General features: G+C 45.1%; 56 protein-coding genes and 1 pseudogene (2 of these 57 only partly in view). 38 read left to right on the top strand and 19 right to left on the bottom strand.

The genetic code is table 11. From position 1 onward, the window contains the following. The 9 genes in view from ACXAD8_RS03040 to ACXAD8_RS03000 are tightly spaced (at most 16 nt apart) and all read left to right on the top strand, a layout consistent with a single transcriptional unit that may run on beyond the window. Nucleotides 1–95: the 3' portion of a DUF3540 domain-containing protein gene (locus ACXAD8_RS03040; RefSeq protein WP_475224758.1), read on the top strand. It extends 463 nt beyond the left edge of the window; the window shows 95 of its 558 coding nt (coding positions 464–558); the start codon falls outside the window, past its left edge; it ends in the stop codon at nt 93–95. Nucleotides 96–98: 3 nt separating this feature from the next. Then, on the top strand, nt 99–500 hold the full coding sequence (locus ACXAD8_RS03035) for a PAAR-like domain-containing protein (protein WP_475224755.1): 402 nt from the start codon (nt 99–101) through the stop codon (nt 498–500). Beyond that, nucleotides 497–994 (top strand): hypothetical protein, encoded by a 498-nt coding sequence (locus tag ACXAD8_RS03030; protein WP_475224752.1) that lies wholly within the window; start codon nt 497–499, stop codon nt 992–994. The genes ACXAD8_RS03035 and ACXAD8_RS03030 overlap by 4 nt, the downstream gene beginning before the upstream one ends. Then, nucleotides 994–2,382, top strand: a complete 1,389-nt coding sequence (gene tssK / locus ACXAD8_RS03025; RefSeq protein WP_475224750.1) for a type VI secretion system baseplate subunit TssK — start codon at nt 994–996, stop codon at nt 2,380–2,382. The genes ACXAD8_RS03030 and tssK overlap by 1 nt, the downstream gene beginning before the upstream one ends. Before the next feature lie 11 nt (nt 2,383–2,393). Further along, nucleotides 2,394–3,182: a DotU family type IV/VI secretion system protein gene (locus tag ACXAD8_RS03020; RefSeq protein WP_475224747.1), complete on the top strand. Its 789-nt coding sequence runs from the start codon at nt 2,394–2,396 to the stop codon at nt 3,180–3,182. A gap of 1 nt (nt 3,183) precedes the next feature. Then, a complete protein-coding gene (locus ACXAD8_RS03015) occupies nt 3,184–7,158 on the top strand; it encodes a type VI secretion system protein (protein WP_475224745.1) in 3,975 nt (1,324 codons plus the stop codon). Continuing rightward, on the top strand, nt 7,158–8,273 hold the full coding sequence (tssA, locus tag ACXAD8_RS03010) for a type VI secretion system protein TssA (protein ID WP_475224742.1): 1,116 nt from the start codon (nt 7,158–7,160) through the stop codon (nt 8,271–8,273). The genes ACXAD8_RS03015 and tssA overlap by 1 nt, the downstream gene beginning before the upstream one ends. Before the next feature lie 16 nt (nt 8,274–8,289). Further along, on the top strand, nt 8,290–9,150 hold the full coding sequence (locus ACXAD8_RS03005) for an esterase/lipase family protein (RefSeq protein WP_475224739.1): 861 nt from the start codon (nt 8,290–8,292) through the stop codon (nt 9,148–9,150). Further along, complete coding sequence (locus ACXAD8_RS03000; protein ID WP_475224736.1) at nt 9,147–9,653, top strand: GNAT family N-acetyltransferase; 507 nt, start codon at nt 9,147–9,149, stop codon at nt 9,651–9,653. Before ACXAD8_RS03005 ends, ACXAD8_RS03000 begins: the two co-directional genes overlap by 4 nt. Nucleotide 9,654: 1 nt before the next feature. Here the strand turns inward: ACXAD8_RS03000 and ACXAD8_RS02995 are convergent, their stop codons facing one another. Next, nucleotides 9,655–10,032 carry a hypothetical protein gene (locus ACXAD8_RS02995; protein ID WP_475224734.1) on the bottom strand — a complete coding sequence of 126 codons (378 nt, stop codon included), beginning with the start codon at nt 10,030–10,032 and terminating at the stop codon, nt 9,655–9,657. A gap of 349 nt (nt 10,033–10,381) precedes the next feature. Between ACXAD8_RS02995 and ACXAD8_RS02990 the strand changes: the two genes are divergently transcribed. Then, on the top strand, nt 10,382–10,657 hold the full coding sequence (locus ACXAD8_RS02990; RefSeq protein ID WP_475224731.1) for a 7(1) septoil knot domain-containing protein: 276 nt from the start codon (nt 10,382–10,384) through the stop codon (nt 10,655–10,657). Between the two features lie 17 nt (nt 10,658–10,674). Here ACXAD8_RS02990 and ACXAD8_RS02985 read toward each other — a convergent pair whose 3' ends face one another. Next, the gene (locus tag ACXAD8_RS02985; protein WP_475224729.1) at nt 10,675–11,256 is read right to left on the bottom strand and encodes a hypothetical protein; all 582 of its coding nucleotides are present in this window, start codon (nt 11,254–11,256) and stop codon (nt 10,675–10,677) included. A gap of 249 nt (nt 11,257–11,505) precedes the next feature. On the opposite strand from ACXAD8_RS02985, the gene bfr (ACXAD8_RS02980) reads away from it, so the two are divergent. Then, complete coding sequence (bfr, locus tag ACXAD8_RS02980; RefSeq protein WP_475224726.1) at nt 11,506–11,979, top strand: bacterioferritin; 474 nt, start codon at nt 11,506–11,508, stop codon at nt 11,977–11,979. After that, nucleotides 11,979–12,446: a bacterioferritin gene (gene bfr, locus ACXAD8_RS02975; RefSeq protein WP_475224724.1), complete on the top strand. Its 468-nt coding sequence runs from the start codon at nt 11,979–11,981 to the stop codon at nt 12,444–12,446. Before bfr (ACXAD8_RS02980) ends, bfr (ACXAD8_RS02975) begins: the two co-directional genes overlap by 1 nt. On the opposite strand, the gene ACXAD8_RS02970 is transcribed toward bfr (ACXAD8_RS02975), so the two are convergent. Continuing rightward, nucleotides 12,443–12,802: a hypothetical protein gene (locus ACXAD8_RS02970; RefSeq protein WP_475224722.1), complete on the bottom strand. Its 360-nt coding sequence runs from the start codon at nt 12,800–12,802 to the stop codon at nt 12,443–12,445. The genes bfr (ACXAD8_RS02975) and ACXAD8_RS02970 overlap by 4 nt on opposite strands. 362 nt (nt 12,803–13,164) lie before the next feature. Between ACXAD8_RS02970 and ccoN the strand changes: the two genes are divergently transcribed. From ccoN to ttcA, 11 genes are all read left to right on the top strand, one after another. Further along, nucleotides 13,165–14,607: a cytochrome-c oxidase, cbb3-type subunit I gene (ccoN, locus tag ACXAD8_RS02965; RefSeq protein WP_475224719.1), complete on the top strand. Its 1,443-nt coding sequence runs from the start codon at nt 13,165–13,167 to the stop codon at nt 14,605–14,607. 9 nt (nt 14,608–14,616) lie between these two features. Further along, on the top strand, nt 14,617–15,222 hold the full coding sequence (gene ccoO / locus ACXAD8_RS02960; RefSeq protein WP_475224717.1) for a cytochrome-c oxidase, cbb3-type subunit II: 606 nt from the start codon (nt 14,617–14,619) through the stop codon (nt 15,220–15,222). An 8-nt stretch (nt 15,223–15,230) separates the two neighbouring features. Further along, nucleotides 15,231–15,416: a cbb3-type cytochrome oxidase subunit 3 gene (locus ACXAD8_RS02955; RefSeq protein WP_475224715.1), complete on the top strand. Its 186-nt coding sequence runs from the start codon at nt 15,231–15,233 to the stop codon at nt 15,414–15,416. After that, complete coding sequence (gene ccoP / locus ACXAD8_RS02950) at nt 15,409–16,362, top strand: cytochrome-c oxidase, cbb3-type subunit III (protein ID WP_475224713.1); 954 nt, start codon at nt 15,409–15,411, stop codon at nt 16,360–16,362. The genes ACXAD8_RS02955 and ccoP overlap by 8 nt, the downstream gene beginning before the upstream one ends. An 83-nt stretch (nt 16,363–16,445) precedes the next feature. Further along, nucleotides 16,446–16,925 (top strand): FixH family protein, encoded by a 480-nt coding sequence (locus tag ACXAD8_RS02945; RefSeq protein ID WP_475224710.1) that lies wholly within the window; start codon nt 16,446–16,448, stop codon nt 16,923–16,925. Next, a complete protein-coding gene (locus ACXAD8_RS02940; protein WP_475224707.1) occupies nt 16,925–19,324 on the top strand; it encodes a heavy metal translocating P-type ATPase in 2,400 nt (799 codons plus the stop codon). Before ACXAD8_RS02945 ends, ACXAD8_RS02940 begins: the two co-directional genes overlap by 1 nt. A gap of 1 nt (nt 19,325) precedes the next feature. Beyond that, nucleotides 19,326–19,505 (top strand): cbb3-type cytochrome oxidase assembly protein CcoS, encoded by a 180-nt coding sequence (ccoS, locus tag ACXAD8_RS02935; protein WP_475224705.1) that lies wholly within the window; start codon nt 19,326–19,328, stop codon nt 19,503–19,505. 7 nt (nt 19,506–19,512) lie between these two features. Next, nucleotides 19,513–20,175 (top strand): sulfite exporter TauE/SafE family protein, encoded by a 663-nt coding sequence (locus ACXAD8_RS02930; RefSeq protein WP_475224702.1) that lies wholly within the window; start codon nt 19,513–19,515, stop codon nt 20,173–20,175. 35 nt (nt 20,176–20,210) lie between these two features. Beyond that, a complete protein-coding gene (gene fnr / locus ACXAD8_RS02925) occupies nt 20,211–20,939 on the top strand; it encodes a fumarate/nitrate reduction transcriptional regulator Fnr (RefSeq protein ID WP_475224700.1) in 729 nt (242 codons plus the stop codon). A 108-nt stretch (nt 20,940–21,047) separates the two neighbouring features. Next, nucleotides 21,048–21,980: a universal stress protein UspE gene (gene uspE / locus ACXAD8_RS02920; RefSeq protein ID WP_475224697.1), complete on the top strand. Its 933-nt coding sequence runs from the start codon at nt 21,048–21,050 to the stop codon at nt 21,978–21,980. Nucleotides 21,981–22,092: 112 nt separating this feature from the next. Beyond that, nucleotides 22,093–23,025 carry a tRNA 2-thiocytidine(32) synthetase TtcA gene (ttcA, locus tag ACXAD8_RS02915; protein WP_475224694.1) on the top strand — a complete coding sequence of 311 codons (933 nt, stop codon included), beginning with the start codon at nt 22,093–22,095 and terminating at the stop codon, nt 23,023–23,025. Between the two features lie 74 nt (nt 23,026–23,099). Here the strand turns inward: ttcA and ACXAD8_RS02910 are convergent, their stop codons facing one another. The 3 genes from ACXAD8_RS02910 to ACXAD8_RS02900 are packed head-to-tail and all read right to left on the bottom strand — an operon-like array spanning nt 23,100 to nt 25,324. Continuing rightward, nucleotides 23,100–23,741 (bottom strand): DUF2987 domain-containing protein, encoded by a 642-nt coding sequence (locus tag ACXAD8_RS02910; RefSeq protein ID WP_475224692.1) that lies wholly within the window; start codon nt 23,739–23,741, stop codon nt 23,100–23,102. Beyond that, a complete protein-coding gene (locus ACXAD8_RS02905; protein ID WP_475224689.1) occupies nt 23,728–24,555 on the bottom strand; it encodes a glucosaminidase domain-containing protein in 828 nt (275 codons plus the stop codon). The genes ACXAD8_RS02910 and ACXAD8_RS02905 overlap by 14 nt, the downstream gene beginning before the upstream one ends. Next, nucleotides 24,548–25,324 carry a hypothetical protein gene (locus ACXAD8_RS02900; RefSeq protein WP_475224686.1) on the bottom strand — a complete coding sequence of 259 codons (777 nt, stop codon included), beginning with the start codon at nt 25,322–25,324 and terminating at the stop codon, nt 24,548–24,550. Before ACXAD8_RS02900 ends, ACXAD8_RS02905 begins: the two co-directional genes overlap by 8 nt. A gap of 351 nt (nt 25,325–25,675) precedes the next feature. Here ACXAD8_RS02900 and ACXAD8_RS02895 point away from each other — a divergent pair, with 351 nt between their 5' ends. Further along, nucleotides 25,676–26,287, top strand: coding sequence for a hypothetical protein (locus ACXAD8_RS02895; RefSeq protein ID WP_475224684.1), 612 nt, complete (start codon nt 25,676–25,678; stop codon nt 26,285–26,287). 143 nt (nt 26,288–26,430) lie between these two features. Here ACXAD8_RS02895 and ACXAD8_RS02890 read toward each other — a convergent pair whose 3' ends face one another. The 3 genes and pseudogenes from ACXAD8_RS02890 to cobB form a co-directional block, all read right to left on the bottom strand. Then, nucleotides 26,431–27,753, bottom strand: coding sequence for an IS5 family transposase (locus ACXAD8_RS02890; protein ID WP_475224681.1), 1,323 nt, complete (start codon nt 27,751–27,753; stop codon nt 26,431–26,433). 131 nt (nt 27,754–27,884) lie between these two features. After that, nucleotides 27,885–28,532 (bottom strand): LysE family translocator, encoded by a 648-nt coding sequence (locus ACXAD8_RS02885; protein WP_475224678.1) that lies wholly within the window; start codon nt 28,530–28,532, stop codon nt 27,885–27,887. 15 nt (nt 28,533–28,547) lie between these two features. Further along, nucleotides 28,548–29,267 (bottom strand): annotated as a pseudogene (gene cobB, locus ACXAD8_RS02880) (Sir2 family NAD+-dependent deacetylase); the annotation flags it as partial. Between the two features lie 69 nt (nt 29,268–29,336). On the opposite strand from cobB, the gene ACXAD8_RS02875 reads away from it, so the two are divergent. The 6 genes from ACXAD8_RS02875 (at nt 29,337) to ACXAD8_RS02850 (ending at nt 36,533) form a co-directional block, all read left to right on the top strand. After that, nucleotides 29,337–30,152, top strand: a complete 816-nt coding sequence (locus tag ACXAD8_RS02875) for a MurR/RpiR family transcriptional regulator (RefSeq protein WP_475224675.1) — start codon at nt 29,337–29,339, stop codon at nt 30,150–30,152. 273 nt (nt 30,153–30,425) lie between these two features. Continuing rightward, the gene (locus ACXAD8_RS02870) at nt 30,426–31,595 is read left to right on the top strand and encodes an amidase (protein ID WP_475224673.1); all 1,170 of its coding nucleotides are present in this window, start codon (nt 30,426–30,428) and stop codon (nt 31,593–31,595) included. Then, nucleotides 31,592–33,166 (top strand): gamma-glutamyltransferase family protein, encoded by a 1,575-nt coding sequence (locus tag ACXAD8_RS02865; protein WP_475224670.1) that lies wholly within the window; start codon nt 31,592–31,594, stop codon nt 33,164–33,166. The genes ACXAD8_RS02870 and ACXAD8_RS02865 overlap by 4 nt, the downstream gene beginning before the upstream one ends. Beyond that, on the top strand, nt 33,166–33,987 hold the full coding sequence (locus tag ACXAD8_RS02860; protein WP_475224668.1) for a sulfite exporter TauE/SafE family protein: 822 nt from the start codon (nt 33,166–33,168) through the stop codon (nt 33,985–33,987). Before ACXAD8_RS02865 ends, ACXAD8_RS02860 begins: the two co-directional genes overlap by 1 nt. Before the next feature lie 37 nt (nt 33,988–34,024). Beyond that, nucleotides 34,025–35,242 carry a pyridoxal-phosphate-dependent aminotransferase family protein gene (locus tag ACXAD8_RS02855; protein ID WP_475224666.1) on the top strand — a complete coding sequence of 406 codons (1,218 nt, stop codon included), beginning with the start codon at nt 34,025–34,027 and terminating at the stop codon, nt 35,240–35,242. After that, nucleotides 35,235–36,533, top strand: coding sequence for an allantoate amidohydrolase (locus ACXAD8_RS02850; protein ID WP_475224663.1), 1,299 nt, complete (start codon nt 35,235–35,237; stop codon nt 36,531–36,533). Before ACXAD8_RS02855 ends, ACXAD8_RS02850 begins: the two co-directional genes overlap by 8 nt. 9 nt (nt 36,534–36,542) lie before the next feature. Here ACXAD8_RS02850 and ACXAD8_RS02845 read toward each other — a convergent pair whose 3' ends face one another. Continuing rightward, the gene (locus tag ACXAD8_RS02845) at nt 36,543–37,991 is read right to left on the bottom strand and encodes an MFS transporter (RefSeq protein ID WP_475224661.1); all 1,449 of its coding nucleotides are present in this window, start codon (nt 37,989–37,991) and stop codon (nt 36,543–36,545) included. 225 nt (nt 37,992–38,216) lie between these two features. Here ACXAD8_RS02845 and ACXAD8_RS02840 point away from each other — a divergent pair, with 225 nt between their 5' ends. After that, complete coding sequence (locus ACXAD8_RS02840; protein WP_475224659.1) at nt 38,217–39,026, top strand: thioesterase family protein; 810 nt, start codon at nt 38,217–38,219, stop codon at nt 39,024–39,026. Between the two features lie 52 nt (nt 39,027–39,078). Here ACXAD8_RS02840 and iadA read toward each other — a convergent pair whose 3' ends face one another. Continuing rightward, nucleotides 39,079–40,260 carry a beta-aspartyl-peptidase gene (iadA, locus tag ACXAD8_RS02835; RefSeq protein ID WP_475224656.1) on the bottom strand — a complete coding sequence of 394 codons (1,182 nt, stop codon included), beginning with the start codon at nt 40,258–40,260 and terminating at the stop codon, nt 39,079–39,081. A gap of 9 nt (nt 40,261–40,269) precedes the next feature. Further along, nucleotides 40,270–41,754, bottom strand: a complete 1,485-nt coding sequence (gene yfcC, locus ACXAD8_RS02830) for a putative basic amino acid antiporter YfcC (protein WP_475224653.1) — start codon at nt 41,752–41,754, stop codon at nt 40,270–40,272. A gap of 335 nt (nt 41,755–42,089) precedes the next feature. On the opposite strand from yfcC, the gene ACXAD8_RS02825 reads away from it, so the two are divergent. After that, on the top strand, nt 42,090–43,898 hold the full coding sequence (locus ACXAD8_RS02825) for a cyanophycinase (RefSeq protein ID WP_475224652.1): 1,809 nt from the start codon (nt 42,090–42,092) through the stop codon (nt 43,896–43,898). 810 nt (nt 43,899–44,708) lie between these two features. Next, nucleotides 44,709–47,666, top strand: a complete 2,958-nt coding sequence (locus tag ACXAD8_RS02820; RefSeq protein WP_475224649.1) for a TonB-dependent receptor domain-containing protein — start codon at nt 44,709–44,711, stop codon at nt 47,664–47,666. 225 nt (nt 47,667–47,891) lie between these two features. Here the strand turns inward: ACXAD8_RS02820 and ACXAD8_RS02815 are convergent, their stop codons facing one another. The 5 genes from ACXAD8_RS02815 to ACXAD8_RS02795 all read right to left on the bottom strand — a co-directional run bounded on the left by ACXAD8_RS02815 (nt 47,892) and on the right by ACXAD8_RS02795 (nt 53,885). Next, nucleotides 47,892–48,410: a gamma carbonic anhydrase family protein gene (locus tag ACXAD8_RS02815; RefSeq protein WP_475224647.1), complete on the bottom strand. Its 519-nt coding sequence runs from the start codon at nt 48,408–48,410 to the stop codon at nt 47,892–47,894. After that, complete coding sequence (locus ACXAD8_RS02810) at nt 48,407–49,267, bottom strand: acyl-CoA thioesterase (RefSeq protein ID WP_475224645.1); 861 nt, start codon at nt 49,265–49,267, stop codon at nt 48,407–48,409. The genes ACXAD8_RS02815 and ACXAD8_RS02810 overlap by 4 nt, the downstream gene beginning before the upstream one ends. A gap of 72 nt (nt 49,268–49,339) precedes the next feature. Beyond that, nucleotides 49,340–51,169, bottom strand: a complete 1,830-nt coding sequence (locus ACXAD8_RS02805; RefSeq protein ID WP_475224642.1) for a serine/threonine protein kinase — start codon at nt 51,167–51,169, stop codon at nt 49,340–49,342. Between the two features lie 134 nt (nt 51,170–51,303). After that, complete coding sequence (locus ACXAD8_RS02800) at nt 51,304–52,422, bottom strand: peptidase C39 family protein (protein ID WP_475224640.1); 1,119 nt, start codon at nt 52,420–52,422, stop codon at nt 51,304–51,306. An 8-nt stretch (nt 52,423–52,430) separates the two neighbouring features. Next, on the bottom strand, nt 52,431–53,885 hold the full coding sequence (locus ACXAD8_RS02795; protein WP_475224638.1) for a RimK family protein: 1,455 nt from the start codon (nt 53,883–53,885) through the stop codon (nt 52,431–52,433). A gap of 172 nt (nt 53,886–54,057) precedes the next feature. Between ACXAD8_RS02795 and ACXAD8_RS02790 the strand changes: the two genes are divergently transcribed. The 5 genes from ACXAD8_RS02790 (at nt 54,058) to ACXAD8_RS02770 (ending at nt 57,104) form a co-directional block, all read left to right on the top strand. Then, nucleotides 54,058–54,216 (top strand): hypothetical protein, encoded by a 159-nt coding sequence (locus ACXAD8_RS02790; protein ID WP_475224636.1) that lies wholly within the window; start codon nt 54,058–54,060, stop codon nt 54,214–54,216. Nucleotides 54,217–54,235: 19 nt separating this feature from the next. Continuing rightward, nucleotides 54,236–54,472, top strand: coding sequence for a hypothetical protein (locus ACXAD8_RS02785; protein WP_475224633.1), 237 nt, complete (start codon nt 54,236–54,238; stop codon nt 54,470–54,472). Nucleotides 54,473–54,565: 93 nt separating this feature from the next. Further along, complete coding sequence (locus tag ACXAD8_RS02780; protein WP_475224631.1) at nt 54,566–55,411, top strand: LysR family transcriptional regulator; 846 nt, start codon at nt 54,566–54,568, stop codon at nt 55,409–55,411. Nucleotides 55,412–55,507: 96 nt separating this feature from the next. After that, the gene (locus ACXAD8_RS02775) at nt 55,508–55,966 is read left to right on the top strand and encodes a hypothetical protein (protein ID WP_475224628.1); all 459 of its coding nucleotides are present in this window, start codon (nt 55,508–55,510) and stop codon (nt 55,964–55,966) included. A gap of 154 nt (nt 55,967–56,120) precedes the next feature. Then, on the top strand, nt 56,121–57,104 hold the full coding sequence (locus tag ACXAD8_RS02770) for a transposase (RefSeq protein WP_475224625.1): 984 nt from the start codon (nt 56,121–56,123) through the stop codon (nt 57,102–57,104). Between the two features lie 270 nt (nt 57,105–57,374). Here the strand turns inward: ACXAD8_RS02770 and ACXAD8_RS02765 are convergent, their stop codons facing one another. After that, nucleotides 57,375–57,623, bottom strand: coding sequence for a YdeI/OmpD-associated family protein (locus tag ACXAD8_RS02765; RefSeq protein ID WP_475224622.1), 249 nt, complete (start codon nt 57,621–57,623; stop codon nt 57,375–57,377). Between the two features lie 10 nt (nt 57,624–57,633). Further along, nucleotides 57,634–57,671 carry the end of a GFA family protein gene (locus tag ACXAD8_RS02760; protein ID WP_475224620.1) on the bottom strand. 376 nt of this gene lie beyond the right edge of the window, so the window shows 38 of its 414 coding nt (coding positions 377–414); the start codon falls outside the window, past its right edge; it ends in the stop codon at nt 57,634–57,636.

The raw sequence follows: 57,671 nt of genomic DNA, 5'->3' as shown, positions 1-57,671 counted from the left end.
ATGCAAAAAAATTGTTAAAAAGTCATGCTGCACAACAACTTATCACTGCGGAAAAAGACATCAAGATGGATGCTGACAGGATTAATATGGGGTAAATCATGTTTTGTAAAACTCAAATGTTTGCTCTAAGCCTTGGATTTCCTGATGTGTGTAAAATAATCACACCGGTTGGGCCTGTACCTGTCCCGCTGCCTAATTTTGCCTTTTCAACACTGGCGATTCCGACTATCTACAACCATTTTATTACCGCGATGCCAGTGCATAACTTAGCTACCACTACAGCGCTAAGTAGTGGCAATGAAGTATCAGCCCCTATGGGTGGCGTCGTGTCGAATCAATTTATCGGGTCCAAGCGCAACTTACTTGGCAGTTTTAAAACCTTTTTCCAGTGCATGCCCTGTACTCGAATGCTGGACTTAAGTGGCCAAAACGGGTTACTGTCCAATATTCCCGGGTTAAATTTATCACCAAGCCAGGTGAAGGTAATGGTGTTAACTTGAAAAAGCTTGCTTTCGCATCTCTGCTAATCTCCCTTTTAAGCGCCTGTTCAACAGTTCAGGTGGTTAACGAGTATATGCCCTGGTACAGTGGCAACGAAGTGCAAAGCGTTGGACTCAAAGTCAACACAGGTACAGCCATGAAGCATGCTGTGTCAGTGGATATCGTGTTTGCTTATGACGAAAACCTGATCACTCTACTTACCAGCACATCTTCAGAGCAATGGTTTAAGGAAAAACAAGGCTATATGGCCAGCTACGGCGTTAATATGGATGTCATTCAAAGACAAATTGTTCCAGGCTACAGCGAGTTACTAAACCAGTTTTCCGACAGAAGCGACTTAGCAAAGGGCGTTTTTGCATTCGCCTACTACCCAAATAATCCCAATGCCAAAGCAGTCCTCACAGAAGTTGCTACTCCCTGGTTAGTGTTTGACGAAGTGCAAATGACCATGGTATCTGCGGCACCTGGCGGCTCTCCAGAGGATCAAGAATAATGAAAAACATCTCAATAATGCCGGATCCCGTGCAGTGGTTTGAGGGCATGCTATTGTCCCCTCAGCACTTCCAACAGAACAATATCTATCTGGAACAAGCCATGTTCCACCAGTTGCAACGTACCAACCCTTTTTATTGGGGCGTTTGCGAACTGGAAATTGACCAGGACGCAGTGACCTTTGACCAGTTGATAGTCAATAAAGTACATGCCGTTATGCCTGATGGCACTGTGGTCAAACACGCGCTTGCTCAGCAGCAAGCGATGGAAACCGAAGGTCAAAAGCAACTGTCAATTCAGTTATCTGAAATTCCCGAAATCGAGCCTCAAAAACCGTTTTTTGTGCACCTTGCTATTCCGGCATTAAGCGATGGTTGTGCCAGTGATGTCGACAGTGAATTAAAACGCTACGACAGTGTTAACGAAGGCAAAGTTATCGACCAGAACGATATCCAGAACAAAATCGATCTGGTGCGTTTGAGAACTCGTCTGATGCTACTGGTGGATTCGCAATTATCCCCCAATTTCAGATCATTCCCTATTCTGAAAATGGAAAAAACTTATGACGGTAGTTTTCAGATCTTAAACTATACGCCACCGGTCCTATACGTCCCCAAAGTAGACGCCCCTTACCAGGTTAAAATTGGTAAAGACATAGAAGCGCTGTTGGGTGACTTAAGAACCAAAGCAACGGGTTTGCGTAACTTTTTTACTGACACCCAGGGGCAAAACAGCATTGTCAGTGCGGTACAGAAACAAAGAATTCATTATCTGACGTCGTGTCTGCCTGGGGTTGAAGTCTTGCTTAACAGCCAAATGACGCATCCACAACAGCTCTATTTAGCACTGGTTAATCTGGCCGGTAACATGGCCATTATTCACCCTGACCTGTTGCCTCCGTCGTTTTCCGAGTATCGCCACAATGATATCGATGGAACCTTTAAAGCACTGTTTAGTTTTATTAAGGACATAACAGAAAGCATCAGACTGGATTTCACCTGCATTCCTTTCGAGCTTAATGAGGACCATGAATATTCGGTTTCTATCGATCAGTTACCGGAAGATGGCATCTTCTACTTATCACTGAAACAAGCAACTGGCTCAAGCCCGGACAAATTAAAGCAGTGGATAGAAAACGCCATGATTGCAACGGACAACAACTGGGAGTTGTTATTGTTGTCTCGTACCCTTGGGGCGGATCGCACCCCCGTTAAAGAATTTAAAAACCTGAAGTTACTGGCTGGTGACGAAGAAATATTTATTGAAATTAAAGTGGATCGCGAATTTATTGCGCCGAAACACAAATTGATGATCAGTGGCTCTGATCAATCCTTAGCGGATCATCAGCCTACAGTGATCAACTGGTTCATTCCGAGAAAATCGGGTTAATGGAAATTTAGATGAGCATGTCTCCAACATCAATTAAACAAAATCAACTGATACTCAGGGCCTTCGAGGAAAGCCTTGCGTTTTGGAATCAGTTGCGTGTTGATGTTGAGTCTCACTTCAAAGATGCCACTAACCTTTCGGACCGCGGCGGAAAAGAAATAAAAGACATTCCCCGCTATGTGCATCGGGAAATGACAGAATTTCTTTCAGACCAGGAGCAACGCATAAAAACCATTGCCTCATCTGGCCAATACATCATTTATGTACAGGCTCAATACGCATTGGTTGCCCTGATTGATGATCAGCTGTTGCGCATGGTGGCCTGGCCTCACCAAACAGATTGGTTGTGTATGTTGCTGGAAAAAACGCTCTACTCCAGCCGAAATGCTGGTCACAAATTAGTGCAAAGAGTGGAAGAACTGATCGAGTCCGATGCAACCGGTAAAACCTTGTCGCCGCAGTTAAAACAATTGGCTTACATCTACTTATCGGTGTTCTGGCAAGGCTTTCGCGGCAAACTCATCAATAACACAGCCAGATTAGAACATCTGATGAATTCGCTGGTGGAAATCTCCGACTTCAATAGTGTCGATTTGTCGCATAAACACCTTTTTCATCAGCCCTATTTACACAACCGAAATAACGACGAAGCAGCTCGTCTCGCACCATTATCAAAATGGCATAGAGTTACCCTATTCGCCTTTATCATTTATATGGCATTAGGCGCAGGTATTTGGGGCGTCCTGACAATGGATCTCAGTCAGGAACTCAGCTCTGTGATTAATATGAGTACTAAATAACATGAATTTAAATGAATTAAAGCGCATGTTTGGCAAGCTGGATGGGTTCTTTGGGGACTACAACCTCATCTGGTTATTAGTGCTGTTAATTATTGTCGTATTTTTAATTGTGTTAGCCAGTGGTAAACAAATTAAAATTGTTATTCCTTTCTTACCTCGTGGCTTTAATCGCATTAGCTTTTCTCGTGACGATTTATTTCGCCTCAAAAAGAAAGCCGACGATGCGGTAGAAGAGCGCAAAGAAGGTCAGGTGGCCAAGCCGAAAGTCAACGTGGTTGGTGGTCTGGTCAACGCGGTACAGCTGCTCAGTGGTGGTCACGAAAAACGCTATAAATTACCTACCTATTTGCTTATCAGCGGTGGTGAAAACCAACCTGACCAAAAAATGCTGAGCGAACTGGAATCTGTGCTGGGCAAAAAAGAACAGCGGTTATTGCAAAAAAAAGATGACAGCGACAGTTGGTACCTTTTTCAACAGGGCTGTGTAGTACATCACGAAAATACACCTCAGATTGTTTCGGAGTTAAAACAGTTTCGTCCGGAGCGCCCTTTAGATGGGGTCATCATCACCTTACCTATCAGCAAGTTTCACGAACTGGATAAGCTGGAATTAGAAAACTGGGCCTCTGAAATTTATCAATCTGTGTGGCAAACCCAACAAAAGGTCGGATTTATTCTGCCAGTATACTTGCTGGTTACGGGTGCCGAACAACTTCAGGGGTTTGATGCTTTTTGGTCGCAGGATCGGGTTAAACGTTATATTAATCAACAATTTGGCTGGGCAAATCCCTACAATGATTCTCAGCCTTATCAAAGCAGTTGGATAACCGAAGCAATATCCACGGTTTCTTATCAGGTCCGTAGTGCTCAAATGTCGATTATTAGTCATGACAAGGCTCTGGATAAAAATAAGCCTACGGAAGCCTTGCTATTAGCTAACAGCCTTGAATCAATAGAGTCGCCCTTAACGCTGGTCTGTAACGAGCTATTTGGCAGTACCGCCCTACAAATGCCATTGATGTTTCGCGGTGTATATTTTACCGGTCAAAACACGGTGCGAAATGCTGACTCCGGGGATACGGAAAAACAATTCATTTGCCTGCAGGAGCTCTTCGAGCAAAAAATATTTGCTGAAAACCGCCTGGCCTTTCCTCCCCAGAATAAATTGCTCTCCAGTAACAGTCGTTTAAGGGCCTACCAATATACCTCCATTATTACCTTTGGTGCATTAACCACCTTGCTGGTTATGGATACCATGGCATTAAATGCGCAAACCACAGGTCTGGTGCGGGCAATAGAGAACGAGCCTAAAATTGAAGAAGTTACCGGTTTAACCCATGTAAACCGAGTGCTCGATCACATTGGCTCTATGGATGCCAGTGAAATTAATTATCTGAGTATGCCGCTATCCTGGCACAACTCCTTTAATGACCGCATTATGGATTACTTCTCTTCCCATGTGTTTGGAGAAGTGGTTTTTCCCGCCTTTCAATGCAAAATGCAGTCTAAAATTCAGGATAAACTCAATAACATCCAAAATCTGGGTTCCTCTGTAGATTTTTCCAACTGGCTAAATGAGCTTTCAATTGGCTATGCCAGATATGATGAACTGGGCGACCTCATTTCCAATGATCATCAGTCATCTCTGGATACCGAAAGGAAGATCACTGATATTGTGGACTACCTTTACGAAACTAAACTCCCCGATAGCTTTTACGAGCATTCCTCCCTATACATCAGAGCAATTTCCAGCAACAACAACGATATCGGCTTCAATACCTTTTGCGATATCAAACCTCTGGAAACCCCGGAGCAATGGAACAGCATTATGGCTATGGCACACCAGGAAATAGCTGTAATAGCCAAAGAAGTTGCGGCACCGAGAGATTTCTTTGAGTTAAGTGCACAATTGCAAAGCCTGCCCACTGTAATTAGTTGGTACAACAAAATACCGGAATTTGCCCAAAGCCTGAATAACTACAATCAGTGGCTGACGCATCTTAAAAACTTCTGGCTTACATCACACACCTCCCCCAACGAATGTATGTTGGTGCATGATTCCTTGCTGTCACTCAGTGACAATTTCGGGCAAGACAGAAGCGCGGCTGGTCAATTTTTGGAAAACTGCCAAAGCGCCGTGTCTCAGGTGATGCAAAACGACAATCAAAGTTTGTATATGAAGATATATGCAAAAACCGATTACCCAATGGCACTCAATCAGGGTGCAGAAGACCTGTTTGCATCAGTAGAAAAAACCAATGCCCTGAGCTATATGGATGTGGTGGCCGCAAACGATTATGTCGAATCAGGTGAGGACTTTTTCTGGTCTACCGAACAGCTCAACCGGGCGCTTGAACTTTACGAAGAGTATGTACAGTTTGCTAATGCAGAATATCAAAGTGTCTGGCTACCCAATAAAAAAGTAAAAGACAACCAAAAATATTTCGCTCAAGGGATTGCACTAAAACAACTGCAGTTTGCTATGAATCGCCACGTATTGCAGGCACAGGTAGAAGAAGTAGCAGAGTTCAGACCTGAATCGTTGCGCCCTGTCAGCCAGCAAGAAGCTTACCTCTCCGCTGCCGTAGGCAACTTCAGAAAGTCTATGGATTCAATTCTGGCGTTGTTACTGGCATATCAAAAACTGGAATTTGAAGAAAGTCACGCCTGGTTATTAAAGCTCAGTCAGGATCACGCCTTTAAGCTTTTGGAGCGTGTGGATAAGTTGTATCGCGACAACCGCATTTTTACACCACTTAAAAAGCCCAAGTGGAGCGCCCACCAATACAATGCTGTGCTGTTCGGCATCAACGGTGATGGACAATTACAAGATTACTTATCTGCACAAGCGGAACGGGCCAACAACATCGCTTTTGAGTATGCAGAGCCTTTAGTGGTGTTCCTGCTTAATACAAAAGGCAAATACGTGAATTATGAGCTGTTTGGTAAGTGGCAAAACACCTTAATAGAGTTAAACAAACAGCAAAACAAAGATCCCTCCAACAGTCTGGAGCAATTGAATCAGTTTATGAGCAACCAGTTAGCAATGGTTGATCAATCCAATTGCTTTGCAACAACCGCAGAGATGGTTAAACCGGAAGGCAGTGATGCCTTTTCACTGGATCACAAAAATATCATCAACCGCGCGATTCAGCACTGTAACAGCTTTAAAGCCGATCAGATTAAAAAGGAATACGCGCAAATTTCTGTGTTGTTTACCGATTTGTTAGCCGATAAAGCGCCATTTACTACCAGAGCAAAGGCTCGCAATGTCTCACCTAAAGTGATGCGGGAGTTTTTAGAGCAATACGCTCCATTGGCAGATGGTCTGGTGCAGCGCATGGCCGTATTAGCCTGGAAAGACAAATCCTATAAGGCGGCACAAGACTTTATCAAGGAATTAGATGCCACAGCCCTGCTATTCGAGAATATTCTGTTGGCTTCTGGTAAAGACTCATCAGGCATCGAAATTGAAGTCGAGTTTAACGTAATGGATGAGTATGCGCAGTTTACCGAGCACCTGTCTTCCTGGACATTCTCATCTGGTGGCTATCAAAGCCAATTCCCAGGCGCACCCACAATGGTCTTTTGGACCCCTAATGACCCGGTAATGATGTCGCTCAATTGGGCTACACAATCGCCTTATCGGGGCTTCGCGGTTGACGGTCGAAATAGTGGCAAAGGCGAACTGAATTACCGAATTGATGATATTTGGGGATTATTGAGCTTCCTGAATACCTACAAGGCAAATGAGATTGACAGTGAATCATTAGTGGCCGAGTCCAGATTGTTAAAATTTGAAGCCAGTGTCTCCGCTAAGACTGGCCAACACCCGGCACCACAACCCAATGTTATGCGGGCATTTGCACGATTTACTGTTTACGGCATCGATCCTGAATCGAAGCAGAAAATTGCACTGAGCATTCCTGAAAAATTCCCGGAATTCGCTCCCCAAGTGTTAAAAGGAAGTCACTGATGAGTACTGATCACAACAACATCTTACAGGAACGGTTTGGACAACTGTGCGGCTTGCCTGTGGATGCCTTATTACAGCCTATCGCGGGTGGCAACCCGTCAGGCGAATATCTGAAACACCACAGTATTTATTCATCACTTAAATCTGCCCGAACCGCTGACGATGCCTCTGTTCCTATGGGTCAATGGGAGCATGATTTAAAAGCAGCAGATTGGGATGAAGTAACGCGTTTGGCTTTGGACACGCTGGAAACGAAAAGTAAAGACCTGCAAATTGCTATCTGGTTGCTGGAAGCACAGATTAACAAGTGGGGCTTTTCGGCTATCGGTCCTATTATCTATTTTATACAGCAATTGTGTGAAACATTTTGGGACACGCTATACCCTGAAATCGAAGATGATGATCTGGAATATCGCACTAATTTGATCGTCTGGCTGAATCAAAAGCTACTACCGACAGTTAAGCAATTATCAATCACAGCAACCCGTGGTGACGCTTATTACAGTTGGTCTGACTGGGAATTAGCCGCACAACACGAACAACTGCCACCGGAAACCCGCAAAAAATTACAAAATGATTTACTGCAAACCCAAACAATCGTCAGCTCTATCGTTGCCACCCCTATTGAATTTTATAAAGAGGTGTTTACCGATTTAAAACTGGGCATATTGGCACTGGAGCAATTTTCCGCTTCACTTGATGATTTATGTGGCCGTCACGCACCTTCCCTGTCTGGTTTAACGACTTTATTAGAAGAAATTCACGATACTTTATACAGCCATGTTAAACACCGTGGTTTAGAAGCCGCTCAGGCATCTGACGAGGATGAAGAGCAAGATAATGGCATGAATCCAGATATGATGGACGCCGGTACAGGTCGCGGGCCCATCAGAAATCGACAGGAAGCCTACGCAAAATTAGCAGAAGCGGCTGAATATCTATCTCACGACGATCCTCACAGCCCGGTACCCTACTTAGTTTACAAAGCCATTGAATGGGGACAAATGAATACTGCAGAGTTGTACCAGGAACTGTTTATCCAATATCAGGGACAACTCAATATCTTTGAGGTTATGGGATTAGAACTGGATCCCAAACAAGCGCAAAGACGTTAACCGGGATTAATTAAACATGCCGTCAGCTAAAGATATCGTCGCCGCCCGAAAGGCAAATTTGACAACCAATCAACAGTTGGCGCGTGAGAATGTTAACAACCTGATAAATCTGCGTGGTCAGTCTCAGGGACGACGCGGTGTTGATATTAATATTCATGGCACCTTTGCCCGCGGTGAAGCCTGGACCAAAACCGGTTCAGCTTTTGACAAAGAGAACACCCGAGGGCGCAATACGGCCAGTACCAACTTTCAATGGAGTGGCGGCCAAACCGAAGCTTCTCGTGTTGAAGCTGGAAAACAGCTCAATGCTTTTTTGAAAGACGTCAATCGCCCTACCATTAATCGTTCCGGTAGTAGTGATGTAAACGCTATTGCCCACAGTCATGGTGGCAATGTCCTGGGCAAAGCCCTGGGAGCTAATAGTACACCCAGCATTCGCAACGCCGTAATGTTAGGAACACCTCAAATGTCTAGTGGTGGTCAAAACACCTCCTGGTCAGCCAATGCCGCCGACAAGGTGCGAGGCCAGATACACAATATCTACGACAATAAAGATGCGATACAGGTAACCACAGCAAGAGCCAATGAGCATATCATGGGTAACATGGTATCCGTAGGTAATAAATTTAGTCAAAAAAACAGTATCACCCCGCAGAACAATGTCCGGGTTGAAACCGGAGCCTGGTTACCCAGTGTTCAGGCCCATTCTGACATGCATGATGCCAAGATAGGTAAGTTAACCAATCACTTGTTAGGTCAGGATGCGAAGGCCAGCGAAAGAATAAAAACCAATACTGCTCGTGCGAACAACAGTACAGCAAAGTTTCATGGCAAACTGGATAACAGAGCCTCAAACGTCGTTTTTCATAAAAAATGAACGAGCCTGAAAACCCAGATCAATATTTTGGTGAATATCAGGAAGTCTTTGACGCGCCGGACAGGCAACTGCTTATCGACATCGGCTTTAAAGCGCTAAAACCTCGCAGTCACCCACTAGAAGCCCTTATCGCACAACACGAGTCTAACCTCTTAGGTTACTACGCCATTGAATACGAAGGCTATATCAATGTTTTTGCCGAACAAAATGAACTGGTGGGCGGTTTAATATTGCAGCGCCGTTGGAATGCCGTCTCTATCTATTCGTTTTTTGTGCAAGAATCACTGCGTGGAATTGGTTTGGGCAAGCGTATCCTGCATCTGGCTGAGCATCTCGCTCTGCAAATGGGGGCAAAGGCGCTGGTTTTAGAAACGAGTACGTTACACACCTACGAGTTTTATCTTAAAAATGGTTTCAACTTGCTGACAGAATTGTCAGGTTACATTGATGGGGAAACCTGGTTTCACATGTATAAAGATATACAACCGACAATCCAGGATTAATTTAAACTTCGCCAACCACTCTACGCAGTCCGGAGGGACCATTTGGATTTGCCGCTACAGCCACAGTAGAAGCACGTTTTTCGCTATGCCCTATTGCTTCACCTAAATGCACTGAATGCAGCTCTGATGGCTTAACCTGCGCGCCTCGCCCACGATTTTGCAAGGGTCGCATACCACCGCGTAACATACTTTGCATTTCTGCCGTTAACTGATGGGCCAGCGCGGTTTGCTGGCGGGTTGGCAGCGGTTCTTTAATACTGTTACCAGAAGCATTTCGGCCTTCCATTCCTGAACCACCCCAAGACTGATTTGCACGCATACGAGGATCGTCGTTAGCCGCGTATTCACGACCAAACTGCAGTGCAGGTTGAAATGGCACGTTAACACCAATCAATCTAACTGGGTTTCTTCCAAGTCTTTGTTCACCGAATCTCATATCACTTAATGTTTGGCAACTTTCAGTTTAAAAGCTTTACGATTATTTAAGCTCGATCCCGAAATTAGGAGTCACAAACTTCAATAAGTATGCGTTCTATCCGCAATCGCTTAAGCAAAATACAAATAACTCAATTTAGTGCAATTACTTGCCGCTCAGGTTTCACCATAGGCATAAATAGCCTGTTTTGCAAACACTTATTAAGATTTTCGGCTAGTAAATTCCCTCTACCCAAGCGTAGATTTTTTATCTCAAACACCTAAAATGCGTTCAGCACAACCGAGAGTAACAAATGGCTAAAGTTCAACAAACATTCAATATCAGCGAAGCTGACATCATTGCTAATATTACCCAGGAAAAGGGGCAAGCGGATCTTTGCGTATTTCTGGTCAGCTCTCCAGGAATGGCCTGGTCTGATGAACGCTGGTATATCACCGAAAATGACGCAGAAGCGTCCAGCACTGTGTATTTTGGTAAAAGTGGACGTTCAGCTTTAAAAGTATGTTTTGTAAAAAATCCGGCGGATGCCGGCTGGAAAAACAATCACAGATTAAAAGGTAAAATCTAGGAATTGTTTGTCCCCTTTCAGGTTTCCGGATTTAAAATCTTTGACAAGGCTTCAACTGTTTCTTCAGCTTGCTTTTGCTTAGCCTCGGCCTCTGGATCAGGTAACACCGGCATCTTTACAACCTGAAGGTTAACATCGTAAAGCGCCTCCCAGTTTTTTTCCTGGATCTGAGCAGCCTGCTCATCTTTATAATCACCCAATAATAACAGTAAGGTTTTATTACCCAATGGCGTCTTATAGGGAATAAAAACAGGTACAACATCTGTTATACCAATTTTTTCCAAATGTACCTTTCCGGCATCCTCCGTTGCGTACTCTCCCAGTAACACAGTGTAAGAAACCGCACTATCCATTGGGCTCACCAATAAATCACGCTGAGTAGCATATTGAGTTGTGTCTTCTTCGGCCGGCTCTGCTTCTGCAGTCTGAGGCTCATCAACAACACCTACCCAATCGCCTATGACCGATCCTCCGATCAATCCATCAGCTTTAAATGGCGCTTTGACTTCTTCTTGCCATGTGGAAGCCATAGGCCAAAACACGGACAAAGTATATCCAAAGCCTATCAGCAAAGCTGCTATTATGATTTTCTTAAGCATGACGCAACCAGGTAAGATTATTTACACTCGATGCAGTTTACCCCTGTGCGGCAACAGCGCGCAAATAAAATGCGGGCCTGGTACAAATATTGATTTATTACTGCAATATTCAGCGCAAAACAAATGGGAAAAAAGGCCTAAACAAGAACCATTAACATTAACTATCCTTTTGTTATATAAGGAGTTTTCTTTATTTTTATGGTTTGTACGTCTATACTTAGAGGCAACTCAAGTTAAGGTATAAACAACATGCAAGGCGATAAACACATATTGGCACTTCTGAACGAAGTGCTTACTGCCGAATTAACATCGATCAATCAGTATTTTTTACATGCAAGAATGTATAAAAACTGGGGATTCGAGCAGCTTAATAACGTCTGCTACAAAAAGTCTATAAAGGATATGAAGCAGGCAGATAAGCTAATGGAACGAATCCTGTTCCTGGAAGGTATCCCGAATTTACAAAATCTGGGCAAACTATTCATCGGCGAGCATTGTGAAGAAATGCTGTCCTGCGACCTGAGCTTTCAGGCACAACAAATTCCCATGCTGAAAAAAGCCATTGCCGAATGTGAGTTGGCAAAAGATTTTGTCTCTCGTGATCTGCTGACGGAGATTTTAGAGTACGAAGAAGAGCATATCGATTGGATCGAAGCGCAACAATATCAAATTAGTCAAATGGGTCTGGAAAATTATCTTCAGGCACAATTAGGAGAAGCGTAATGCAAGGCAAACAAAACGTCATCGACGCACTAAACCGGTTGTTAGCCAATGAGCTTACCGCCATGGATCAGTACTTTATCCACTCACGCATGTATCAAGACTGGGGCTTTAACAAACTGTACGAGCGAATTGACCACGAATTCGACGATGAAAAACAGCACGCGTCACTGTTAATTGAACGAATTCTGTTTCTTGAAGGTGTGCCTGATATGACCAAACGTGACCCCATCATGGTGGGCAGTGACGTACCTTCAATGCTTAAAAACGACCTGAAAATTGAATATCACGTGGATTCTTTGCTAAAAGACACCATGGCCTTATGTGAACAAGAGCAAGACTTTGTAACCCGCAATATGTTGCAAACACTGATTGATGATACTGAAATGGATCACGCCAATTGGCTGGAACAGCAAATTGGACTTATTGACAAAATAGGTCTGCAGAACTACCTGCAAAGCCAGCTTTAAGAAGCCGACATTTGGGATGAGAACTGTAGCACCCGCTGCAGTTTCTCACCTGATTGCAACTGCATCACTAAGATTAATTGCCACTGCATCTGTGGCTCACTACAACTCCCCAACATAAAACTACCGATATACAAATCCTTTTCCGCAGCAGTCTGTTCAGGGTCTTGTTGCCAAATTACCGGTGACTTGCCCATAAACATATTAACTCCCTCTACCCAGGCATCAAGCTGATGAATCTGGCCAGACAATTGTTTATTAATAAGTCTGACTGAAACCGTTAACTCTTCCTCAGGAACTACAGGTGTTGGACTGATAGCAACACTGATTTCAGAATCCAGTAGTAAAGTTTGATGCACATCAATATCTGCAATACGGCTTGTATTAAAGTAGTGAACCACAAGCAACAGTACCAGGAGTGCGAAAATTGGGCTGAATTTAGTCAAATGTAAACAGAAAGTTAATAAATACAATCAATAGCTTAGCCAAGATTAACGGATATTTGATCAAGATCAAGTTAGTGCCACTGAAACTATCTTTTTTGCCCTAAAACCCGTATCATTTGGCCGCCTGAAATTCCTCAACCAATAATACAGGCTAATACGTTCAGTATTTGTACAAATGATATTAGTTATCTATTGTTAATCGGGGGAATGCTAACTTCAGCTAGCATTAATTGCATAGAAATTAACACTCAACACATGTGGAAGACGGTAATAAAATGAGTGAAATGACTCAAACACATCCTGAATATAACTACGACGTAGTCCGCAAATTCGCTGTAATGGCGGTTATTTGGGGTATCGTTGGCATGGGCGTTGGAGTTCTCATTGCAGCGCAGCTTATCTGGCCTGCTTTGAACTTTGACACTCCCTGGTTAACCTTTTCGCGATTAAGACCGCTGCACACCAATGCAGTTATTTTCGCTTTTGGTGGTTGCGCACTATTCGCCACCTCTTATTACGTCGTTCAGCGTACCTCTCAGGTTAGACTTTTTAGTGATAAGTTAGCTAATTTCACCTTCTGGGGTTGGCAAGCCATTATTCTGTCTGCGGTTATCACCCTGCCAATGGGCCTGACCTCTTCCAAAGAGTATGCAGAACTTGAATGGCCGATTGATATCCTGATTACACTGGTGTGGGTGGCCTATCTGATTAACTTTTTCGGTACCGTTATTATCAGAAAAGTGTCTCATATTTATGTAGCAAACTGGTTCTTCGGTGCATTTATCATCACAGTAGCTGTACTCCATATCGGTAACAGCCTTGCAGTGCCAGTTTCTCTGACTAAATCTTATTCCATTTATGGCGGTGCTGTAGATGCCATGATGCAATGGTGGTACGGGCACAACGCCGTAGGCTTCTTCCTTACTGCTGGCTTCCTGGGCATGATGTATTACTTTGTCCCTAAGCAAGCTGGCCGACCAGTATATTCTTACCGCTTGTCCGTAATTCACTTCTGGGCACTGGTATCACTTTACATTTGGGCGGGTCCTCACCACCTACACTACACCGCACTCCCCGACTGGACTCAGTCTGTCGGTATGGTTATGTCGGTAGTACTGTTTGTTCCTTCATGGGGTGGCATGATCAACGGCATCATGACGTTATCAGGCGCCTGGCATAAATTGCGCTCTGACCCTGTTTTACGCTTCCTGATTGTTTCCCTGTCTTTCTATGGCATGTCAACGTTCGAAGGTCCTATGATGGCTATTAAGACAGTTAACGCCCTGTCCCACTACACTGACTGGACTATCGGACACGTGCACTCTGGTGCCTTAGGTTGGGTAGCTATGGTTTCAATTGGTTCTCTGTATCACCTGATGCCAATCTTATTTAACAAGCCAGGCATGTACAGCGTCAAACTGGTTAACGTACATTTCTGGTTAGCAACGGTTGGCGTGGTGCTATACATAGTAGCGATGTGGATTTCTGGTGTAATGCAAGGTCTGATGTGGCGCGCAGTCAACGAAGACGGAACCCTGACTTATAGCTTCGTAGAAAGTCTTGAAGCATCAATGCCCTTCTACTTCATTCGATTCCTGGGTGGCTGTTTTGTGGTGGCAGGTATGCTACTGATGGCATACAACTGTTATAAAACCATCACCAGTGAAGACAAAGCAGAAGCACAAGATGCTGCTGCCAGTGAAGCTCAGCCAGCGTAAGGAGTGCAGATGAAAAACGTACATGAACTTGTAGAAAAAAATGCTGGCCTGTTAGCCGTATTTATTTTGGTTGCTATTTCCTTTGGTGCGCTGGTTGAAATAACCCCGTTAATGTTCCAGCAACAGACTATGAAGCCAGTCGATGGTTTAAAACCTTACACGGCGTTGCAGCTGGAAGGTCGCGACATATACATCCGTGAAGGTTGTGTTGGCTGTCACAGTCAGATGATTCGTCCGTTTCGCTCTGAAACAGAACGTTACGGCCACTACTCGGTTGCTGGTGAATCTGTCTGGGAGCACCCTTTCCTGTGGGGCTCTAAGCGTACTGGTCCTGATCTCGCTCGTGTTGGCGGTAGATACAGTGATGACTGGCACTATGCTCACCTGATGGACCCTCGTGCAGTTGTTCCAGAATCCAATATGCCTGCTTTTCCTTGGTTAGATGAAAATCTGCTAGATGGCAAGCACACTGCTAAGAAGATGGAAATCTTCAGAGGTTTCGGCGTTCCCTATACTGATGAAGATATCGCGGGCGCTCAGGCAGCAGTACAAGGCAAGACTGAAATGGAAGCATTGATTGCTTATCTTCAGTCACTGGGCACAGCGCTTAAGTAGGTGTCATTATGGATTACGGTACGATAGGCAGTATTTTCACTGTTGCGGTATTTGTATTTTTTATAGGTATTGTGCTTTGGGCTTACAGTAAAAAGTCTAAAGCAGGGTTTGATGAAGCGGCCAATTTAGTTTTCGACGACGAGCCGAAACAAAAAACATCAAGCACAAATCGGGAGTCTTCTGACAATGAGTAGCTTTTGGAGTATTTTTGTAAGTGTAATTTCACTTGGCACAATACTGGGTTGTTTTCTGTTATTACGCTGGTGTTTAAAAAACAAAACCGGCGTTGAAGAAGGCGATGACATGCATCATGAATTTGATGGCATCCTTGAAATCAACAATGGGTTACCTGTGTGGTGGACCTATATGTTCTACGCAGTTATCGTTTGGGCTTTAGTGTATTTTGCACTTTATCCAGGTCTTGGTAACTTCCAGGGTTTACTTGGCTGGAAAAGCTCACACCAGGACATTCGCTCTTTAGAGGAATCCCGAGCCGCTGTTATTGCAGCGAAAGAATCTGGCGAAATCGTGCAATACGACCGTGAGATGGAATTTGCTGCGGCAAAATTCGACCCGGTATTCAAGGCTATTGCTGACCGCCCCATCAAAGAACTGGTTAACGACCCTGAAGCATTAAAAGTGGGACAGCGTTTGTTTTTACAAAACTGCGCCATGTGTCACGGCTCTGATGCCAGAGGCTCAACAGGCTTCCCCAACCTGACTGACGATGATTGGTTATATGGCGGTACGCCAGAAAAAATCAAAGAAACATTACGTCATGGTCGCCAAGGCGCTATGCCTGGCTGGATTGATTCAATGGGTGAGAAAGGTATCGAAGAAGTTGTAGCCTATGCGCTAAGCCTGAGTGGACGCAGTGTTGACCAGGGCCTGGCGGACAAAGGTAAAGCTCGCTTTGCGGTATGTGCTGCTTGTCACGGCATGGATGGTTCAGGTAACCAGGCGCTGGGTGCCCCTAACCTGACAGACAACATCTGGTTGTACGGCGGAAGCCACAAGGCTGTGACTGAGACACTGACTTACGGCAGAAACGGCGTGATGCCTGCGTTCGATGAACGCTTAGGTGAAGACAAAATCCACGTTGTTGCGGCTTATGTTTACAGTCTGTCTAATCAACCTTGATGAGATAACTTAGTTAACAAGGCCCCGGCTTTTTGTCCGGGGCTTTTTTATGACCAAAATCGACGATTTACAAGGCAAATAAAATGGCTGAAAAGTGGTACAAACAATTCTGGCCCTGGTTTTTAATCACCATTCCGGCGGTTTCAATGGTGCTGGGCGTAACCATAGTCTACCTGGCTGTCACCAGCGAAAATTCCATGGTGTCTGATGATTATTACAAAGAAGGTAAGGCGATAAACCAGTCCATCAGTAAAAAACGCATGGCCAAACAGCTCAATCTTATTGCTGGTTTAAAAGTTCAGGATGACAGAGTCTCCGTAACCTTCAAGCAGGCCTTGCCGCCCGACTCTGCGGCACTTAAACTGGACTTTTTTCACGCCACCTTGCAAGACAAAGATTTTTTCGTGATGTTAACCCGAAATGCGGAAGGTGTTTATACCGGGCAACTTAATCATGCAACCAGCGGAAAATGGCGTCTTACACTGACTCCGTTTGACGAGTCATGGAAAATCAGAAAAACCGTGGCATTACCCAATTCCTCTGAGATTATTCTGGAGCCCTGATGTACAGCGTGGCAAATGGCCATTGTTTTCATTGCAACGAAACTATTCCAGCAGATAGCCAGTTTCAAGCGCAGGTATTAGACGACACACGGCACTTTTGCTGTCCCGGCTGCCTGGAAGTGGCACGCTCCGTGGTGGATACCGGACTGGAAGATTATTATAAGTTTCGCACAGAACCAGCAGCCAAAGCCGATGCTATTCCAGAAAACCTGCGCAATGACATCCAGATATATGATTTGCCGGAACTCACTGAGGAATACATCAGCAATAACAATCAGTTTGCTGAAGTTCAGCTTACAGTAGAAGGGCTAAACTGCCCCGCCTGTGCCTGGTTAATTGAAAAACGCCTGAATAGTCACCCCGCAGTCAGAATGGTGGGTGTCGACGTCAGCGCCCGGCGCGCCTCGGTACGCTGGGAAAAAGAAGCACTGTCATTAAGCCAATTATTAAATCTGTTCTTTGAGATAGGCTATCGTGCTCGCCCCTTTCAGCCGGATCAACACGAAAGTATTTTCCTGGCAGAAAACAAAACCTTTCTAAAGAAGTTGGGACTGGCTGGCCTGTTAACCATGCAGGTAATGATGCTGGCCTTTGGTCTCTACTTTGGCGTGTTCGGCAATCTGGACCAGGAAACCAAGATATTTTTACATTGGATCAGTCTGATACTAAGCACTCCGGTAGTATTCTATTCCGGCTCAGTGTTTATCATCAGTGCCTTAAACGGATTAAGCGCCCGAACTCTCAATATGGACATGCCGGTGACAATCGCCATTCTGGTTACCTGGGCAAGCAGTGCCTGGGCGACAATACAGGAGCACGGTGAAGTCTATTTTGAATCCATATGTATGTTCATATTTCTGCTGCTTATTGGCCGTTATTTTGAGCATAAAGGCAGACAAAAAGCCGTTATTACTGGTAACAACCTGAGTCGTCAATTACCGCAATTCGCCCGACTTGTATCAGCAGACAGCCAAATCCACGAAGTACCAGCCAAAACGATTAAGCCAGGGCAGCAAATTCAAATCAAAATGGGCGATACCGTACCGGTGGATTGCACCATAGTGCAAGGTACTACAGAACTGGATGAAGCAATTCTCACTGGCGAATCGTCTCCGGTTTGTAAAAACGCTGGTGAGCAACTCTTTGGCGGTACAATCAACTTGTCAGCACCTGTGATTGCCACGGTCAGCGCAGCCTTAAAAGATTCGGCTATCAATCAAATCAGCCGAGCTCAGGAACTGGCTTTTTCACAAAAGCCCAGATTCGCCATTGCCGCAGATAAACTGGCAGGCACCTTCGTTACCCTGGTTTTGATCATCGCGTCACTCACCTTTATCTATTGGTACCAGCAAGCACCTGAAGACGCTTTGTGGATTACGGTATCCGTATTGGTCGCCACCTGCCCTTGTGCACTTGGACTGGCCACACCAACTGCATTTACTGCCGCCATGAGTAAACTCAATGAGGTTGGTTTAGTGATAAAGCGCACCGACCTGTTAGAAACGCTCAATAAAGTCACCACTTTTGCCTTTGATAAAACCGGCACCTTAACCAAAGGACAGCCACGAATTAAGCAATGGCAAAACCTCAGTTCACTGCCGGATGAGCAGATATTAAGCATTGCCGCCAGTATTGAGAGCCATTCAGAGCATCCCATTGCCAAAGCGTTTTTACAGGCTCCCACTGTAGAATGTCAGGATGTTAAAATATTTCCGGGTGAAGGCATTCAAGGTTGGGTTGCAGGAAAGCTTTACCGAATGGGTAACAGCCCCTTTACTGGCTGCACTCATCAGGGCCAGGCTGATGTCTATCTTAGCCAGTTATCAGAGTCGCAACAGCAAACCACACTGGCACAATTCCAACTTGAAGATGAGTTAAGAGAAGAAGTTGAACAGTTTTTTAGTCAGCCGAGACGCGGTAAATCGCTTTTATTGAGCGGTGACAACCAACAAAAGGTCTCTGAACTTGCCAAAAAGTTAGCCGTTGAGGAATTCCAGCACAGCGTTAAGCCAGAACAAAAACTGGCGTACCTGCAAACCCTGCAATCCAAAGGCGAAGTCATTTTAATGGTGGGTGATGGGGTAAATGACGCACCCGTTTTAGCCGGCGCGGATATTTCGGTGGCGGTAAACGGCGCCAGCGATTTTGCGCAAAATGCCGCTGACATTATTATGCTGAAAGACAACTTCTCAGCCATTAATACCTTGCTCAGCGTATCCCTTAAGACCCAGCGTATTATTAAACAAAACTTCGCCTGGGCTTTGGGTTACAATTTATTGGTTCTGCCCTTTGCTGTGAGCGGATTATTACCTCCATGGGGAGCGGTTATCGGAATGTCACTGAGCTCGCTGATTGTGACATTTAACTCGCTGCGCATTAATAAACAAAAAGGCGATTAAAATGAGCATTATTTACGTATTGATCCCGCTGGCCATTATTTTAGTGATTGCCGCAATCGCCATCTTTTTTTGGGCGGTGCGTAGCGAACAATTTAAAGATCTGGAACGTCATGGACACAGCATCCTGTTCGATGATGATGTAAAAGACGCATCTAAAGCCAACTCCAAAAAAGAACAATAGCCATATTGTGAACGACTTATTTGCCGCACTATTGATCGGAATCGCAGGCAGCATTCATTGCAGTGCCATGTGCGGCGGTGTAATCGCCGGATTAAATTACGCTATCCCAAAAGGCAACCCACTACTCCCTTATGCGCTTAGCTATAACCTGGGCAGAATCATAAGTTACAGTACCGCCGGATTTATTGCAGGCTCTTTGGGCCAGATATTCAGCCATCAGGTTGCCAGCGGTATCGTTATTTTAAAGTTGTTAAGCGGAGTCTTTTTGCTGTTATTAGGGGCCTATATTGGCAACTGGTGGCGAATACTCGCTCGCCTTGAAGCTTTAGGAGCCAGATTTTGGAGGATCATATCGCCCCTGGGTAAACGACTGGTGCCTTTTAAAAGCCCGCTTTACGCATTGCCCTATGGATTAATCTGGGGGTGGCTGCCCTGTGGATTGGTTTATTCAACCCTTGCCTGGAGCATCGCCAGTGGCAATGCCACCTTAAGTGCTTTGCAAATGCTGGCTTTTGGATTAGGTACACTGCCCGCCACCTTGCTAATAGCCTTTTCCAGCAAAGAACTGCTTAATTTCACTCGCTCTCCGAGAGTGAGACAAGTGATTGCTATTGCATTATTTTTATATGGTGGTTTTACCATTGCACAAGCCCTGTCCCATCATTTATAGTTACCGCTCAGCACTTTAAGGGATTGTTACAATCTATGGTTAGTCAAGCTCGTTATCCACTACACTGCCAAAACTGCAGCTTTAGTCAGTTGTGTTTACCCTTTAATTTGAGCAATAACGAGATGGATAAGCTTGACGATATTATTCAACGGAAAAAGCCTATTCAAAAAGGTGAAAGACTGTTCGAAACCGGTGACAAACTCAATGCACTATACGCTGTGCGTTCCGGCTCCTTTAAGTCCTATGCCATCAGCCAAAATGGCGAAGAGCAAATTACTGCGTTTCATCTGCCGGGTGAGGTCATTGGTTTTGACAGCATGTCAGAAGAGGCTCACCAAACTGTCACCCAGGCTCTGGAAACCTCAATGGTTTGTGAAATCCCCTTTGCCACACTGGACAAACTTTCCGATGAATTACCTGCGCTGAGAAAGCAACTGATGCGCCTGATGAGCGCTGAAATCAAGCAAGACCAACAAATGTTTATGCTGTTAAATCAACGTACGGCTGAAGAGCGTTTAGCCTACTTTTTACACTCGCTGTCGCTGCGTTTTAATCAAAGGGGTTTTTCCGCTAATCAGTTCAGGCTCACCATGACCCGCAGTGAAATTGGCAATTTGCTGGGTTTGACCGTGGAAACCATCTCCCGCCTGCTATCCAAATTTAATAAAGAAGGCGTGCTTACTGTGGAAGGCAAGTTAATTAACATTAATAACGCTGCAGTACTGGAAGAAAAGAGCAATACCATTAGCCCGCAGTGTAAATAAGGTAAACTCTTTTTACACATTCTTTGATCTACCACAATAGATTAACTGGCAAATTTTTGATGCTGTTCTTACACTTATAGTGTTTTTATCACTGTTTAGGAAAATGCTATGAGTGGCTTCAATAAAATATTAGCGGTTGTTGATCCTACCGAGGAGCAACAAAAATCTCTGGCCCGTGCGCTGGAACTAGCCAACAAATGCGACGGCCGGGTGACGGCGTTTCTGTCGATATACGACTTTTCCTACGATATGACCACCATGTTATCTGTGGAAGAGCGAGAAATCATGCGCCAGGCCGTGGTGGATGACCGCACTGAATGGCTGGTGAGTTTGATTGAACAACAGCCCAACGCTCATGGCATTCAGGTGGATGTTAAGGTTGTCTGGCACAATCGCCCATACGAAAGCATCATAGTGGAAGCCATCGCGGCTGATTACGACCTTATTGTCAAAGGCACCCAACAGCATGACACTTTAAAATCCGTGATATTCACGCCCACGGACTGGCACCTTCTGCGCAAATCGCCCAAATCGGTATTATTGGTTAAAGACCATGCTTGGCCAGAAAACGGCGCAATAATTGGTGCGGTTAATGTCGGCAGTGAAGACGAAGCCCATGTCTCCCTCAACAACAGAATTTCTGCCACCTGTCTGGAAATGGCAGAGTTACTCAATGGCAATGTCCACCTGGTAAATTCCTACCCAGGCACGCCAATCAACATTGCAATTGAAATCCCAGAATTTGATCCGCAAACCTACAATCAATCCGTTAAAAATTATCATGAAGATAATATGCGGCAGCACGCTGAAAAATACGGTATCGCTGCGGATTTTTGCCATGTTAAAGAAGGCTTACCGGAAGATGTGATCCCCGCCATAGCCAGACTACAAGATGCAGAATTAGTTGTTATTGGCACAGTCGGTCGCCAGGGCATTTCCGCAGCATTAATCGGTAATACTGCCGAACATGTCATTGATATGTTGGATTGCGATGTCCTGGCATTAAAACCCGAAGGCTTTGAATCGCCGGTTAAAGTCTGAACGCAATACTATGCGCTAAAATTAAAATTAAGGTATACTCTGCCGCCATTTAATACCCGGGTAATCAGGTATTAGATGCATTAATGTGTCAAACGGGTTCAGAGTAATATAAATGTCAGCAGAAGCAGCAGTCGCGGTTAATCATTTAACAAAGAGTAAACAACAATATAGCTTTAACAAATTGCAAAAGCGCTTGCGTCGATGCGTTGGTAAAGCCATTGCCGATTTCAACATGATTGAAGACGGTGACAAGGTAATGGTGTGTTTGTCAGGCGGCAAAGACAGTTATACCCTGCTGGATATTCTGATGTTTCTGCAGAAAATCGCGCCAATTCAGTTTGATATTGTGGCGGTAAACCTGGATCAAAAACAACCCGGCTTCCCCGAACATGTTTTACCTGAATACCTGAGCCAACTTGGCGTGGATTATAAAATCGTCAATGAAGACACCTACTCCATCGTCAAAGAGAAAATTCCGGAAGGCAAAACCACCTGTTCACTGTGCAGCCGCTTAAGACGCGGTATTTTATATCGCACAGCTCAGGAGTTAGGAGCCACCAAAATAGCTCTGGGGCACCACAGAGATGACATGTTAGAAACCTTATTGCTCAACATGTTCCATGGTGGCCGCATGAAGTCCATGCCCCCTAAACTGGTGAGTGACGACGGTAAAAACATCGTAATTCGCCCTCTCGCCTATGCCAGTGAAAAAGATATCGCCAGATACGCCGAAAAAATGGAATTCCCCATCATTCCTTGTAATTTGTGTGGCTCTCAGGAAAACCTGCAGCGCAAAATGATCAAAGGTATGTTGCAGGATTGGTCCAGACAATACCCTGGCCGAATCGAAAATATGTTTCGCGCTTTGCAAAATGTGACCCCGTCACACCTGGCGGATCCTAATTTGTATGACTTCAAAAGCATCACAACCTCAGATCAAGCCCCTGAAGAAGGTGACATCGCCTTCGATATGCCTGAGTTCAAAGACAATTACGTTGAGGATGAGGACAGCGACAACGCCGTTAATATTCAGATGGTGGAGTGATTGCCTGGCGCATAGCTAAGAAAAGACATGTCCGGGAAAATGCAGCAGTTTCGCATTGACCCGGCAGTTCAGACTCATTTCGTCAATGCTGTGATGCGCTCCACTCCATTCAGGATAAAACCTTGAGGTAATTCAGCAAGACGCTCAGCATCGATATTCCAACGTCCATTATTAGACACGCTCAACGCCTTAAAAGTATCAGGAATAGTTTCGCTATCAGTGAAAGTAATTTGCAAGCCAGTGGCAGACGGCATCATAAATGATAAGAAGCCTCCCATCTTATCGAAAAAACCTTCGAAAGCGGTCATAACTGATAACAACTCGGTGCTATTCAGGCCATCCTCAAACAATTCGGGTTTGGCTTCCAGTAAGACCGACAGATCACAGCGGTTTTCGGGCTCAAGCAATTGAATGTTCAACCTGGCTTTGGCCAGTTTTAGCGCTTTTTCTGTGGGCAAGACAAAACGATTATTAGCCATGATGTCGACAGGAATGTCCATTTTATCAGTATCTATCATGACCTTTTGTACCTGACAAAGCTCTTTGGTTTGCACGTTTAAAAAGCCAAAGGCAAAGTGCAAAGGTTGTAATTCTTCGTCATCCAACTTTCTGAGATGACTGTAAAAATCACTATAATCCAGACGTAACTCTCCGGCTTGTACAGATACCAGGGGTAAAGATAAAAGAGCAGCCGATAGCCACTTAACTATTTTCAATTTTTCTATCCTTTGAATGAATATGTTTACGGTTTACTCTGATCATGGCCTGCAACTCTTCGACGTATGCCTGGCCTCTTTCGGAATAGTGCAACAACCCTTCAGCCAGCATTTCAGCGGTTATGGGCTGCTGCGTTTCCCGCAGTACCGCTCGAATGTAACGCAAATCGCGATAGGCGAAATGGCGATTTAAGGTATTCAGGTATTTGGAGACGCCCTGCGCCAAATTAGGATATTTTGCCACTTCGTGATTCATATCATCATCTCTGCGGCGCGGTACAAAACCACAGCCTTTGCGATAACACCACATACCAAAAAAGTTAAACCCTTGCCGGGCAAAACGCGAAGTTCCCCAGGCGGATTCATTGGCCGCCTGCACCAAAACTAATTCTTTCGGGATCACATCCACCTTAATCAGCAACTTTTCAAAGAATTGAGAATCCAGCGTTTTAAATTGCACACCATAGGTTTTAGCCAGGTCGGTTAGACGATCTAGCTGCGCATCGCTCAGGGCTCCGGTTTGCATTCCCTGATTTTGCCATTGGTTGTACAAGGCTAAAATCAGTGTTCGTTGCGATAAAATTATCTCGTTTTGCCGATCCACTTCGGGGCTGAGATATTCAAAAAATGCCCTTTTCTTTTCCGTGACATTTTTGTATTTACTGAAATCAGGAACCACAACGGGTTGAGCAGATATTGGGCCAGGTTCAACGACTGGCACCTTCGGCGGAATAACGAAGGGGTATAAAAAGGACACAACACCGATTAGGGTTACACCACCAGTCCAAAGCCTGGTTCGCAACGACTTATGCATCGAAATGCTCATCCCTGCCAGGCTTTCTGGTGGTACTCACCTCACCTGATGCATTTACTGAATCTTCCGGGTAAGACTCTGTTACTGTCTCTGGGGCTAATTCAGATGAACTCATGTGCTCCACTCCAAAGATATCCCGATACAAAATCCCTTTTACATTGTAGTAAAAGGGTGAAACCCAAATGATGGCAATACCAAAAGTAATGATCACCAAAACAAACAAGGCGGCGAAAACGCCGTAGAGCTTAACGAAGCTTAACCATTGATGATTTACCACTTTAATAGAAGTAAATATAGCTCGTGCAGGCAACATTTTCTTTTCCAACACCAAAGGTATCGCAAATCCGGTGGCCACCATCAGATAAAGCCCGGGCAGAATTAAAAAGAGTAAGCCAATTTGCACTAGTGCCGCGGTCATAATTGCAGTAACGGTAATCACCAGACTGCGATTAACGAATTCAAACACATTAGAAAGCTTATTTTTGCCACCAATACTGGCATTAATGCCCATCATCATTAAACCGGCTGCCAGTGGTGTTATCAAAATCACCATAAGCATGTCCAGCCCCAATCGGAAGCCAGGATCCTGGGGATCAATGTCCTTTAAATCAGAAATGTACTGTCCTGCACTCATTACCATCAGAGCAACGGCAATCATGATGATTACCCCTTGTACCATGGATGCTTTATCAATTTGAGTTAATTCCCAACCACTTCGTAAAACCTGTTTAAGATCAAAGTGATAATCACCACGTAATGCCGACTTCAAGCTTCCTTGTGATGTTTTTGACTGATTTTCTGACAACGATTTAAACCTTTAACGATAAGTACGCGACTATTATACCAGCATGTATTTGGATTGCATTGCAGGTTTGCGGTAACAAACTTTATCAATAGGTATCGATAATTGAGTTGGCAATTTTCGCAGCCATTTGGTCAAATTCACCAATTAATGGGGCTGTAATTTTTTTAATAACCCACTTAAACTTATAACCAATTGTTTTTATTCGATATTTTATGTGGCATTCAACTTGCCATATAAGCATCAATAACAGCAATACCATCATGCTGAAACAGTTAAAACAACGACAATCAGTAACGAGATATTCCGGAGAAACGAATGAAAACAAAAATCGCACTGGCTATCGCAGCAACGCTTATCGCTCAATCAAGCTTCGCAAAAGACAAAGTAACCCTACAGGAGAGTATTAAGCTCACTCCGGAAAGCTCAGTGCATTTTGATGTACCTGTAGGTAGTCTGACACTGGAAACCTATGATGGGGATACCCTGGAACTTGATATTGAAGTTAAAGAGGCTGACAGTGACTGGTTTAACTCAGCGGATTTAGACGAAGTTGAGCTGATGATAGACCAGAGGGAAACTTCAGTGCTTTTAGAAATAGATATGGAAGATATCGTGCAAAAGTGGTCAGTACGAATCCCCAAAAATGTACACGTAAATATCGACCTGGGTGTTGGTGAAGTAGAAATCGATGGCTTTGAAAGAAGTGCGTCTATTGATGTCGGTGTCGGTGAGGTAGATATTGACCTGGACAGCGACAACTATCGTGAAATCGAACTGGAAACCGGCGTTGGTGACGTCGATTTACGCGGCTTTAAAAATATTGACCGGGAACGCAACCTGGTTAATGAATCGATTCGCTGGCGCGGTGAAGGTGAATATGACATTGAAATTGAAGTGGGTGTTGGCGAGATCAACATTCAGGACTAGTTTCTCTCCCGTTAGACGCTAATTTGGCGTGGTTCGCCCCCTTATTGGGGGCTTTTTATTGAATTAAGTAGTCAGACGTTATAAAAGTACTTTTTGCTGAACCCTGTGACTTTAAAAACACCTAACGAGCGTACCAAATTATCTCAATATTTTTTCCGGATGAGATATCGTGACAGAGCTGCGATAGCAGCTCTGATCGCGACATAAATTAAAGCCAAAAAAAGCACCTTCATCCGCTTTTGAAGATTCCAGGCACTGGCTGACATTAACAGATTGATCGCATCGCCCAAACTATCTCTTAACCAGTTGCGGCTAAGGCGAAAGTCCTGTTTCAGATGCCCTATAATCGGCTCTATCGCTGCTCTCTTCTGACACAACTTTCGTTTCTTCTGACGCTGATACGCGTTGTCTCTTTTTAGCGGCGGTTTGGGAAGCAGAACCTCTTCGCAAACATACTGCTGTGCTCCGCGATAGCCTCTGTCTGCTATTGCCATTGCTATCGGGTTCTTCCGATGTTGACGGGCATGTTTCAGAGCCGATTCCAGCGTTTTGCTGTCATGGATGTTTTCGTCATGACTTGCCACACCGATGATGACCTGTCCTTCTAAAGTGGATACCACGGAGGCTTTTCTGCCGTATTCGTATGGTTTATGGTCCTTACCTTTGCCAACACAATACACCCCCGGCTCATGCAGGCTGTAGATCTTGTTTTTGTCTTTGGGTTGTTGTGCCAGCACTTTTTCATACAGAGCAAAGTTATCCTTCTGTTCTGACAGGAGTTGTGCAGGCAATTTACGTTGCAATTCTCTGAGTAGTGTTCCTGCGATAGTGCGCAGACGTTTCAGGGCTCTTCTGGCTTTTCCCCGTACTTTGGGGTGACGAAAGTGGCGACACTGTAAACGTAACTCTTTGACTTCTTTCACATAAGTCCGGCGTTGCTTTACACCGTGTTTTTTAGCCAGCTTATTGAGCCGATTGATGATCTTAATGGCGAGTTTTGTGTCCGTGGGATAAGTGATGGCTTTTTCCTGTACCGTGGTATCGACGAGTACTTTATCTTCTTCCACATCCTGTTGATGTAATGCCACAGAAACAGCAAAAATGGCGTTGATACCCTCTTCTCCAATCCGCTGGCGGAAAGCCGTGATTTCGGTGCGGCAACAGGGTGGCTCAGTCTGAAAAGCGACTTCCCCACAAAACGCCTGGTAATAAGGATTCATCATCCATTGAGCGATGGTATTGTCATCACTGAGGTTGTACATCTGTTTCAACATCAACAGACCACACATGAGCCGGATGGGTTTCCCGGGGCGGCCTTTATCACTGTAAAACACAGATAACTTTTCATTCAGAAAATCCCAGTCAATTTCATCGGCGAGCAACAATAGTGGATGTTTTTCGTCGAGCTGAGAAATGAGGTCAAAAAAGCCAATTTGTCGTGAAGTTTTGGGGCTGTCTTTTATCATAAAACCGTAGTCTGTTTCGACCAGAAACTGATGTTAATTTTACCAGGTTCGGTCGAAGCAGACCAGGTTTTAAGGAAGATTAATTATAAATATCAATGAGATATGTTTTTATAACGGCTGACTAAGTACCTTTAACCAGAAGTCAGTAGTTTAATGGCCAGTGCAATCAGGATAATGCCCATAACCCGATCAAACCAGTGGCTGTTATCGCCGATAAAAGCTCTGACCTTTTTCGAACTGACAACATAAGACAAAAACGAAAACCAGATACCTGTGGCAAGAGTCATATACAGACCATAAATCGCTTTTACCGTCATTGGTGTTTCAGCACTTACAATTACCGCATATAAGGACAGAAAAAATAAGGTAGCTTTGGGATTCAACCCATTGGTTAAAAAGCCCGTCCAAAATGCCTTTTTATCGGAAATACTCTGGCCATAGTCAATGCCTGCCGCATCATTTTGCATCGGAGCTGGGCTCGGTTGACTGCGTACCCCCTGAATACCAATCCAAATCAAATAACCTGCGGCGGCATAGCTAAACAGGGAAAATAACCAGGGAGTGGTTTTAATTAAAATACCAATCCCGGCCAAAGAGTAAGCCACGTGCAACAGTATCCCAAGCCCGACACCGATACTAGTGATCACACCTGCCCGGCGGCCATAACTGACACTGTTTTTAAGCACCACCGCAAAATCCGGACCTGGACTGGCTACTGCTACCAGATGTGCAATTGCAATCGTCAAAAACTCAAGCCAATAGCTCTGCAATATTTCCATTTAACTACTTTCCTTTTACAGGGTATCTAGAAATTTCGGAACTTGCTCAGAAGCAAGACCATAAAACTGTTGATCGAAATCAGAACCCACAGCGCTAGGCTCCAGGTTTATTTCTACCGTTTTACAACCGTAACTCGAAGCCTGGGCAACAAAACCGGCAGCGGGATAAACATGACCAGAAGTACCAATCGCGATAAACAAATCAGCCTGAAACAAGGCTTCCTGAATTTCTTCCATGTGATAAGGCATTTCACCAAACCACACGATATCAGGCCTCATGCGCCTGGCGGGATAACAGCATTTACAGCCACTAGACTGGTCCAGATCTTGTGTCCATGGCTGCGCCTTTCCGGTTTTACAGCATTTAGCTGACAACAATTCGCCATGCATATGCAATACGTTTTTACTGCCAGCTTGCTCGTGCAGATTGTCCACGTTTTGAGTGACAACCAGCAAGTTTTTACCCAGCTTTTTCTCCAGCCTGGCCAAAGCAATATGAGCGGCATTCGGCTGCACATCTGGCGACTGTAACTGAGCTCTGCGCAAATTATAAAAGCGGTAGACTAAATCAGGGTTAATAGCGAAGGCTTCTGGCGTAGCCACTTCCTCTACTCTGTGGTCTTCCCAAAGTCCATTATTGTCTCGAAATGTCTTCAGACCAGACTCTGCAGATATGCCTGCACCGGTCAATACGACAACTTTGCTCATATTCTTTATTACTCTTTTATCAAAGTTGAGGTTCTGACGAACTTTATGTTACATATAAAATCATTGAAACAGGTAACACTCATCAGGAACAGGCATTTGAACAACACTTTGCCCTTTTTGCAACGAATTGAACAAAACTACAGTGATTTACCGCCTAGTGCCCGAGAAATTGCCACCTTTCTGCAAAATGATCCGCTGCTGGTGCTGAAGTTATCCACCAGTGACATCGCGCTTGCCTGTAACACCTCAAAAGCCACAGTCAGCCGCTTTTTCAGGCAACTGGGCTATAAAAATCATTTAGTGGTAAAACAAGAACTACGTACTCAGGGCCAACCAATTGCTTCAAATAATAACGATAAGCAGTTTCTGGAAGGTGAATACCAGCGAATTAAAGCGGCCTGGGAATATCTGCAACGCTACGGCATCGAGCAAATTGCCGAGGCAATCTGCAATGCCGACCGCATCAGTATATTTGGTTATCGCAATAGTTACCCCATGGCGATGCATTTTCAGCGGCAATTACTACAACTCAGAGACAGAGTGCGTTTACTGCCCCAACCCGGCCAAACCATTAGCGAAGAATTGCAAGGTATCGTCAAAGGCGAAGTGGCGATTGTAATAGGGTTCAGACGTCGGCCCAGAGTGTTTAAATCTTTGCTGACAGAGCTAAAGAAATGCACCAGCATCATTCTGTTAACCGACAGTACCGGACAAATCTACAAGGAAGACGTAGATCACCTACTGGTGTGTTCTCTGGGTGAAGAACTCGCGATGGATAGTTACGCTGCCCCAATGAGCATGATTTCAATGCTCTGCCACGCGGTGTACAACGAGCTGGGAGAGGAAGCGACACAGCGCAGCTCAGCTATATCGCAGGGATACAAATCGCTGGGTGAACTGGAAGACATTTAGCTTCAGACCAACAATCAATCCTGACCAAACAGTCAAGCAAAATGAAACATTTGTTTCATGGTAAATTACATTTGAAACTATAACCATTATGGTCTATGGTTAATACATGGGTTGCGAAATATTCTGAGTTCTTCGGCTAAATACCCAATTCTAAAAGTGAGAATTTCTCTTACGGAACCTGATGACCTGAGAAGCTAACCGAAGAGCGGGTAAAACACTCAAGTCACCACGCTTTAATCACGCACCTTTGCAACTTACAAAGACAAAGTGAATATGAAAAACAAAATAGATCCCTTTATATTTCGGGCCACCGAGACAACAGAGTTGCCCCTGTCCGCAAAAAATGGTGCCTTGCAGGGACTTAGTTTAGCGGTGAAAGATCTGTTTCACATTAAAGGATTACCAACCACTGCCGGTAATCCAGACTGGTTAACAACTCATCCAATACCGCAATCCACTAACTCAGCAGTGGAATTATTACTAGCCGCAGGGGCGCAGTTTGTAGGCAAAACCACTACAGATGAATTAGCCTACAGTTTAAATGGTCAAAACATTCACTATGGCACACCATTGAATTTCAAGGCTCCCGACAGACTACCGGGAGGTTCCTCCAGCGGTTCTGCGGCAGCTGTCGCCAGCGGTGAAGTCGATATTGGTCTTGGCACCGATACTGGCGGTTCAATACGGGTTCCAGCTTCCTACAACGGTTTGTTCGGGTTACGCCCCACCCATGGCGCAATTGCAACAGATAATATGGTGGCCCTGGCTCCGGGCTTCGATACCGTGGGGTGGCTCACCCGAGATCTGGCAACACTACACAAGGTTGCTCAGGTATTACTTCCCCAAAACCAAACACCAACAATAGACAATATATATTTTAGCGAAGAGCTTAATAACCTGGTTTATCACAGCAAAGAGATTGAGCAGCTTATTGAACAGCGCAGCGAACGCTTTACTCCTTGCGCATTTGCCACGGAATTATTGTCTAAAGCCAGTGATGCCTTTCGGGTTTTACAGGGGCGCGAGATTTGGCAACAACATGGTGAATGGCTTACTCAGCACAACCCCAATATCGCCCCGGATATCAAGCAACGACTAAATTGGTGTGCCGAATTAACGGCAGAACAACAACATGCCGCACAGGATTCAGCCCATGCCATTAACCAAAAAATAACTGACTATTTCTCAGATGGGCATTGCTTGTTGCTCCCAACGACACCCGGCCCTGCACCACTACTGAAAACCAGCGCTGAAGACTTAGTGCAGTACCGCAATCATTTATTGGGGTTAACGGCTCTGGCCGGATTAGGTGGACTACCACAATTACATATTCCTTTTGATACCGGCTCCCAGGCGCCACTGGGTTATTCTCTTATCGGGCCAAAAGGCTCAGATATGGCGCTGATTAAACTGGCCTTTAAACTTACCGGAGAAGAGCATTGATCGGTTTTACCGCTCCTCATTTTGCTGCCGCACAGGCAGGCACAGACATATTACATAACGGCGGCACGGCCATCGAAGCCATGGTGGCTGCTGCAGCAACCATCGCTGTTGTATATCCGCACATGAATGGCTTGGGTGGTGATGGATTCTGGCTGATTAGCGAACCTGGAAAAGCCCCAATCGCAATTGATGCCTGCGGTACAGCTTGCAATGCAGCTACGCCAGATTATTACAACGGCAAAAGCCAGATTCCATCCCGAGGCCCGGGTGCAGCATTAACAATGGCGGGTGCCGTTGCAGGTTGGCAGCAGGCTTTGACGCTCAGTGCACACTGGCAAGCCCCTCTGCCACTCTCAGAGCTGTTAGACAATGCCATCAGCCATGCCAAAAAAGGGATTGAAGTAACACAAAGCCTGCAGGATGCCAGTGTTAAAACCCAACCTGAATTTCAGGGGTTTAATGCATTTCACGATGTTTTCACTAACAAAGGAGAGTACCTGAAAAAAGGGCAATCCCTTGAGCTAAAAACATTAGGTGAAACATTGCAATGTTTAGCCAATAACGGCTTACAGGATTTCTATCAGGGTGACATAAGCCACAGTCTGGCTAACGATCTCCGTGAAGCTGGTTCACCCATCACCCATTCAGATTTTCAACAATATCAGGCGCAACAGGTGACACCATTGAGTGTAAATACCTCAAAAGCCACCTTATTCAATTTGCCCGCGCCCACCCAGGGCCTGGCCTCATTGATGATTCTGGCGCTGTTTGACAGAGTACAACACCGCGCTAATTCAGAAGCCGATAAAATCCACTTGCTGATCGAGTGTACCAAGCAAGCATTTATCGTGCGCAACGCCACTATCGCCGATCCTTCTCGTATTTCTATGCCTCAATCTGATTGGCTGGAGACTGAGAAACTAGATGCTTTAGCGGCCAAGATTTCTCTGAACACGGCTCTTCCCTGGCCCCACGAAGCCAAACCCGGCGATACTGTTTGGATGGGCTGTTGTGATAGCCAGGGGCGCATGGTGAGTTACATTCAGAGTTTGTATTGGGAATTTGGTAGCGGCGTCGTTTCACCACAAACTGGCATAGTCTGGAATAATCGCGGCACCTCATTTTCGCTGCAGCCGGAGTCTTTACAGTACTTACAACCCGGTATTAAACCGTTTCACACCCTCAACCCGGCTTATGCTGAATTTCACAACGGTGATCGCATGGTATATGGCACCATGGGCGGCGAAGGCCAACCACAAACTCAGGCTGCGTTGTTTAGTCGTTTTGCACATATGGGCAAAACCTTACAAGAGGCAGTCTCGGAGCCAAGGTGGTTATTAGGCAGAACCTGGGGAGACGTAAGCCACAATCTAAAAATAGAGAACAACCTGGGCAGCGAGACCATTGAGGCTTTACGAGCTAAAGGTCACGACATTGCCATAGTCAATGCACTCAATGAAATGATGGGCCACGCCGGCGCGGTACATCTCTCCGAATCACAAATAATAACGGCCGTTACCGATCCCCGCAGTGACGGACAAGGTATCGCACAAGAGGTATTAAAATCATAATGGAATTATTACTGGATAACTGGACAACAGTGGCCGCCTTAATGGTGACCGGTGTGTTTGCAGGCCTGTTAGCTGGGCTTTTAGGTGTTGGTGGCGGTATCGTCATTGTCCCTGTTCTTTATTTTTTGTTTCAGAGCTTTGGTGTTTCGGCAGAAACAGCCATGGTGGTAGCAACGGCAACCTCTCTGGCCACTATTATTCCCACATCAGTGAGTTCAATTAAGGCTCATCGCAAAAAAGGCAATGTAGACGTCAGCCTGCTAAAAAGCTGGTGGCCCTTTATATTAATTGGCGTGCTGGCAGGTAGCTTTCTGGTTACACGCGTTTCAGGGCACTGGTTTACCTTGTTGTTTGGCGTGATCGCCACCCTTTCGGCTCTCAATATGTTGTTCCGTACTAATCAGTCCCATATTGCCGATACTCTGCCTGGTAAACTGGGCCAAAGCGCTATGGCTGGCTCAATTGGTTTTTTCAGTTCAATGGTTGGTATTGGTGGCGGCACGCTGTCAGTGCCTATGCTAACCGCCTGTAAATACCCAGCCCATAAAGCGGTTGGTACTGCCGCAGCAATCGGGCTGCTAATTTCCTTACCTGGCGCCACCACCATGTTAATTCTGGGGCAAACACCCGCGGATGCGCCATTAGGCACCTTTGGTCTGGTTAACCTAATCGGCTTCGCCTGTATTGTGCCATTAACGGTTTTATTCGCACCAGTCGGTGCTCATTTAGGCAGCAAACTCGACAGTGCCATGTTGAAGAAAGTGTTTGCCGTAGTGTTATGCATCACAGGTGTTCGCATGCTGGCCCAGTTGGCTATGTGATATGTGTAATTTTCATTTTCCAAAATTAAGGTGAGTAATGAAAAGACTTAATCCTCCACCGCGTTTGTTAATGGGACCCGGCCCCATTAACTGTTATCCACGTGTGCTTTCTGCTATGTCGACACAACTGATTGGTCAATACGATCCGGTGATGACAGGCTACATGAACGAAGTTATGGGCCTGTATAGGCAGGTGTTTAAAACCGACAACCAGGCGACCCTGTTGATTGATGGCACTTCCCGTGCTGGCATCGAAGCCGTACTGGTTTCCTGTATTGAACCGGGTGACAAAGTGCTGGTGCCGGTGTTTGGTCGTTTTGGTCATCTGTTACAAGAGATCGCTGAACGAGCTGGTGCAGAGGTGCACACTATCGAAGTGCCCTGGGGAGAAGTATTTAGCCCGGAACAAGTAGAAGACGCAATTAAACGAGTGCGTCCTAAAGTATTGGCAATGGTGCAAGGCGATACCTCTACCACTATGCTGCAACCAATGGAGCACTTGGGGGAAATTTGCCGCAGATACGATGTTTTGTTCTATTCAGATGCAACAGCTTCGATAGGTGGCAATCCATTTGAGACAGATCTGTGGCAACTTGATGCGGTATCAGTAGGCCTGCAAAAGTGTTTAGGTGGACCTTCAGGTTCAGCTCCCATCACCCTCAGTGAACGCTACGTGGAGCTGGTTCGCCAGCGACATCACGTTGAGGCAGGTATTCGCAGTGAGCACCACAAAAATGGTAGTGCCAGTCGTATCCGCTCCAACTACTTTGATATTCCGATGATTCTGGATTATTGGGGAGAAGAGCGTTTAAACCACCACACCGAAGCCACTTCCATGCTGTATTGTGCCAGAGAGTGTGCCATCAACCTGATAGAAGAAGGTCAGGAAAACTGCATTGCTCGTCATTCATTACACGGTAACGCTATGGCACGAGGTGCAATGGGACTGAATTTACAATTGTTCGGTGATCAGCAACACAAGATGACCAATGTGCTAGGCGTTTATATTCCTGAAAACGTCGATGGCGAGCATATTCGCAGCCAGTTATTACAGGATTTCAATATCGAGATTGGCACCAGTTTTGGGCCGTTGCACGGCAAAATCTGGCGACTGGGTACCATGGGATACAACGCGCGCAAAGATGCTGTTTTGCACACACTGCAATCCTTAGAAACGGTTCTCAGAAGAGCTGGTCATAAGATGTCGCCCGGAGAAGGCATCGACAACGCTCTGGAGGTATACCAAAGTGCATAACCGCCCACAAACACCTGACTTCAAAAGTTACGCTGAGCAAGTGTTCAATCGTTGTGATGCCTTGGCATTACACAGTCAATCCTACGAAGGCATGGATCGACGTTATCTGACTCCGGAACACAGCATGGCGAATTTACAGGTGGCACAATGGATGACAGCTGCCGGTATGGAAACCTGGGTAGATCAGGCAGGTAATCAATGGGGTCGCTACAAAAGTGAAGTTGCTGATGCAAAATCTTTTGTTATGGGTAGCCATATTGATACTGTGCCTAACGGGGGCATATATGATGGTATTTTGGGCATTATCTTGCCAATATCTTTAGTTCAGTATTTGCATGATCATCAAATTAAACTGCCCTATCACCTGGAAATTGTCGCTTTCGGTGACGAAGAAGGTACGCGCTTTGGCACCACACTGTTGGGCAGTCGCGCCATAACCGGCTTATGGCAGCAACAATGGGACGGACTAACAGATGTACAGGGTACCACCATTGAAGAAGCCCTGAGTAATTTTGGTTGTGACTTAAACCGCATTCAGGAAGCCTCACGACTTAAAGATAAATTATTGGGATTTTTGGAAACTCATATTGAACAGGGACCGGTTTTAGAAGCAGAAGATCTACCGGTGGGTATAGTATCAGGCATAGCCGGGGCAAAGCGCTTTAAACTGAATATCAAAGGGCACGCTGGGCACGCTGGCACCGTACCTATGCCAATGCGCAATGATGCCCTGGTTGCTGCGGCTGAAATGATTCAGGACATTGAGGAGGTTGCCACAGAGCTGGGCGTTGTAGCGACCGTAGGTAAAATCAGCAACTACCCTAATGCCGTAAATGTCATCCCTGGCGAGGTGGAGTTCACCCTGGATATTCGCAGTGAAATAGACAATCGCAGAGACTCAGTATTGGAAATTCTGCAACAGGTATTGGGGCAAGTTGCCGAAAAACGCAAAGTGTCTCTGGACTGGAAAATGACCCACAGCGCCAATGCCGTTGCCTGTGACCCCAAGTTACAGCACCTGGTATCGAACAGCATCAGTGCGGCCGGTTATCGACAATTTTCCCTGCCCTCAGGTGCTGGCCATGATGCTATGGCTATTGCCGATATCTGTCCAGTAGGCATGTTGTTTGTGCGCTGTGAAAAAGGTATCAGTCATCACCCGGCAGAGTCGGTGATGGTGGAAGATATTGAGGCTGCGTTAAAAGTGCTGAATAACTTCGTATATTTTTATCAAAATCAATTACTAGAAGAAAGCACCGAAGTACTTTCTTCAGAAGGCCTTTGTGCTTAACGGGACACCCTAGTGTCCCGAGCCGGACTCCACTTTGTCCAGCTTTTCTTCTTTAATGCTTAACCAACATACTGCCGATATTGCCAAACAAACGGCACAAATAATAAACAGTATATTTTTATCTTCTGCATTACCCACAATCAAACCTACGCCGAGACTGGCCACCAATTGCGGCAACACTACGGATAGATTAAACAAGCCCATATACAGGCCCATTTTAGATTGCTCTACCTTGCGCGACATAATAGCAAAAGGCAAACTGATGGTGGCAGACCAACCTACGCCCAACAAAGCCATCAAAAGATAAATACCATAGGTATTCGCACCGGCGAATGTCATCGCAAAGTACCCCAAAGCCATTGACGCAATACACCAGGCGTGTGTTTTAACTGCACCAAATCTGGCCGATAACGGCTGAAGCAGTATAACCGGTAATACCGCAGCGATAGCGTTGAGTATCATAAAGCTGTAACCCACAACGGAACCCAGCGCATTATCTTCGATATCTGGCTGATTGAAGCGCACAAACGGCGTCATGTAGATAAACATAGACTGGATCCCAACCCAAGTGAACGAGTGCGCCGCCAGAACTTTTTGAAAGCCCAAATGTTCGCTTACATTGCTATCCACCTGTTCTTTGGTCAGTAGCGTTTTTGCCACGAAAAACAGTGTGATAGCAAAACACACTATCTCAATATAGTAATGATCAAAGCGGATATCAGCGAGACGGGCAAACAATGCGTACAAGCCGTAAACCAGGAACCCCCAAAGCGGTTGAATTACTTTCAGTCCCGCCATGAAACTCATCTTAGTCTGTTCCAGCTCTGGGTGGAGTTCTGATTTTAGCTCTTCGGGTTCAGTGATAAATAAGTTAGGGATAATGGAAAATGCCAACACCAAAAATACACTGAAATAAATCAAAGCAAAGTTATTCCAGAACGCGCCTATGGCATAGGCTAATACCCCGAAACTTCCAGAAACCGTTTGCATCCAGGTATAACCCTTAGTGCGCTCCTCCCCCTCAGGAGTCACATCAGCGATAATACTACGAGTAGGATTAAAGCTGACGTTGATGGACAAATCCAATACCAATGCCACCGTAATGGCAACACCAACAATGCCGTCAATGCCCAATGAACTGGATATCACATCGATATTGGGCAGTGCCAACAAACTCAATGCCGCAAGGACACCACCAATCAGGATAAAGGGACGTCTTCTGCCTCCCCAAAACCAGACATTATCACTAATAGCGCCCACAATGACCTGACCGATAATCCCGGCCAACGGCCCTGCCGCCCAAACAAAGCCAATATCATGCACATCCAGACCAAACTGAGTTTGCAGTATCCAGCTCATTGCGGCAATTTGAACCGACAAGGCGAAGCCCATTGCCGTCGCTGGTAAACTCAGGATGGCGTAAAAACGATTAGACAGGTTTTTCTGTATATTTAGCATGAGTGAGGCTTTTTATTAATTTTGCTTATTGAAGCACTTTTCCGGCATTGTTGTAATAGATAGCCTATTTGCATACGTTTGCAAACTAACATTTTCTTAACACTATGAAATAAGCAAGGTTTTTTGAGCGCAAAAGATTCCGAAAATAGACCATACACAACTGGTTAGACATCCGACCTGTTATTTGCAATACTCTCCCTAATTTAACAACAATGAGCATAAAAAATGCAGCCTGATGATTATATTCAATTGATCAAAGACGCCAGTGACCTGTCTGAATTGAAATTGTCCGTGCCGGGTGATTGGGCCCAGGGACGAACTGTATTTGGTGGGCTTTCAGCAGGTATTTTGTATCAGGTATTAAAGTGCCTGGTGCCCGCAGAGCGTGTTTTGCGCTCCATTACGTTTAACTTTGTCGGCCCCCTCAACACCGATGAGGACTTTGGATTTAGCTGGCAATTGTTACGCGAAGGTAAGAATGCGACACAAATAACCGCCAACATAGTGCAGAATGACCAGATATGTCTTACTGCCCTTGCCTGTTTTGCCCAAGACCGAAGCTCTAAAGTGCAGGTGGATGCCCATAGCAAAGAACTTCCTGAGCCGCCCAAAAAAGCTAAATACATTCCTCAGATACCGCGTATTACGCCTAAGTTTTTGCGCCATATCGATTTATCAATCTCGGAAGGAAAAACGCCATTTACCGGGAGTAAGTCTTCAAGCTACAAAGGTTGGATGCGTCTGAAAAAAGCACCTAAAGTATTTACCGATGCCCACATTCTCACGCTGATTGATGCCTGGCCTCCGACAATTTTGCAGATGCCATTAGGTCCAGCCCCGGCAAGTACTATGAGCTGGAATGTTGAATTTGTGCATCCCCATAAACCACTGGCAGCAGAAGACTGGTTGGCTTATGAGGCTCACACAGTACAGGCACATGGTGGTTATGCCCACGCCGAAGCAAAAATCTACGATAAAGAAGGTGAGCTGGTGGCCATCAGCAGACAGTTGATTGCTATCTTTGACCAAAAATAACGTTCTGATCTGTTACTTTAAGCAGAGCCGTCTTCCACAGACGGCTTTGCTATTACTGTTCAAATGTCCCTTTTACCACCGGACTTCCGTTGCGCACCATGCATTTACCTTTGGCATAAACCAGTTCAATATCCAGTGTCGCTTTTTCGGCTAATACAAAATCAGCATCAGCCCCCACTTCAATTCGTCCTTTATGCTTCAGTTTCAATACTTTCGAAGGGTTCAGAGTTACTGAACTAATCGCATCAACGATACTCACACCATAATCCAGCACCGCTGACTGGAATGCCTCATACAAGCTTTGTACGCGCCCCACTTCCAGTCCAATTAACTCACCGTCGCCATCAAATACCGGCAAGCTGGCATTACCATCTGAACTCATCGTCAGACGTGACACGGGCACGCCGGCATCCAGACTATCAGCAAGGGCCTTAGCAGCTGGCACTTCCCCTTCCTCAATAAACTTTTGATTGGTGCTGGAGGTAAAATCTATATACCCGCCTTGCATTGCCCACTTAATACCCGCGTCAAGCAGCGCGCCATTGCGATTTATATGAGTTGGGTAGAATTGCGTCACAGGCAAATCTGATTGTTCTGTGGCTTGCTGCAAGGTATCTAGTAGTGTTTCACTATCCCCCACATGAATACTAACAATTCCGGCTTTTCCGGCAATCATGCCACCTACCCGCGCTTCCGAAGCCACCCTTTGTATCTCGGCTACTGAAGGTTGTGATGAACGATGGTCGGCAATGGCCACTTCGCCAACACCAATAATCTTATCCACCAAGATGATATCATCGGTAACATTGCTCAGCAGCGTGCGGGCCGGAAGCTGATAAGAACCTGTGTAGCAGTAGCTGCTAATCCCCTCAACTTCCAGGGCCTGAGCCTTAGCTAATAAATCAGGTAAGGTTCTGGTTGTGGCATCTGTGCCCAAAGCGCCTATCACTGTAGTTACACCACCGGTTGTGGCGTCGGTTAAATTCATTTGCGGTGTCCGGGTATGGAACCCTCCCTCACCACCGCCACCAGAAATATGCACCAGGGAGTCTACCAACCCCGGAAACATCAATTTTCCCTGCCCGTTAACCACATTCATCAGGTCTTCCGAGACGGATAGTTTTTCTTTTAGATTGCTCCCGATAGCAGCAATCCTGCGATCTGTAATCAAAACATCCACTTCCCCCATTTCAGCCGGGGAATACAACTCTACATTTGTGATCAGTGTTAGCATTAAAGATCCTTATTGATAACCAATCAAAACGGCAACAGTCATGGTGGCAACGGACATCAGAAAGTAAATCAAATAGAGTTTCCAGGCAAATCTCACCCAGGTACTCCAGTCCATACGCGCCACGCCCAGACAACCAATTAACGATGCCGAGGTTGGTATAATAATGTTGGTTAATCCGTCGCCCAGTTGGAATGCCAGTACCGCAATTTGTCGGGACAGTCCCACCAAATCAGACAAGGGAGCCATCAACGGCATGGTTAAGGCAGCCTGACCCGAACCTGAAGCGAGGAAAAAATTAAAAATTGATTGAAATACATACATGAACACAGCAGAGCCAACATCGCTGACATCGGACATGGCGCTACCTGCATGATGTAAAATCGTGTTCAACACAGAAGGACTTGTGGCGTCATCACCACCTAATAACAATACGATCCCTTTTGCCATGCCGACAATCAGTGCTGCTGGCAATAGCTCCTTAGCTCCGGTCTGAAAGGACTCTGAAACCCGATTAACCGTCATACGTCCTGAAACGACACAAATTACCCCTACCACTAATCCCATCGCAAAAAACTGCGTCGCAATTTGAGGGATGTAATATTCGTGTACCACTACCCCCCAAATCACCCAGCCGATACCTGCCAGCAGGGTCAGCAGAATAAGGGTATCTACGATTCCATATTGTGCTTGCAGCTGAGAATCATGCTGTCTGCGGAAGTGAAAATCCGATTGATAACACAATGAGGATTCGGGATTTGCCTTAACTTTAGCGCCATACCGCATAGTAAACGCAATACCGACAGTGGTAAAAACAGCCCACATAGCAATTCTGAAATCCGCCCCGGATAACACCGGTATATCAGCGATTCCTTGTGCTATGGCAATACTGAATGGGTTCATCCACGAGGTGGCAAATCCAATCTGCGTGGCCACATAAGTAATTAACACCGCCGTTATCGCATCGTACCCCAGGGCAATAACCAAAGGCGTCAGCACAATACAAAATGCAATTGCCTCTTCCCCCATGCCAAACACCGCTCCACCTAGTGAGAACAGGAAAAACATCAAGGGAATAATAACCACATCTGCACCTTTGGTGCGGCGGATCAGCGCCATGATGCCATTATTGACTGCACCTGAGTGCATGATGATGCCAAAGGCACCACCGACGATCAGAATAAAGGCCACTACGCCTACAGCTGAGCCGTTGCGATCCCCGGATACCATGCCCTCAAAGGCGTAATTGATAAATCCGGGTTCGCTACCGCCACTAAATACAGACACTCCCGCATCCTTTTCCTGCACAATGGTAAAGCTCTCCGGCACAATCAATGTCCGCTTCACTTCCTCACCGTTTACCACTTTTGTAACCTCTGCGGTCTCAAAATATCCCGAGGGCACAATATGTGTCATGAGTGCTGCCAGCAGCACAACAAAAAACAAAATTACAAATGCATCAGGCATTCTTGTGGCAAGATTAGGCTCGTCTTTCATATTTAAATCCGCTGTAATAGTTGTTGCAGACAATATTAGGTTAATGTTGTGTAAAATGGCACAAGCATCAGAAGAAACGCGTAGTTTAAGCAAAATTATTGCTATTAGCTCAGCAAAACACCGGTTTTGACAACCCCTTGCTGTGTTGCGTTTTAGAAGATTTCAAAGCTATTCGTCGAACCACTCCGACAAGTAAAAGCTCTGATAAAAATAGGTAGGTAATGAAACTGCTTTTTTTATCATGATATTTTTATTCAGGTAATAATTCCAATTCGCCCCATTGTTGATACAAGGATTTGAAATATCCTTTGAATAGGTACTGAGAATCGGGTTCAATGTCAACCTATTTGACACAATTATCGGATGACATGAATTTAATTTACCCTGGAACAATATTCTATTTTTTACTGGCTTACTCAATCTCTGCATTTACATTTGGACAACAAAACCTTTCCCAAGAACCAGAGCAAAATATTGATATTAAAGAAAATTCCTATCAATTATTGATAATTGGAGGCGGTTTAAAAGCCTGTAGTTCAGAGTCAAAACAACACTGTCTTGATGGCACTTTTGAGGATTCAGCAGAAACATCAGCAAAGTACTACCTGGCAAGGGAAACTTTGGTGAATGTGCTATCTGTCGAGGCATTTTCTCATCTGCCTGAAACCACAAAACTGCAATTAAATACGGTATTTGAGTATTTTTATGCAAATCCGGTTCAGTTGGACAGCACTCGAGCAATCAGACAAGCCTTCGCTCAGGCCAGTTCTGACTTCGATGCTGCAAGCTTGTTTAGCAATCTTCCCAATGCCTTGTACTACGCCATTTTGGATTTTACTGAAATAGCCAGCGATTCTCCGGAAATAGTTAAGTTTAGCGCCACGGAGAACATGGCAAGCAAATCGATATTTGAAACCTTTGCAAAACAAGCAGCTGCTAAACAAGATCAAGGTAAAACGGTAAATCTGTTGTTTGCGACAGCCTCGGCAAGAGATCATTTTGCAGCCATCAGCTTCTATCAATCGGTACTCGAACAGGCGGCCGCCAACGCTTTATCCGATAGACAGGTGGTAGTAAATTGGCTCCCGCTAGATCAAAGTCTCGCTTCATTGGCGAATAAAGGTCAAAGCTGTGAGCGCTTAGCTGAGCAACAAGCAAGCCACCAATTGTACGACCGTGAGCGCATACACAAAAACAGCTTCGCATTACAAGCCAAAGCTTGCCAGGACACCCACCTTATCAGAGCACTGTTAAACAATGCGCATGGCCTGTTTATTAACGGCGGTGACCAAATGCGCACACTTAACAGCCTGAGTTTAGTTTTCGAGGATGGCAAAACTGTAGGTGACATTATCAAAGACAAAGTTGACAGCGATCAGCTTTTCGTCGCGGGAACCAGTGCAGGGGCGGCAGTATTAACCGGAGGCGTTTATCAGGGACGCCCTGTCCCCATGATCACAGGCGGTCGCTCAGATGTGGCCTTAATAAGGGGGGCTTTTGCGTTAAAACCAGCGCCGTTTGGCTGTGAGAAAGATCAAAATTGCCCAAATGGACTTTTAGAAGATGACCTCACATACGTTCCACAAGGAGGCCTGGGTTTGTTTAATGCAGGCATTATCGACACCCATTTTTCTGAGCGAGACCGACATGGAAGATTAGCCATGTTAGCGGCATTTACCAAAACCCGCTTTGGTTTTGGCATAGATGAAAACAGCGCTTTATTAGCCAGTGCCCTTAATAACAAGGTTCAGCTTAAGGTAATTGGAGAGCATGGAGTCTTTATCGCCGATATGCAAAATGCCATCTTTAAAGCTCAGGCAGGCAAACACCAGATTATTGGTTTAAGCCACTACTTGAGACATGGGGAATCTGCGGAGCTTAACCCGACCACTAATCAATTTGAGTTTCAGCCAGCAACAAACAGCGTTATTTTGAATAACAAAATCCTGCTGCCAATCATTCAGCAAGGTGAATTTCGTCGGCAGATAGCACTAAATTGTGGCACACAACAGTTCCATCGCTGGACAATAGATGACATTGCCTGGCTGGTAAATCCGAGTGAGGATACCATTTTTAACCGTGTGGAGGCATTCAGTACCGATGGCTGCAGTTTCACTAATTTGTTGTTTGGTGTCGAAAACTAACACACGGGTTGTACACATTTTATCCAACCCAGTGGAAAAACTTGTTAATAAACGAGCAATAGTTGTGCATAACTTAATCAGATTGTGGTTTAGGTGCTTGAAATAAAATATAAAAAGTTTTTTTGAATTATAACTTTATTATTGGCCGGACTTTGCGCTACACTAATATTCCTCCGGTTAGTTTTTAACAACCTTTGGTTGTCTAACGGTAACAAATTTTAGTTAGCGCACGGCTCTTAGGAGCCATTCCCCTAGCCCAGATGTTTTCATCTGGGCATTTTTCGTTTTAAGCCCGAGTTTTTTGCAGCAGAAAGCGTATCAGCAACTCATATCGGTATATTAATCTACCCAACCAATTACATTGCCTGTTTTTAATTAACAAAACGTCAACATTCAGGTTTTTGCATAATTAGTCGGATTTATGTTCTTAAAAAGCGATTAGTCAAAGAATTATTTACCCCACGCACATAGCTATTCAACCGCAACAAAGCAAAATCAAAATTTTTTGTTAACAGGCTATTTACCAAAAGCAAAATTTACGGTATTTATTTAAATAGCAAATACTCATCTCAGGACGTCTGGGATTGATTGAATTAATTTTTGAGTAGCAATTAACAACAATCTTATGTTGAAAAAAGCAGTTTCGTTATCTCAATATACCTACACACCGTGGTACTTGTCAGAGTGGTTTGACGAGTAGGCCACAACCTTTCTTTTTTGGTACGTCGCTTTCGGTGAAACGGCCAATCCTTGGTTAAAAATCAGTAATAAAAATATTTAAGCAACTTCGCTGTTGTAGGAACTTCGATCATGAACAAAACATTGCATATGCTTTTGGGGCTTACCTGTGCCCTGACACCGGTGGCCGCAGCCATTGCCCAAGAAACCAATACCAATGAAGAGAAAGCCGTCGAGCGCATTCAGGTTACCGGCTCCAATATTCGAGGCGTCGATTTAGAAGGTACTCAACCTTTACAAATCATCAGCGCGGAAGATATCGCGCAGTCCGGTGCCAACTCTGTATTTGAGTTGTTGCAAAATCTGGGGCAAACCCGTGGCGGTAGTGGTACCTTCAGCACCACAGAATCTGGAAGTACTTCCAATTCAACTCCAGCCGGTCAAGCCGCGGCATCGTTGAGAGGTTTAGGTCCGTCTTCGACCTTAACGCTGATCAACGGTCGCCGTGTCGCACCCAGCTCATTCGCTGCAGGCACTGAAAACTTCGTTGATGTTAACAGCATTCCTTTAGCCGCTATCGAAAGTATTGAAGTCTTGGCTACGGGTGCTTCAGCCATTTACGGTGCCGATGCCGTTGCCGGGGTTATCAACTATATCCTGAAAAAAGACTACCAGGGTGCCGAATTTAACATCTCGTTTGAAGACAGCGTTGAAAGCTCTGATGAATCTAAAAAGAGTGTAAATATTGTTTGGGGTGGCAGTGTTGGTGATGGAAACCTGACCTTATTTGCCGACCTGTACGATAAAAATGCTTTTGAAGCCACCGACAGACCTTTTTCTGCCGAACCACTGCTAGCTAACAGCTACTCATATTTACCTAAATTACCTTATCCTAACATCTATTATTTCTCATCCAGAGATGACAATGAGCTTGCCAACCCAGACTGTCCGTATCCCACTACAGAAACGGAGTACGGCGAAGATATCTGTGCTTACTACGCCAATGGCGATGTCTTGTTAGATTCTGAATTAGAATCTCAATCAGTCGGCGCGATATACAGCCTGGATATTGGTGATATGCAATGGAACACCGACTTCTTCTTCAGCCGTTCCAAGTCTGTAGCAGTTTCGACACCAGCGCCAATCAATGACGAATTCGATGAAGAAGGTCCCTGGGCACCGTTCAGCGCCCTGGATATTTATTCAGAAGAAGATTTGCAAGCCTGGCAAGGTGTTTCCAGTCCGTATGACATCATTTGGGACGACCCCTTTACAACTCAGGCAGGACAGGACTTATATGGCTTTCGTTATGATGCCCGTTTTCAGGATCCACGTACCATAGAAAATGAAACCCAGTCATTCCGCCTGGTATCTTCACTAGCTGGTGAAATCGGTGACTGGCAATGGGAGGCAGCTGTAACCTACTCAGAGTCTGAGTCCGAACAGGAAGCCATTTCCGGTATCTACAACAGATACAAGTACAATGCAGCGGTTCACGGTGAGTTATGCTCCGATGGCAGTATTGCCAACTATGACTATGATTCTGACACTCTCAGTTGCGGCAGTGGCAATTTATTGGGAGCCTTTAATCCCTTTCTAATCAATGATGCCAATAACGATTCAATTTTAGCGGTTGCGCAAGAGCGCCCTACCCGTGACGGTAAAAGTTCAGTTTTCGGTATAGATGCGCGCTTTAATGGCGAGTTGATGGAATTTGGTGATGACTATATTCGCGCCGCTTTTGGCGTTGAGTATCGCAAAGAAGATCTGGAAGATATTCCGTCAGATAACTCCAGAGCTAATTTTGACAATGATTTCCTGGTGGACGTATTTGGTTTTGGTTCCAGTCTGGCAAAAGCTGACAGAACACAATATGGCGCCTTTGCTGAGTTACATATTCCTGTTCACGAAACCGTGGATGTACAACTTGCCGGAAGATATGATCACTACGATGACTTTGGCAGTACCTTCAATCCAAAAGTAGGTATTTCCTGGCGTCCAACTGATGAGTTAATTTTACGCGGTAGTTTTGCATCTTCTTTCCGTGCACCTTCATTAACTCAAGCCGGTATTGAGCTCAGAACCACTACTTCAACCTATGATTGTGCTGCAAACTCACTGGTATCCGAGTTTTATTGTGATGGCGAGGGTTTCGAGTCCAGTCCAAACACTCTGGAGCTGGGTAACCCAAATTTGCAGGCCGAAGAGTCTGATTCAATGAGCTTAGGATTCGCATGGAGTCCGAGCGATGACACGACAATCACCCTTGATTATTGGAAATTTGAACACGAAAAGATTGTGGATACCAATATGACAGGTGTAATGGCTGAAGCATTGCAAGATGCCTCATTGAGACACTGTGGTGTAATAGCTCCTGGTGACGTTGGGATATCATTTGATCCTGATCTATGTACAGAAGAATTCAGAGTTAATGGTTTAGATATCTCTCAGGACGGTTTAAGCCTGGATGACATTCGCACTATTTTGACCAAGTGGAATGAATCTGGTTTAGCGCGAGACAATGGCCTGCCATTATTCCGCGACCACGTTATTCTCTTAGATAACACTGGTACCCAGGATGTATCAGGTTTGGACCTGGATGTCGCACATGATATGGATTTGTGGAATGGTACCCTGTCATTTGATTTTGACTGGACACACTATTTGGGTTTCGAGCGCAATAAACCTGGCTCAGATGAAAAAGAAGAGTTAATCGGCACTTACCGCTATCCAGAAAATATCGCCAACCTGTCCGTACTTTGGGGCAACGATGACTATTACGGCGGTGTTTCCGTGCGTTATGTCGACGGCTATGAAGACGATATCGAAGGGATGCGCAGCCGAGAGATTGATGAGTTAGTGGCTATGGGTGTGCTTGCCGATGCTGATAGCAGTCGCGATGTTTCCTCATGGACCACCGTTGATGCCCGCTTTGGTATCATTCTTAAGAATGCCACTATCAAGCTGAATATAGATAACCTGTTTGACCGCAATCCGCCTGTGGTTTACGGCTCAAGCCGCGGTTTCGATACCATCAACCACAATGCCTACGGTACAACTTACCGTATTTCATACACTCACTTCTTTTAAAACATAAAAAAGGCGCCTCGCAAATCATTGCAGGCGCCTGCATTTAAAGCTGTTCAAAATTAACCAAAGTTCTCTGTCTGGCTGGCTTTTGTTCCTACAATATCGGCAAGTCAGATCTACCAATCCCCTTGAATATCAACAACAATAATGCACTCAGCGACTTGTAGGTTGGAATTCATTCCAACGACTACGCCGAATATACTGACAGAAGCCAGTAAAGCCTGCTTACACAGCTTTTAACTGTGTTTTAAAACGCTGAGCATTTTGCACATAGTGAGCCGCTGAAAGTTCCAGCTGTGCACGTTGTTTATCAGATAGCGACTTAATCACTTTACCGGGTGAACCCACCACCAATGAACCATCGGGAATTTCCATACCTTCGGTAATCAGTGCATTGGCACCAATAACACAGTGCTTACCGATTTTAGCGCCATTGAGCACCACTGCATTGATGCCGATTAAAGAATAATCGCCTATTGTGCACCCGTGCAGCATTACTTTGTGTCCCACAGTAACCCCTTCACCAATCGTCAAAGGAACACCTTCGTCCGTGTGCAAAACACTGCCATCCTGAATATTGCTATCTTTACCGACAGTGATCTTGTCACAGTCGCCTCTTATCACAGCGTTAAACCAAACACTGCTGTTTTCTTGCAGCTCAACATTGCCAATAACGTGGGCGCCTGGTGCCACAAAAACGGTGTCATGTTGTGATACCGATAATTCACCTAAAGAATAAATCAATTGCTGCTCTCCTGTTTTAGTCGTAAAAGCCCTTCCTGTGTGGCAGAGGCAATCAGTTCACCATCTCTGGAAAAGATTTGTCCTCGTACATAGGCTCTGCCGCCGGCACTACTTGGGCTTTCCGAAACGTATAATACCCAATCATTAAAATCAAAACTGCGATGAAACCAGATAGCGTGGTCAATTGTGGCTAAGCGCAGGTTCTTGTCCGACAACGATAAACCGTGCTTACGCACTGCGCTCATCAAAAAGTAATAATCGGAGGCATAACATAAAGCACGCTGATGAAATGCCAGTTTGTCCTCAACCACATGATTTTCTCTGAGCCTCATCCAGACAAACTGTTGCGCGCTCTCCTCATCAGATTTGACAGTGCGGATCTCAATGGGTTTGTGAAATGGGATAGCCGTTTTTAACCTTTCCGACACCTGCATTTTATCGGATTCATATTTATCAATATCATTATCGAGGGTTTCCGGTCCGGGTACCGTTGGCATCACTGGCGCCTGGTGGGTGAACCCGTCTTCTGATGTTTGAAACGAACACATACAGTCAAAGATGATATTGCCTTTCTGAATGGCTTTAACGCGGCGTGTGGCAAAACTACGACCATCTCTGACCCGCTCGACCTGACAAAACACCGGCAGTTTTGCGTCGCCTGGTAACAAAAAATAGCAATGTAACGAATGTACGTAAAATGGCGCATCTACGGTTTGCTGAGCGGCACTCAAAGCCTGAGCCATAACCTGGCCACCGTATAATGCTCTGAACCCTAAATCCCAACTTGGAAATAAGAAAAAGTTGTCTTCTACTTTTTCAGGGCTTAATAACTCATTGATTTTGGGTAACTTATTCATCTGGTACTTTAACATTCCTTTTACTGAATCCCATTCAGAAACCTAATTGAAAGCGGTTCAATTATTTCACCATTAATGATTTCGATTTCCTCTGGGATCCTTTGGGTAAAATTTATCAGGTAAATGATCGTGATGTTCAAAAAACCGGGTATCTTTATAGGGTAACTTCATAAATCCCGAGATACCCTCGCCCTTAATTTCCGGTATTAATGCGACGATTTGCTGTAAACACTCACGAAACTCGTTTTCCTTGCTGTGATCAAGTAGCTTGTAGTAGCTGTGTACCTTAAGGTGCAGTGTCAGTGCTTCGAATATAATGCAACCAGTATGGTGGATGTTGTTTAAGCGTTTAATCACAGCAAGCATGGATTCGGGTAAGCGCAATAACTCGTCTGGATCATCACCATCCTCAAAGTAACTATGGGTTCTTCCCTCTTCTTCCAATGCCGAAATTAAACTTTTTTCATAAAAAATGATGTCATCCGGTGCCGGGTTAAAGGGTTGTTCTACCGATGTTCGCTCAACGTGCAAGGTATCTCTGGCATTAAACATACAACTTTTAAAAATACCCACCCGATGTATCGCCCTTGCCAAACGCACAACATTGTTGACCGAAGCAATAAAAGACGGTAACAACGCCGGGCGATTAATATTTAATGAAGAATCAATATAGACTCCATCCGCTTGCCAGCGCACCACAATGCCGCCCAGCACCGGAAATTTTCCTAATCGAGACACTGCGCTGACGAAGGCCTTTTCGTTTTCGCCCATGCCCTGCATATAGTTTTTATAGTATCGCTCAAACTGTGCATCATTGAGATACCGCAATTCACTGCTGTCCCCTTCTTCCCGAAGAAATGATTTTCGGGAGCTATAAACTACGGTATCAATTTCTTTTTGATCTTCATGATGCCAACAGGGGATTGCTGCCTGTTCAGGGGTGATTTTGGGATCACCAAATACCAGATTGGCCATGTAATGCATGTTGCGTAAGAAATAATCTCCGGCTTCCCGCTTCAATTGCACATCATCACTTAACATGGCTGTCAGGGTATTCGCCATTTCCTTTGGCAGACCGACAGAATTAGGGGTTATAACGCGCTTGCCAAAGCGACAAGACTGCCCTGAAGCCAAAGCATATAAGGTACTGGCGAGTCCCTGCTCATCAAATCTGGGAGAAGACAACTCTCCGTTTAGTTGCTCTTCGCCGATAAAATACACATCACCTAATCTGGCATTAGTTTGCTGTAAATCACCAGACATTAAATCCATGACATTATTGCTGACATACTGTCCGCTGGCATCCACCTGAGCAAACACCGAAGAGCCCCAGTCAATTAAACCGACATCGCCATTTTCTGGGTTGTACACGATATTTGATGGTTTGATATCACCATGAACAATGGGTTTATCTTGCCCCTGATGTTTGAACGCTCGCAAACTGTTTAGTATGTCGGTCATTTGCAAAGCAATATTAATCAGAGTCGGAATCGCAAGCGGCCCTTCTCGCAGACTCAATTGCTCTAAATCCAGCCCCATTGCCCGCTCCATCACCAAAATCGCCTGTTTGCCTACGCGCTGAAATTCAACCAGCGGCGGCACATTGGGATGCTCTACATGGTTGAGCATGAAGGCTTCTTCTTCGAGACGGTCCTGAACATGCTGGGGTAAATTGGCGCGAGAAAACTTGAAAACCAGTTGCTGCCCTTCGGGTGAGATCCCCGCAAAGGCAAAACCAAATGCGCCCTTGCCAATAAGCTCAATGTTGTCATAACCGAGCAGTTGTAGTTGTTCTTTGCAAAGCTGCAACCAGTCTTTTAACTTTTGCGCATCCTGATGGGATAACAAGTAAATGGATTGTTCTTCAGGAATGTAAAAGTGTTTTAAGTTGGAGGTGGTCATGTATCGCGCAATTAAAACCGGTTCAGAATTAACGGAGGCTACAAGGTAAGCCAAAGCGCAGATTGCATCAACCAATTTAGACCCGGCAACGCAAGTGTAGCCGGGCTTTTAATGTCGTTAATGGAAATTTAATCTCAGCGTGGCAATAGCACTACTGCGGTGCGCAGCCTGGCCTTACCGTAGCGAGACAACTGAGCAAAATCTTCCAGCGCGATGGGAATATGCTGACAATCAATGGCCTGTTCTTTTTCGTCATCCAGGTCTGGATCGTGCAGATACAAACATTGCTCATCGATACCAGTTACTGTCACCCAGTGTGGTACTTTGTTGCCATTAAACTGATAGGTACTGATCAGGCACAATACCCGTCCCCCTTGCAGATAGACTTCAGCAATATCCTGCTGGGACAGTTCTGCCTGACAAACTTCAATATTGGCTTGTCTGGCCTGACGAAGAAACTGCTCTTCAACCGAGTTTAAAATGCGTTTGTTATTTTCGTTTCTGACGCCATCAGTGAACAGTGGAATTTCCTGATTCATATAAACTCTGGCTTCAAAACCACGTTTTACAGCGGCCAATGCTAACCCTAAGGGATGACAGCCACCGTGGCCTGAAGTCATAAAAATCGTGGTGGCTTCCCGCCAGATGTCCAACTCGGTGAGTTGTGACAACTTAAATTTTGGCTCCATTGAAGCCATTGCCATCATCAGCGCCGAAGGACCACAGGTAAATTCTGTGGTTTGTTGATACCAGGGAAATGCTTTGGTCGCTTTCGCACTGTATGCCTGTCGAATAGACTTTTGCATACGCAGCGCGTCAGACTCATCTTCATAATACTTTTGGTAAACGCCAAACACCTTGTAACCTTGCTTGCGGTATAGGTTGATTGCCGCTTCATTAGTGTTTGCCACTTCCAGTCGCATAAAGAACTTGCCCATTTCCACCGAGCTTTGCTCCAGTGCGGTGAGTAATCGACCAGATAACCCTGTACCGCGAGCCGACTGACTGAGCGCAATGGAATACAGGCGCGCCAGGCGCGTTCCTTTACGCATAATAACCAGGCCGTAACCTAACAACTCGTCCTGCTCAGACTTAGCCAACAGGAACACTCTGTTCTTCGCTTTTAACCAGTGCTGAAACTGCCTTTTACTCAATCGATCAGTAGCAAAACACTGGTTTTCCAATTCCACCAGAGCCTGAATATCGGAGCTTTTGGCTTCCTGAATCAGTTCTGTTGGTGCAACAATTTTCATTGCTGTATTCACTCTTTACCCCTAGCTTCCAGACGATCAGCAAACTCCTGCATCACCTGCATATAAAGCTCATCACCCAAATATTTATCTTCCACTTTACTCTCAATACTGGGGTTGTCATTCACTTCAATTACGTACACTTTGTCTTCAATTTGTTTCAGATCCACGCCATATAAACTATTACCAATAAAGCTACAGGCCTTAATCGCAGCATCCAACACCATCTTGGGCACTTCAAAGGTGGGCATGGTGTCAAAACCACCTGAAGTGCTACGTTTTGCACCATGGTTATATATTTGCCAGTGATTGCGTGCCATATGATAGCGACAGGCGTACAAGGCCCGTCCATTTAGCACTCCAATCCGCCAATCGAATTCGGTATACAGATATTCCTGCACCAGCACCAGCGCCGATTCTTTCAACAATTTAGATAAATACTCTTCCAGTTCTTTGCGCTCTTTGGCCTTAAACACGCCCAAAGAAAACGAGCTTTCGGGCAGCTTGAGTACCATCGGATAACCGAAGTCCAGCTCCAGTTGGTTCAGAATCTCAGGCGCATAGCGAGTGACAAACTGAGTTTTCGGTGCCGGTACTTTGTTGTAACTAAAAGCGTCTTGTAAAAACACTTTGTTGCAACAGCGCAATATTGACGTCGGATCATCCATCACCACTAAGCCTTCCTGCTCTGCTCTGCGAGACAAAGCATAGGTATGATTCTGAATCGCCGTAGTTTCGCGAATGAACAAGGCATCGTAGCGGTTCAATAAATCAATTTGCTCATGGGTTACCAGTTCAGCACGAATGCCATGTTGTTCAGCCGCTCTGACAAATTTGCTCAGCGCTACCTTGTCACTGGGCGGCGTTTTTTCATTTGGATTCACCAATATCGCCATGTCCCAACGGTATTTCTTGCGACTTTGACTACGCCAAACCTTACGGGTAAACAGGTCCAACTGTTTAAAAAACAATTGTTGCTGCGGCTGGCTCAGATTCTGAAAATATACATCCTGAACCACCACTTGCCACTGGCCATCTTTTTGATCAAGTAACACTCGCAAGATTGGGCTTGGAAACTTCACAAATAGGTATGTAGCAAGACGGCTCGCAGACTCTTCTTCACACCAACCGAAATACACCATAATGGGCTTATCGGTGATCACTTCCTGCGGTTTGATCAAACCACGTGGTAAGGTCAATACTACTCGCCCCGCTTTGTTATCCACATAAGCCAAATCATTAATGGTACTCACAGAAGGCATAACTTTGTGCTGTCTGGCTTCCGCCAGCAATGAACAGTGATAACCCTGACTCAAATAAGCCTCGGTATTGCACAGGTTAATTACCCGTGTTTTGCCTTCATTGAGTTTAGGGAACTCAGCCAGATAGTGAGCGAAATCCACAACTGTAGCATCCAGTGTGGGTAAATGATTGATGTCGTCGGCGACAACGATGGTCTTAGCCATTGTTAAATAGTTACCTTGTTTAGTGGTGAAATTAATATTCAGGCGCTTTTTACAGTGCCTGGTACCCGATTTAAAACGACATTTTTTTATCGTTACGAACAATTTTATTCGTTTCCACAGCGCTTAATTTTGCATCAATATGAATGTTGCCAACAATTAACCAGAGAGGAAAATGGCAACTTCTAAGATGACGTTTGATTCTGCGGATGAAAACGAACAATGGACCCGTAAAAACAACACGAACCTCTATTTACTAGACAGAAGTCTGTCTCGTATTAGAAGTAAAGACGGTCGTTCCAAAATACGCAAAATGCGTAAAGAAAAAAATTAACTGTTGAACTGGAAAATAAATGAAATTTAAAACGTTGTTAATCGCATCGTTACTGGCAGTGCAAACCAACGCCAGCGCTAATGAGTCAGAAAAATCACCAAAAGAGCTGTTAAACGAAATCATTGGCTACTGTAAAGATATCGCTGCAGATGAGGGTATTGGCAGTGCCTTATTGTCAGCCTACCTGCTTCAATGTGTCAATGCAGAACTGGAAGCCGAGGGGTACGCCCCTGTAGCTCAACTGCCTAAAAGCTAAGCAGTTAATACCAAATTCTTCGTGAAATGGGTGTCAATGGCACCCATTTTGTTTGTTCAACTTGTAATTTCTATCGATCCGAGGTATCAACGCATGAAAAGGTTTGAGATGTTTGATGCAATGGATATACGCTTTTTAAACACCTTTATTGAAGTGGCAAGAACACGGCATTTTGGCAAAGCCGCCGAAAACTTATATTTAACTCAATCAGCTGTGAGTGCCCGCATAAAGCAATTAGAAGAGTACTTCAATACTGCGCTCTTTGTGCGCCAGCGCAATAGTATTAAATTAACGCCGGCCGGCGAAAAGCTGCTGCCCTTTGCGGAAAACCTGAGCCACACTCTGGGCGAAGCCAGACGCTCTCTGAAAGACACGGAAATTCAGCATATTGTTATATCTGGCACTCCTAATGCTTGGGAGCTATATTTACAGGATGAGTTACCGGGAATTCAAAACCAATTTGCTGATCTGACCGTGCGTGCAGAAGTCATTAATAATGAATCCATGGTCCGGCTGCTTCACGAACGCCTGATAGACCTGGCTTTTAGCCTGGAACCCATCAAATCTGATGAAGTAGTCAGCGATTGTATCCTGACTTCGTCTTTGGCTCTTTACAGCAGCCATCAGCAAGATATTGAGCAAGCGTTGGAGCAATATATTCATATTGACTGGGGGGTAAAATCCAGCGAATCCATTGAAAAACAGTACCCTAAAACTCGTCAGGCCAACTTTCGAACAGGCTCAATTCAGGTGGCCTTGTCCTATTTTGCGAAAAATGGTGGAAGCCTGATCCTGCCTGACAAGATTGCAGATTCATTTTCTGGCAACATGCATCGCCTGGAAATGGTTCCTATCGAGATTAAGACCTATATCCACTACCTGTCAGACACCAACAAACGGGGCATGCAGGAAGTTATCGATTATTTATCCGGTGAATAATCTCCGGACGATGCCCTGCTGAGCCTGCAGATCGCCAAATAAGTTCCTTTTTTGCTACACTGAAAACAACTCACAACCACAGTGGCTAAATCTTGCATGAACTTTGAAATGCTGGGGAATTTTGGAGACTTTGTCGGCGGTATCGCGGTTGTTATCACCCTGCTATACCTGTCTTATCAGATACGCCAAAATACTAAAGAAGTGCGCAACAATTCGATTCAGGCGTTGCTGGAACGCAGTATTCATTTGTTTGAAGACAACATTAATTCGTCGCTCCCTGAAATTCTCGACAAACTGGATAATGGAGCCAGCATCGGCCAACCCGATAAGTGGCGAGTGGAAATGTTTGTCAGACGTAATTTCCAGCTCTATGAACTGGTATACCTGAAACACAAAGAGTGTCGAATTTCTCAGCAAGTAATGGAAGCCTACGAAAGACGCATGATAGCCACCATGCAACGTGACTATTTTGCTCAATGCTGGCAACAGGTAAGTCAGTTTTACACCGATGATTTTGTTAACTACGTGAACCAACTTCAATCCCACCAGAACTAATGCAGGACACCCATCTTAATTTACTCTGGACAGCCATTTAGTCGATTAAACAAGATATACAGACAGCCACAAAAACTGTACTTCAGTACAGTTTTCAAGTTCGTAATTTTGTGCAAAATGGAGACTCCTAAGCTCAGACTCAGGAGGAGTCCTAATGCCAAAAGCCCGGAAGGCACAAATCAGCCTTGAAGATACCGCCTATTACCACTGTGTTTCCCGCTGCGTGCGCAGGGCCTATTTATGCGGTGAAGATAAGTTAACCGGCAACAGCTATGAACACCGTCGCCAATGGGTTGAAGACCGAATTCACTTTTTATCTCAAATTTTCTCTATTGATGTCTGTGCTTATGCGGTGATGAGCAACCACACTCACCTGGTCCTTCATATTCATAAAGATTTATCAGACAGCTGGGAAGTCGAAGAAGTTATTCAGCGCTGGCATCGATTGCATAGAGGCACACTGTTAAGCCACCAATACCTGAACCCAGGGCAACGTCACCAAATGGGGGAATCTCAATTGTTTACTGTAGAAGAAACCGTTGAAGTTTGGCGACAACGACTTACCGACATCAGCTGGTTTATGCGCTCACTAAACGAATATATTGCCAGAGAAGCCAACAAAGAAGATGAATGCACTGGTAGGTTCTGGGAAGGAAGATTCAAATCTCAGGCGCTGTTAGATGAAGCGGCTCTTACCGCTTGCATGGCTTATGTGGATTTAAACCCCATCAGAGCCGGAATAGCTAGAACTCCGGAACAGTCGAACCACACTAGTATTCAGTACCGAATCAACGCCGCTAAAGCGGATAAAAATCCCAAATACCTCACACCTTTAGCAGGTAACTTTAAAGAACAAATAACTCATAGTTTGCCATTCCACTTAACAGACTATCTGGAATTAGTGGATATCACCGGCCGTGTGATACTGCATGACAAAAAGGGATCTATTCAGGAAGCAGTTCCTGACATTCTGCAACGTCTAAATCTGAAGCCTGAACAATGGCTGGACCTCACTACTCAATTTGAAAACTGTTTTCATCATGCTGCTGGTAGTGAATCTTGTTTGGAAACCTACGGACATCGGCGCAATTTAAAACGTCTCAGGGATAGATACAGCGCTATCCAACTATTTGGCTGAGTTAAACCTTAGCAGCCTAATACGCAATTACTATAGAGTAAGGCAACCTCACGCCCGAATTCTCTTACCTTCTTCATATCCACAATTTTAAAGCACAAATATTGCTAAACCCGGGCCTTCCGTAATCAATCTGAGTGACGAAGAGACCTCAATCAGAACAATGAACTCTGAAAACCAAAATCCCATTGGCTTTTTAGGCTGGGTGTCTAGATAAACTAGATTGGATGTCTCGATAATCTAAGCTGGGTGTCTTAATAATTTATTAATAATTTACTTATTGCGATGAGAGCATCCAGGCCAGCAACAGGGGCGCTTTTTGCCGGCTAAGATGTCATTTACCAGGCGCTGAGTGCGTTTAATTTTTGTTTCTGATTTTTTAGCATCTGCCAGCCAGCACAGCCACTCGTTACGAGCTAAAGGCGTTAACGCCTGCCAGTTATCTAACAATTCTGTGTTACTGCTCAGTATTGCTGTCAGCTCGTCAGATACATCATGCACAACACCGCCTTTAATATCCATATCACACCTGTCAGGATTTGCTGCGGGCGGGTTCAAATTCGTCATAGC

It is taken from the genome of Planctobacterium sp. AWH2_060, from assembly GCF_056158425.1.
The sequence above is the reverse complement of the archived record's forward strand: the minus strand, read 5'-3'. Positions and strand labels throughout refer to the sequence as shown.

Excerpts from the sequence above, each read along its gene's own strand:
- ACXAD8_RS03035 (WP_475224755.1), top strand. The coding sequence starts at position 99 with ATGTTTTGTAAAACTCAAATGTTTGCTCTAAGCCTTGGATTTCCTGAT.
- tssK (WP_475224750.1), top strand. The coding sequence starts at position 994 with ATGAAAAACATCTCAATAATGCCGGATCCCGTGCAGTGGTTTGAGGGC.
- ACXAD8_RS03020 (WP_475224747.1), top strand. The coding sequence starts at position 2,394 with ATGAGCATGTCTCCAACATCAATTAAACAAAATCAACTGATACTCAGG.
- ACXAD8_RS03015 (WP_475224745.1), top strand. The coding sequence starts at position 3,184 with ATGAATTTAAATGAATTAAAGCGCATGTTTGGCAAGCTGGATGGGTTC.
- tssA (WP_475224742.1), top strand. The coding sequence starts at position 7,158 with ATGAGTACTGATCACAACAACATCTTACAGGAACGGTTTGGACAACTG.
- ACXAD8_RS03005 (WP_475224739.1), top strand. The coding sequence starts at position 8,290 with ATGCCGTCAGCTAAAGATATCGTCGCCGCCCGAAAGGCAAATTTGACA.
- ACXAD8_RS03000 (WP_475224736.1), top strand. The coding sequence starts at position 9,147 with ATGAACGAGCCTGAAAACCCAGATCAATATTTTGGTGAATATCAGGAA.
- ACXAD8_RS02990 (WP_475224731.1), top strand. The coding sequence starts at position 10,382 with ATGGCTAAAGTTCAACAAACATTCAATATCAGCGAAGCTGACATCATT.
- ACXAD8_RS02985 (WP_475224729.1), bottom strand. The coding sequence starts at position 11,256 with ATGCTTAAGAAAATCATAATAGCAGCTTTGCTGATAGGCTTTGGATAT.
- bfr (WP_475224726.1), top strand. The coding sequence starts at position 11,506 with ATGCAAGGCGATAAACACATATTGGCACTTCTGAACGAAGTGCTTACT.
- bfr (WP_475224724.1), top strand. The coding sequence starts at position 11,979 with ATGCAAGGCAAACAAAACGTCATCGACGCACTAAACCGGTTGTTAGCC.
- ccoN (WP_475224719.1), top strand. The coding sequence starts at position 13,165 with ATGAGTGAAATGACTCAAACACATCCTGAATATAACTACGACGTAGTC.
- ccoO (WP_475224717.1), top strand. The coding sequence starts at position 14,617 with ATGAAAAACGTACATGAACTTGTAGAAAAAAATGCTGGCCTGTTAGCC.
- ACXAD8_RS02955 (WP_475224715.1), top strand. The coding sequence starts at position 15,231 with ATGGATTACGGTACGATAGGCAGTATTTTCACTGTTGCGGTATTTGTA.
- ccoP (WP_475224713.1), top strand. The coding sequence starts at position 15,409 with ATGAGTAGCTTTTGGAGTATTTTTGTAAGTGTAATTTCACTTGGCACA.
- ACXAD8_RS02945 (WP_475224710.1), top strand. The coding sequence starts at position 16,446 with ATGGCTGAAAAGTGGTACAAACAATTCTGGCCCTGGTTTTTAATCACC.
- ACXAD8_RS02940 (WP_475224707.1), top strand. The coding sequence starts at position 16,925 with ATGTACAGCGTGGCAAATGGCCATTGTTTTCATTGCAACGAAACTATT.
- ccoS (WP_475224705.1), top strand. The coding sequence starts at position 19,326 with ATGAGCATTATTTACGTATTGATCCCGCTGGCCATTATTTTAGTGATT.
- fnr (WP_475224700.1), top strand. The coding sequence starts at position 20,211 with ATGGTTAGTCAAGCTCGTTATCCACTACACTGCCAAAACTGCAGCTTT.
- uspE (WP_475224697.1), top strand. The coding sequence starts at position 21,048 with ATGAGTGGCTTCAATAAAATATTAGCGGTTGTTGATCCTACCGAGGAG.
- ttcA (WP_475224694.1), top strand. The coding sequence starts at position 22,093 with ATGTCAGCAGAAGCAGCAGTCGCGGTTAATCATTTAACAAAGAGTAAA.
- ACXAD8_RS02905 (WP_475224689.1), bottom strand. The coding sequence starts at position 24,555 with ATGCATAAGTCGTTGCGAACCAGGCTTTGGACTGGTGGTGTAACCCTA.
- ACXAD8_RS02895 (WP_475224684.1), top strand. The coding sequence starts at position 25,676 with ATGAAAACAAAAATCGCACTGGCTATCGCAGCAACGCTTATCGCTCAA.
- ACXAD8_RS02890 (WP_475224681.1), bottom strand. The coding sequence starts at position 27,753 with ATGATAAAAGACAGCCCCAAAACTTCACGACAAATTGGCTTTTTTGAC.
- ACXAD8_RS02885 (WP_475224678.1), bottom strand. The coding sequence starts at position 28,532 with ATGGAAATATTGCAGAGCTATTGGCTTGAGTTTTTGACGATTGCAATT.
- ACXAD8_RS02870 (WP_475224673.1), top strand. The coding sequence starts at position 30,426 with ATGAAAAACAAAATAGATCCCTTTATATTTCGGGCCACCGAGACAACA.
- ACXAD8_RS02860 (WP_475224668.1), top strand. The coding sequence starts at position 33,166 with ATGGAATTATTACTGGATAACTGGACAACAGTGGCCGCCTTAATGGTG.
- ACXAD8_RS02855 (WP_475224666.1), top strand. The coding sequence starts at position 34,025 with ATGAAAAGACTTAATCCTCCACCGCGTTTGTTAATGGGACCCGGCCCC.
- ACXAD8_RS02845 (WP_475224661.1), bottom strand. The coding sequence starts at position 37,991 with ATGCTAAATATACAGAAAAACCTGTCTAATCGTTTTTACGCCATCCTG.
- ACXAD8_RS02840 (WP_475224659.1), top strand. The coding sequence starts at position 38,217 with ATGCAGCCTGATGATTATATTCAATTGATCAAAGACGCCAGTGACCTG.
- iadA (WP_475224656.1), bottom strand. The coding sequence starts at position 40,260 with ATGCTAACACTGATCACAAATGTAGAGTTGTATTCCCCGGCTGAAATG.
- yfcC (WP_475224653.1), bottom strand. The coding sequence starts at position 41,754 with ATGAAAGACGAGCCTAATCTTGCCACAAGAATGCCTGATGCATTTGTA.
- ACXAD8_RS02825 (WP_475224652.1), top strand. The coding sequence starts at position 42,090 with ATGTCAACCTATTTGACACAATTATCGGATGACATGAATTTAATTTAC.
- ACXAD8_RS02820 (WP_475224649.1), top strand. The coding sequence starts at position 44,709 with ATGAACAAAACATTGCATATGCTTTTGGGGCTTACCTGTGCCCTGACA.
- ACXAD8_RS02810 (WP_475224645.1), bottom strand. The coding sequence starts at position 49,267 with ATGAATAAGTTACCCAAAATCAATGAGTTATTAAGCCCTGAAAAAGTA.
- ACXAD8_RS02805 (WP_475224642.1), bottom strand. The coding sequence starts at position 51,169 with ATGACCACCTCCAACTTAAAACACTTTTACATTCCTGAAGAACAATCC.
- ACXAD8_RS02800 (WP_475224640.1), bottom strand. The coding sequence starts at position 52,422 with ATGAAAATTGTTGCACCAACAGAACTGATTCAGGAAGCCAAAAGCTCC.
- ACXAD8_RS02795 (WP_475224638.1), bottom strand. The coding sequence starts at position 53,885 with ATGGCTAAGACCATCGTTGTCGCCGACGACATCAATCATTTACCCACA.
- ACXAD8_RS02790 (WP_475224636.1), top strand. The coding sequence starts at position 54,058 with ATGGCAACTTCTAAGATGACGTTTGATTCTGCGGATGAAAACGAACAA.
- ACXAD8_RS02785 (WP_475224633.1), top strand. The coding sequence starts at position 54,236 with ATGAAATTTAAAACGTTGTTAATCGCATCGTTACTGGCAGTGCAAACC.
- ACXAD8_RS02780 (WP_475224631.1), top strand. The coding sequence starts at position 54,566 with ATGAAAAGGTTTGAGATGTTTGATGCAATGGATATACGCTTTTTAAAC.
- ACXAD8_RS02775 (WP_475224628.1), top strand. The coding sequence starts at position 55,508 with ATGAACTTTGAAATGCTGGGGAATTTTGGAGACTTTGTCGGCGGTATC.
- ACXAD8_RS02770 (WP_475224625.1), top strand. The coding sequence starts at position 56,121 with ATGCCAAAAGCCCGGAAGGCACAAATCAGCCTTGAAGATACCGCCTAT.
- ACXAD8_RS02765 (WP_475224622.1), bottom strand. The coding sequence starts at position 57,623 with ATGGATATTAAAGGCGGTGTTGTGCATGATGTATCTGACGAGCTGACA.